This window comes from Chromobacterium sp. W521 (assembly GCF_052805975.1).
Map to the genome: position 1 here is coordinate 1 of NZ_JBRBAF010000011.1, position 55,797 is coordinate 55,797.

Sequence of the window (55,797 nt, forward strand, 5' to 3'; positions counted from 1 at the left end):
CGTCTGGGACGGTCCGCCTTGCGGCTCAGTGTTGGTTGGGAGGGAAGCGGATGGTGAAGCTGGCGCCTTGTCCCGGTGCGCTGTCTAGCCGAATCTCGCCTTTCAGTGTGGTGTGCACGATGTTGTGCACCATGGCGAGTCCCAGCCCCACGCCGCTCTGTCCCATTTGCGTGGTGAAGAAGGGGTCGAAAACCTTGTGTTGCAGCTCTGGCGCAATACCTTTGCCGTCGTCTGAATAGCGCAGCAGCAGCGTTTCTTGCTGCGCTTGCAACTGGATGTCTATGCGGCCGTGGTCGTGCCCGTCGAAGCCGTGGGCAAGACTGTTGGCGATGAGATGGGACAGCAGCTGTTCCAAAGCGCCCGGATAATTCTCGATCTGTAGATCATGAGGCGCGTCCAGTGTTAGCTGGATATCGGGATAGTGCTCCGGCGGAAGCAGGGCGCGGGTCAATTGGGCAATGGTTTGAGCGGGCTTGAACGCGCGCTTGGGTTGCTTGAGTTGATCGGAGGCAATCAGCTTGAAGCGGCTGATCAGATCCCCGGCCAGCTCGCTGTTTCTTTGCAACAATTCGCTGGTTTCGACCGCCTTGCGCAGAAAGGCTTGCAGATTGCCGCGCGAGAGTTGCTTGGCTTCGTCTGCGTGGATGATGGACGTGAGGTCCGCGTGCAATACGGAAGCGCTAAGCAGAATATTTCCTATCGGCGTGTTCAATTCATGCGCCATGCCGGCGACCATGCGGGCGAGCGCCGTCTGTTTTTCCGCAATGCTGATTTGCTGCATGGCCTGTTTGAGCTCGGCGCTTCGCTTGGCGACGCGGTCTTCCAAGTGACTATTGAGCTGTTGCAGCTCGGATTCCGCGTGCTTGCGCTGGCTGATGTCGGAGTAGGTGCCTATCATGCGCGATGGCCGTCCCTGCTCGTCGCGGCCCACCACCATGCCGCGGCTCAACAGCCAGATCCAGCCGTGTTGTGTGCGGAAGCGGTGCTCCGAGGTGAATGAGCCTTCTGCTTGGCGCCGATAGGCTGTGATGTCGGCCTTTACCGTCGGTAGGTCGTCGGGGTGGATGCCGGTGTGCCAGAGCTTGAACGCGCCGGTGTCTTTATCGTCCAGTCCCAGCAGTTGCCGGCAGCGGGGGGAGAGAAAGACGGCGTCGCCGGCGATGTCCCAATCCCATACGCCGTCGCCGGCGCCTTCCAGTGCGAAGTGCCAGCGTTCCTCGCTTTCGCGCAAAGCCTGTAACGCTTTCCGCTCTCCGGCTCGCAGCGATTCGAATTCCCGCCTAACGCGTTCGGCCTCGTCCGCGCGCAAAATGGCGTCCTCTTGTTGCCTGGCCATGTCGTGGTAAACCTGATGCAGGTCGCGCTCCACCATGGAGCGGAACTGACTGAGCAATTGCTTGTGGGTTGGGCTGTAGGGATTTTCCACGCGGTCCAGCACGCAGATGGTGCCGAAGATATCCTGATTGGGCCAGATAAGCGGCATGCCCAGATAAGAGATCATGCCCAGCTTGATGTCGGGGTTGTGATCCCAGTCGGGGTCTTTCAAGGCGTTGGGCACCAGCAGTTCCTTGCGGCTGCTCATCACGGTTTCGCAATACAGGCCGGTGTCGAGGTCGGCCAGTTCGTCTTCTTCGTACGGGTTGCCTTGGCTATGGCTGGAGAGGAAGACTTTGATGCTAGGCGCCTGCTTCTGCATGATCAGCGCGGCGGGGATGTCTACGATCTTGGCCAGCAGATCCAGCACCTGCTGCCACTTTTCCGACAGCTCGTGGCTGATGCTCAGGTTTTGGGTGTTGATCTTGATGGCCGACATCTCGGGCTCCATGTTTTGCTAAGCGCTTTCATCTTTTTAGCATATGGGCCGATGCGGGCGGAAATGGCGGAGACGTTTAGAGCCTATTCGGGGCGCGACGGTTTCGAAACGCTGATGCGCTTTTGCGCCTCCCGTTTTCTCCGCCGTCGCGCGGGGGGCTTAAGAACGTGTTTACGATCTCGCGAGCCAAGGTGAGGCAAGGCGAAAACAGCTGAGAAAGCGGAGTGTACACACGGTACATGAGCATTTCGAAGCGGTTTTCAACGCGGTATCGCCGACGCGCAGCAGATCGTAAACAGGTTCTAAGAGCGTTTACAGCATCAGGTTGAGCATGCGGTCGATGCGCACGCGGCTCAGGCGGGTCAATAGTTTTTTGATTTGTTCGGGATAGGTTCGAACGTCTTCCAGTTCTCGGTAATGCAGCAACTGCCGGCTGTGACGCAAGATGTTTTCCTGCTCTTGCTGGTTCTGGTGTTTGAGTTCGGCGTTGGGGTCGCTGATCAGCAACGCATTCTCCATGTCCAGGCGGAAGGCGCGCGGATTGAGATTGTTGCCTGTCAGCAGCATGTAGCGCTGGTCGCTGAACATGCCTTTGAGGTGATAGGTGTTGTCGCCGTCTTTCCACTGATGCACCCGCAGCTGGCCGATGCCGATGTAGTGGCGTTGGCGCTTGGCGAAGCGGCGCAAGTTCATTTCGTAGAGATAGGGCAGCGCGCCGATGACGCGGAAGGGCTCGCTGGGCGGAATGTAGAAGTCATTGGCGGTTTTGTCGCCGACGACGATGTCGATTTGCACGCCGCGGCGCAGCGCCTTGCTGATGGCGAGCACCACCGGCCGCGGAAAATTGAAATAGGGTGTGCAGATGAACAGCGAACTGCGGGTGTTTGCAACCAGTTCCAGAATCACCCGGTTGAGCATATTCCCTTTGCCGATGCCGACAATCGGGCTGATGGCCAGTCCGTCTTCCGCGCCTGTCGGGTTTTCAATCCGGTATTGGCTATGGCTGATCTTGTCGCGGAAGGCGCGGATTTCCTTGCGTATGCTGCGGGTGGCCGGCGCCGGTTTGTCCAGCCGGAATACCGCGGGATCGTTGAAGAACTGCTCGTGCATATAGCTGGACATCACATCCGCCAGCGCCTGATTGCGAATCAGGTGGTAGCGGTCGAAGCGGTACTTATCCAATTTGTGCAAATAGACATTGTTGATGCTGGCGCCGCTGTACAGCACCTGGTCGTCAATGATCAGCCCTTTAAGATGCAGCACGCCAAACAGCTCGCGGGTTTGCACCGGGATGCCGTAAATGGGCACGTCAACGTTGTGCCGCAGCGCCTGAGCCCGATACCAGGCGGCGTTGCAGCTGTCCTGGCTTTCTCCGATGCGCCCGCGCTGGGCGCGGTGCCAGTCCACCATGACGCGGATATCCAGCTGCGGTTGCCGCTGTTTGGCGGAGAACAGCGCGTCCAGCACTTCCTGGCCGGCTTCGTCATGCTCCAGATAGAGCGCGGCGATATAGATGCGGTGCCGGGCCTGCGCGATCGCTTCCAGCAGGCAAAGGCGGAAGTCGGCGGTCTGGTGCAGGGTGGTGATGGCGTCGGCTTGCATGCGCAGCTTGGGGAGCTGAGCCAGCAACGATCTTTTTAGCAGAAATGCCATGTAAGCGTTGGGTTTGACGTTTAATCGTGGAATCGTAGCATCGTTTTCGCCTCTTGGGGGAGTCCGCGCCTGAGCAATCCTTGCGCCAGCGCAGTTCCGGACGAAGTCGAACCTTTGCGAGGCTGGCGATAGAGTCCATGGCAAGGCGGGGCGAAATGTGCAAAAATTCGTTCAACTAGATGAATTGCAGGTTTTCCAATGCTGGACCGGGACGGATACCGCCCCAATGTCGGAATCATCCTCATCAACGGTAAAAATGAGGTGTTCTGGGGCAAGCGAGTGCGGGAGCATTCCTGGCAGTTTCCGCAAGGCGGGATCAAGCCAGGCGAGAGTCCGGAAGCCGCGATGTATCGCGAGCTGCTGGAAGAGGTGGGTTTGCTGCCGCAACATGTGAAAATACTGGGACGCACCCGCGACTGGATGCGTTACGAGGTGCCGACCAACTGGGTGCGCCGGGAGTGGCGCGGCAGTTACAAGGGGCAGAAGCAGATTTGGTTTCTGCTGAAGCTGGTGGGGCGCGAGTGCGACGTTTGCCTGCGCGCCAGCAGCCACCCCGAGTTTGACGGCTGGCGCTGGAACGAATACTGGGCGCCGGTGGACGCGGTGATCGAGTTCAAGCGCGAGGTGTACGAGCGCGCGTTGGCCGAGCTGTCGCGCTTCCTGCGCGGAGTGGAAAGCCGGGAGGCCTATCTGGCTCGCCTTGGCCGCGCTCAGGAGCCGCATTGACGCAGCGCCGTCCGCGCGCCTCGAAGCGACACGGCGGGCATGGCCCGCTGTCTTTTTTTGCGCCGTGGCCGTTGGCCGCGGCGTTTGGCGTAATTTGCTGAGCAACAAGATTCAAACATGACGCAACAATACGATGAGTCGTCGGTACGGGTGCTGAAAGGCTTGGAGCCGGTCAAGGAACGGCCGGGGATGTACACCCGCACCACCGATCCCACCCATATTTGCCAGGAAGTGATAGACAACGCCGCTGACGAGGCCTTGGGGGGCTTCGCGCGCAAGATCGCGGTGACGGTGCATCAGGACGGCTCCTTGTCGGTGGAGGACGACGGCCGCGGCATTCCGGTGGGCCTGCATCCGCAAGAAGGCGTGCCGGTGGTGGAACTGGTGTTCACCCGGTTGCACGCCGGCGGCAAGTTCAACAAGAAAGACGGCGGCGCCTACGCTTTTTCCGGGGGCCTGCACGGGGTTGGCGTGTCGGTAACCAATGCGCTGTCCACCCGGCTGGAGGTGGAGGTTAAGCGCGAAGGCGGCGTGCACCGCCTGGTGTTTTCCGGCGGCGACGTCATTGAGCCGTTGACTCGGGTGGGGGATTGCGGCCCGCGCACCAGCGGCACTCGGGTCAGGGTCTGGCCCGACGGCAAGTATTTTGAAAGCCCGCGTTACTCCTTGCCGGAGCTGGAGCGCCTGCTGCGCGCCAAGGCGGTGCTGCTGCCTGGCGTGGCGGTCACCCTGGTGGTGGAGCGCCCCAGCGGCGACGAGGTCAAGGTCTGGCAATATCCGGAGGGCTTGAAGAGCTATCTGGCCGAGCTGTGCAACGGCGACGAGCCGGTGGCGCCCTTGTTTGCCGGAGAGGCGTATATCGGCGACGATCACGAGCAGTTCGCCAAGGGCGAGGGCGTACAGTGGGCGATGGCCTGGTTCGAGGACGGCGCCAGCGGCGAGAGCTACGTCAACTTGATTCCGACGCCGGTGGGCGGCACTCATGAGGCTGGTTTGCGTGCCGGCGTGTTCGACGCGGTAAAGAGTTTCATCGATCACCACAACCTATTGCCGCGCGGCGTCAAGCTGATGGCGGAGGATGTGTGGAGCCGAGTGCGCTTCGTATTGTCCGCCCGGGTGCTGGACCCGCAGTTTCAGGGGCAGACCAAGGACAAGCTGACCAGCCGCGACGCGCTGAAGCTGATTTCCGGCCTGGCGCGCGATCCGGTGGAGCTGTGGCTGAACCAGAACGTGGAGTCCGGCAAGAAGATTGCCGAACTGGCCATCCGCCAGGCGCAGTCGCGTCTGAAGTCGGTGAAGAAGGTTGAAAAGAAAAAAGGCTCCGGCGTGGCGGTGCTGCCCGGCAAACTGACCGATTGCGAGAGCGAGGATATCGATCGCAACGAGCTGTTCCTGGTGGAGGGCGATTCCGCCGGCGGCTCCGCCAAGCTGGCGCGCGACAAAGAATACCAGGCCATCTTGCCCCTGCGCGGAAAGGTGCTCAATAGCTGGGAAACCGATAAGGACCAGCTGTTCTCCAATGCCGAGATTCACGACATTTCGGTGGCCATCGGGGTGGATCCGCACGGGCCCAGCGACCACCCGGACTTGTCCGGCCAGCGCTACGGCAAGATCGCCATCCTGTCCGACGCGGACGTGGACGGTTCTCATATCCAGGTGCTCTTGCTGACGTTGTTCTTCCGCCATTTCCCGCGTTTGATCGAGAACGGCAACATTTATGTGGCTCAGCCGCCGCTGTTCCGCGTGGACGTGCCCGGCCAGGGCAAGCATCGTCCGCCGCGCAAGCTGTACGCCTTGGACGAAGGAGAGATGACCGCCATCCTTGACCGGCTGCGCAGCGAAGGCGTGCGAGAGAACGCCTGGAGCATTTCCCGCTTCAAGGGCCTGGGCGAGATGAACCCGGAGCAGTTGAAGGACACCACGATGAATCCAGATACCCGCCGTTTATCCCAAGTGCGGGTGCGCACCGGCGAGCTGGAGCAGACGTTGTCCACTTTCGTCATGCTGATGGGCAAAGGGGAAGCGTCCAGCCGCCGCAGCTGGATGGAAGCCAACGGCAACGCGGTAGAGGCCGATATCTGAGCGACCGCGCCGGTTGTTCTCAAAGGACGGAAAGCCCCTGCAAGCCTTGCTTGCGGGGGCTTTTCCATTGCGGGCTATAGTGAGGCTAGGCGTGATGTCTCAATCAAGGGGAATGGCATGGCCAAACAATGGCGGGGACTGTTGGCGGGGTGGCTGGCGCTGCCTGTGCTGGCGGCCGGCTACCACTCCTCTAGTCAGGATATTGGGCCCTGGGGCGACGGCGCTAGTCAGGACGGCCTGGCGCCGCGTTTCATCCGGTTTGTGGCGAAGCAGGCGGGGCTGACGCTGACTCAGGATGTCCGGCCGTTGCCGCGCGCGATAGAGGAGCTGAGAAATGGGCGAAACGCGCTGGCGCTGGTGACCGCTTCGCCGGAGCGAGCAGGCTTCGCCGTGGAGCTGTGCAGGCCGGTGTCGATCCGCATTTCCGTGCTCTACCATCGTCGCGGCCAAGTATCGCCCATAGGTCCGCAGTGGTTCCGCCTGCGCAGCCTGGGCGTTCTGCGCGGCACCCATACCCTGGACGGCTTTGTCGCCGAAAGCGGGGCGACGCCGGTGGAGGTATCGGACATGCCGCAGGGGTTTCGCATGCTGCAAGCCGGCAGGCTGGACGCAATGATGTGCGTGCGTCCAGGCTGCGGCCACGCGCTGAGGCAGATGGGCGAGAGCCTGCCCAATCTGGCCGAATACGTGCACGGCGACGAGCCAATGGCGCTCTACGTATCCAAACGCAGCGAGCTGGCGCGCGACGCCGTCATGCTGGGCAAATTGAAGACGGCTTGTCTGTCCGCCGCGGGCAAACGCGAGATGGCCGGCTTGATGACGATTTACGATTGAGGCGGGGGCTTACCAGACGCGCAGCGTTTGACCGGTCTGCACGCCTTCCACGCTGCGGACATAGGCTAGGGCCGCGCGTGCCGCTGGCACCGCTTCGAAGCCGGGGAAAAAGTCCCGGTACTGCTCCCAGGATTCCTGCAACACGTTGGGGCTGACCACATTGATGCGGCGCCCGTCGTCCAGCTCCGCCGCCGCGCCGCGCACAAAGCCCTCTAATGCGGAGTTCACGGCGCTGGCGTTGCTGCCGAAGCGGATGGGCTGTTCGCTGACGATGCCGCTGGTCAGGGTGATGGAGCCGCCGGCGTTCAGATAGTGTTGGCCGATCAGCGCCAACTCCACCTGGCCCATCAGCTTGTCGTTGAGGCCGATGCGAAATTGTTCGGCGTTCATCTCCGCCAAGGGGCCGAAGTGCAGCTTGCCGGCGGCGCTGATGATGGCGTCCACCCCGCCGATGCGTTCGAATAACGCGCGGATGCTGTCGCCATTGGTCAGGTCCACCAGCACATCACCGCGGCGGCTGCCCGCTTTGATGACTTGATGGTGGGACAGCGCCTGGCTGACGGCCTGGCCCAGAGTGCCGTGGGCGCCGACGATGAGAATCTTTTTCATGGGAAATCTCCCGGACAAGTGTTAAGACCCGCTCATTCTGCTCCCGCGCGGAGCATTGATTAATCCGCTAAGATGAACAAGATTGAAAACCATAGGTTATGAATGGCATGGATCGCCTTTTGAGCATGGAGCTGTTCGTGGCGGTGGTGGAGCGAGGCAGTTTCACCGCGGCGGCCGAGGCGCATGGCTTGTCCCAACCCATGGTGGGCAAGCATATCGCCAGCCTGGAACAGCGGCTGGGCGGCCGCTTGCTGGCGCGCACCACCCGCCGCCAGCAATTGACCGAGCTGGGCCTGCATTACTTTCAACGCTGCCAGTCCATTCTGGCGGAAATTCGCGCGGCGGAAAGCGGCGCCGAGCTGATGAGCGGCACGCCGCGCGGCGTGCTGCGCGTCAATGCCTCTGTGACCTTTGGTTCGCTACGGCTGGCGGGCTTGTTGGCAGAGTTCATGCAAGCGTATCCGGATATCACGGTGGACCTGACTTTGTCGGACGAGCTGGTCGACTTGGTGGCCGACGGTTACGACGCCGCCTTCCGTATCGGCCGGCTGCCCGATTCGGGCTTGGTGGCCCGGCCTCTGCAGCCCTACCGGATGATGGTGGCGGCGGCGCCGGCCTATTTGGCGCGCAAAGGCGTGCCGCGCGCGCCGGAAGATCTGGCCGAGCATGATTGCCTGGGTTTTTCCCTGTGGCGCAAGGACGATGGCTGGGAGTTGTTGGGGGCCGGCGAGTGGGGGCGGGCCAGCCGCTTCCAGTCCAATCATGGTCAGGCCTTGCGCATGGTGGCGCTGGCCGGCGGCGGCGTCGTGCTGCAAGCCGAGGCGCTGTTGGGCGACGATGTGGCTTCCGGCCGGCTGGTGGAGGTGTTGCCGGGTTGTTTGCCGCCGCCCAAGCCCATGCATTTGATTTATCTGCCGGATCGCCAGCCTTTGCCCAAGCTTCGTGTGTTCATAGACTTCATTCTGGAGCGCTTGGGCGTGCTGTGAGTTTTATTGACAGGGCCTGTCAGCGATTTTCGTTTGAGCTGCGGCGCGCATCGGCGTAGCGTGAACGCATGGATGATTTGGAGAGAGGAAAGGGCATGGAACCGGATTTGCGGGCGCCCAGCCGGCGCGATTTGTTCGCCGGCTTTTTCTCTATCGGGCTGACCGGTTTCGGCGGCGTGTTGCCGCAGGCGCACCGGATGATGGTGTTGCGCCGCCGCTGGCTGAGCGAGGCCGACTTCGCTGTGGTGCTGGGCCTGGGCCAAGTGTTGCCGGGGCCCAATATCGTCAATGTCGCGGTGGCGGTGGGCAGCCGCTTCCACGGCGTGAGCGGAGCCTTGGCCTCCATCGCCGGTTTGTTGCTGGCGCCCATGGTCATCGTACTGTTGTTGGCGTCCTTCTACGGCCATTACCGGCAGCTGCCGCTGGTGCAGAATGTGTTGCATGGTTTGGCTTCCGCCGCCGCCGGCCTGATCGCGGCGATGGGGCTGCGCTTGCTGGCGCGCATTGAGCGCAAGCTGTGGTGCGTGCTGGTGGCGGCGTTGACCTTCTGTGCGCTAGGCGTCCTGCAATTGCCCCTGCTGTGGTCGCTGGCGCTGTTGGCCCCCATTGCCATCGGGCTGGCCTGGCGAGACAGGCCGAAGGAGGACTCATGATTCTGCTGGTGCTGTTATGGCAGTTCTCCCTGCTGTCGCTGGTGGCGGTGGGCGGCGCCAATGTGCTGATTCCCGAGTTGCAGCGGCTGGTCATGGAACAGGGCTGGATGAGCGGGCGGGAGTTCGCCGCGTTGTTCGCCATCGCGCAGGCCGCGCCCGGCCCCAATGTGCTGGTAGTCTGTCTGATCGGCTGGCAAGTGGCCGGGGTGCCGGGCGCACTGGTCAGCATGGTGGGCATCTGCGGCCCGTCGTCGGTACTGAGTTTTTACGTGGCGCGTTGGTGGCAGCGCTATCAACAGGCGCCGTTGACCCGTGCGATCCAGCGCGGGCTGGCGCCGCTGACCATAGGCCTGGTGGCCGCCAGCGCCTGTTTGTTAAGTCAGGCGGCCAATGCCAGCGTAGGCGCCTGGTTGTTGTGCGGCGCGGTGGCGCTAGCGGCGTGGCGCACTACGCTCAATCCCCTGTGGCTATTGTCGGCCGGCGCTTTGCTTGGCGGTTTGGGACTGCTGTAGGATGGCGCTCAAAGTCTCGCTTTAGTTCGCGAGATTGTGAACAGGCTCTACGCGGCGGCCATAATGAACAGGGTGTTCTCGGGAGGGCGCGCATGATGCGAATCTTGATGCTGCTGCTGTGCGTTCTGGCGCTGCCGGCGCTGGGGCAAACTTTGTCGATCCGCTACGCGCTGGTGTCCGGAGAGCAAGACCCGCATCTGCCTTATATGCAGGCCTTGCTGCAACTGGCGTGCAGTGAGGTCAAAATCAGTTGCGAGCTGAGCAGCGCACTGGACATGAATCAGGGGAGGGCGCTGGAGCAGATGGCGCACGGCAATGCCAGCGTGGATCTTTTCTGGGGCATGAGCAGCCGCGAGCGCGAACAGAAGGCCCTGCCGGTGCGCATCCCTTTGTACAAGGGCTTGATTGGCTGGCGCGTGCCGCTGGTATCGCAAAAGCGGGGCCGGTTGTTTGAGAAGGTCTTCACATTAGCGGATTTGAAGGCGTTGACCGCAGGTCAAGGGCAGGATTGGCCGGATACGCAGATTCTGCGCGACGCGGGCTTGCCGGTGGTGGCGAGCCCCCTGTATCTGCCGCTGTTCGCCATGTTGCGCCAGGGGCGCTTCGACTATTTTCCGCGCAGCGTGATCGAGGTGGGGCAGGAGCTGGAGTCAGACGTCGCCAAGGGCCTGACACTGGATCCTTTCATTGTGTTGCACTATCCGGCGGTCTTTTATTTCTTTGTGTCGCCGCGCCGGCCGGAGCTGGCCCGGGCTCTGACTCAGGGCCTGGAAGCCGCCGTTAAGGATGGTAGCTTCGACAAGTTGTTCATGCGCTTCAACGGGCCTCGCCTGCGGGCCTTGAACCTGGCGCAGCGGCGCATTATAGAACTGCCCAATCCCTTGTTGCCCAAGGAGACGCCGCTGAAGCGGAAGGAGCTGTGGTTCTATCCGCGTTGAGTGTCCAGCGGCAGCAGATCGGTAAAGACAAAGCCGTCCCGCTCCACCGTTTCGCCCACTGCATGCGGCACCGGTCGCAGGAACATCGGGCCGTCCCAGGCGAAGGAGTGGAACTCGCCGTATTCGCCGCAAGGGTCGGCATCCGGCGGCAGCGCGTCCAGCAAAGCCTGGCCAAACTCGCTGCCGGCCAGGCCGCGCGGCAGCTTGCGCGGGTCCAGGCAGGTCAGCCTGGCTTTGAGCCCGCCGCGCAGCATGGTTTGCGCCAGTTCCGCGGTGGGCAGGCCCCATAACGGGAATAGCGGCGCAATGCCGCTGCCGGCCAGGTTCTGCTCTCGGTAGGCGCGCACATCTTCCAGAAATAGATCGCCAAAGGCCATATGGCTGACGCCGTCGGCGCGGCAGGCGCTGACAAAGTCCGCCATCCGGCTGGCGTAGTCCTCGTTGCTGCAAGGGTAGGGGATGCTTACCTGGCGCAGCGGCAAGCCCAGCGCCGCCGCCTGCGCCTGTAGCAGCTCCACCCGCACCGCGTGCATGGCCACGCGCTGGAAAGCCTGGTTGACGGTGGTGAACAGTCCGACGACTTCAACGTCGGGATCCCGGCGCAGCACATGCAGCGCCCAAGCGCTGTCCTTGCCGCTGCTCCAGGACAAGAGAACGGTTTTCTTCATGGCGCACAGCTTAGCCGCGCGGAGGCCAGCCGCCAAGCGGGGGGACTGGGCCGGGGGACTCGGGTATAATGACGGTCTATTTTTTCGCCTCTCAGGACTGATTGCCGCATGACCCAGCTCAAGAACGATACCTTCCTGCGCGCGCTGCTTGGCCAGCCCGTCGAATACACCCCGATCTGGATGATGCGCCAGGCCGGCCGCTATTTGCCGGAGTACCGCGCCACTCGCAGCCGAGCCGGCAGTTTCATGGGTTTATGCACCAGTCCCGACTATGCCACCGAGGTGACGTTGCAGCCGCTGGAGCGTTTCCCGCTGGACGCCGCCATCCTGTTTTCCGACATCCTGACCGTGCCGGACGCCATGGGCCTGGGCCTGTACTTCGCGGAGGGCGAGGGGCCTAAGTTCGAGCGTCCGCTGCGCGACGAGGCCGCCATCCGCGCGCTGACGGTGCCGGCGCTGGACAAGCTGGGCTACGTCTTCGACGCGGTGTCCAGCATCCGCAAGGCGCTGGATGGCCGCGTGCCGCTGATCGGCTTCTCCGGCAGCCCGTTCACCTTGGCCTGCTACATGATAGAGGGCGGAGGCTCCGACGATTTCCGTCACGTTAAAGCCATGCTTTACAGCCGCCCTGAGTTGCTGCATCACATCCTGGATGTGAACGCCCGCACCGTGATCGATTACCTGAACGCACAGATCGACGCCGGCGCGCAGGCGGTGCAGATCTTCGACACCTGGGGCGGCGCGCTGACCCAGGCGGCCTATCGCGAGTTCTCGCTGGCCTATATGCGTCAAATTGTCGCCGGCCTGAAGCGCGAGGCCGACGGCCGCCGCGTGCCGGTGATCGTGTTCACCAAGGGCGGCGGCCAGTGGCTGGAGGAAATCGCGGCCATCGGCGCCGACTGCGTGGGGTTGGACTGGACCACGGACCTGAGCGCCGCGCGCGCGCGGGTGGGCGGCAAGGTGGCCTTACAGGGCAACTTCGACCCCAACGCCTTGTTCGCGGAGCCGGCCGCCATTGAGCGCGAAGTGGCCCGCATCCTGGCCAGCTACGGAGCCGGCAGCGGCCATGTATTCAACCTGGGTCACGGCATCTCGCAACACGTCAAGCCGGAGCACGCCGGAGCCTTGGTGGAGGCGGTGCATCGTTTGTCCCGTCCCTACCACTCCGCGGGCTGATCAACCGGTTTTAAGTTCAATGGCATGTTTCTGTCGGTCCGACGGAATCCCCTTTGACGAATGCACCAAGTTGGCGCTGGCCGGCGGGCATTAAAGCCGGCTTTATCAGTGTCTAAATCCGGTATCAAGTTGTTGTTAGCGGGGCCTGCGGAAAAGGATTTGTTTTTTCAACAGAAAACTTAACTTTTCCCTTGGGGCCTTTCGCGCGTCGTCAGGGTATCCTAACTTGTCCGGCCAAGGACTCTCCTCTGGCCGGATTGTATTTTTACACTGAGATGAATAAGGATATTGACAAGGCGAACCATAGTTGTTCTCTGAGTTATGCACATTTGCTAGTCAGAGTTCGTGGCCTTGTCAAGCCGATTGCTCATGTTTTTTTGATCAATTTAAGTCTTTGAAAATAAAGAGAAAAATAATTGATTAATTTTTGCGCAATCTAACGGAAACGCTGATCTGAGGCCGTTTCAACCTCGGAGCGGCAGCTTGTTCACAAAGTTATCCACAGCATCTGTGCACAGAGGCCGCAAAGCCTTGTCACAACAGCATTTGTCTTCGGGGGCGCGCCGGATGGGGCAGCAAAGCATCGTACAAGTGGCCGTGGATGTGCCGCTGCCAGGTACGTTCAGTTACCTGACCCAGTTGTCTGTCATGGCCGGGCAAAGAGTGGCGGTTTCCTTTGGCCCCCGCCGGCTGTGTGGCGTGGTTGTCACGGACATACCTCAACAGGGTATCGATCCCGCCAAGCTCAAGCCGGTGGAGTCGGTTCTGTCCGGGCTGCCCCCGCTGCCGGAAGACTTTATGTCCCTGGTGCGCTTCGCCGCGGATTATTACCATCATCCCTTGGGACAGGCGTTGTTCACCGCTCTGCCCACCGGGCTGCGGGAGCCCCGCGACATCGTTTTGCCGGATGAGCGCCCATACGCGCTGACGCCGCAAGGCGAGGCGGAGGCGCCGCCGGCTCGCCAGCGCGTGCGGCTGGCGCTGTGGCAGGCCTTGCAGGACGGGGCATTGACGCTGGCCGCGGCCAAGGCGGTGACGCCGCAGGCCGGCAAGGTGTTGGCGGATTGGCTGGCGGACAACAAGGTCCGGCGCGTGGAGCCGGAGCCCGTTCCTTTGCGTGTGGCGGGCAGCCCTGAGCTGAACGAAGAGCAGCAAGCCGCGCTGGACGCTTTGCGCGGCCAAGCCGGATACCAGCCCTGGCTGCTGCACGGCATTACCGGCAGCGGCAAGACCGAAGTTTATCTGCGGCTGATCGCCGATCATCTGGCCGCCGGCCGCCAAGTGTTGGTGCTGGTGCCGGAAATCAACCTGACCCCGCAGTTGATCACGCGCTTCACCCAACGCTTTCCGGACAGCCGCATCGCGGTGCAGCACAGCCATCTGGCCGACGGCGAGCGTCTGAGGGGCTGGCTGGACGGCTGGCAGGGGCGAGCCGACGTGATGATAGGCACCCGTTTGTCGGTATTCACCCCGCTGCCGCGCTTGGGGCTGATCGTGGTGGACGAAGAGCACGACGGCTCATTCAAGCAACAGGACGGTTTGCGCTACCATGCGCGCGATCTGGCGATCTGGCGCGCGCGCCAGGCTGGCGTGCCCATTCTGCTGGGGTCGGCCACCCCCAGCCTGGAGACCGTGGCCAATGTCGAGGCTGGCCGCTATCGTCGCCTGTCGCTGAGCCGGCGGGCGCACGGCGCGGCGCGGTTGCCGGATGTGAGACTGGTCGACGTGAGGCGGCAAAAACTGGCGGAAGGCTTGTCCGAGCCAGTGATTCAGGCGCTACGCCAGCGCCTGGCGCGCGGCGAGATGAGCTTGGTGTTCATCAACCGCCGTGGCTTCGCGCCGGTGGTGGCCTGCACCGACTGCGGCTGGACCAGCGGCTGCCCGCGCTGTTCCGCCAAGCTGGTGGTGCACTTGTTGGAGCGCAAGCTGCGTTGTCACCATTGCGGTTGGGAAGAGGCGGTGCCGCGCGCCTGCCCGGATTGCGGCAATCCCGACATCAAACCGCTGGGGGAGGGCACACAGCGGCTGGAGTCCGCGCTGACGCGTTTGTTTCCCGAGGCGCGCATCCTGCGCATAGACCGCGACACCACCAGCCGCAAGGAGGCGTGGGACGAGATCTATCGCAAGGTCCATGCCGGCGAGGTGGACATGCTGGTGGGCACCCAGATGCTGGCCAAGGGCCACGACTTTGGCACTTTGTCGCTGGTGGTGGCGCTGGGCACGGACGGCGGCCTGTATTCCGCGGATTTCCGTGCTTCCGAACGGCTGTTCGCGCAACTGATGCAAGTGGCGGGCCGGGCTGGCCGCGCCGAGGCCGCCGGTGAGGTGCTGATCCAGACCCAGTGGCCGGATCATGAGCTATACCAGGCGCTGACGCGTCACGATTTCGACGGCTACGCCAAGGCCCTGTTGGACGAGCGGCGCATCGCCGGCTTTCCGCCCTGCGCCTACCAGGCGCTGCTGCGCGCCGACAGCCCCAGCCTGGAATTGGCCACCGCCTTTCTGGCCGAGGTGCGGCGGCTGGCCGAGCCGCTGGCCGAGCAGGTGTTGATCGCCGGCCCGGCGCCGGCGCTGATGGCGCGATTGGCCAATCGCGAACGTGCACAGCTGGTGCTGGAGTCGCCGCAACGGCAGGCGCTGCACGGATTTTTGAATCAATTGCTGCCGCAGGTGGAAGCGGCGGCCAAACGCCATGGACGCGGCCTGCGCTGGTCGCTGGACGTGGATCCACAAGACATGTGATCGCCCAATGAAAGCAATGAAGAAACAAATCCTGATGGCGGCTTGTCTGCTCTTGCCGGCGTTGCCGGCCCGCGCGTTAGACCTGCATGGCCTCAAGCCGGAGGAAGTGGCCGTCTGGGCCGCGCCGGTGGAAAGCGGCAAGGAGCTGGCCGGCCATCGCGCGGACAGCGCGGTCAATCCGGCCTCCACCATGAAGCTGATCACTAGTTGGAGCGCGTTGAACCTGCTCAAGCCCGGCTACCGCTGGCACACCGGACTGTGGTCCGCCGCGCCGGTGCGCGACGGCGCGCTGCAAGGCGATCTTTACTGGCTGGGCGCCGGCGATCCGCGTTTCAACAACGATAGCCTGCTTAATCTGCTATACGGTCTGCGGCTGCGCGGCGTGCAACGGATAGACGGCAAGCTGGTGTTGGACAAGAGCGCGTTCAAGGGCGTGTCCAGCGCTCACGACTTCGACGAAGACGCCGGCCGCGCCTTCACCGTGGAGCCGGACAGCCACCTGACCAACCTGAAAGTGGCTTGGCTCAACTTTTACGTCGACGCCGGCGGCGCGCGCGTGGCGCTGGACCCGCCGTTGGCAGGCGTCAGCGTCAACGCCAAGCTTCAGGCCGGCGGTCAGGGCGGCCCGAATGACTGTTCCGATGTGCGCCGCTACGTTAGCATCGCCAACGACATGCGTTCCGTCACGGTCAGCGGCACTTTGCCGCCCAGCTGCGACGGCGTCAAAACCTTCGTCAACGTGCTGGACCACGACGCTTTCGCCAGCCAGGACTTCGTTGCCCTATGGCAGGCGCTGGGCGGAGCCGGACCCAAGGGTGCGGGGTTGGGGCGGGTGCCGGCCGGCGCGCGCGAACTGGCCGGCCACGACTCGCAGCCGCTGACCGTGGCGATCAGCGACATCAACAAATACAGCAACAACACCATGGCGCGCACCCTGTTCCTGACCTTGGGCAAGGAGGGCGGCGGCGGTGAGGATACCCGCGCCAACGCCGAGCACGCAGTGCGGCGCCTACTGGCGGCCAACGGCATTTCCGATGAAACGCTGGTGTTGGAAAACGGTTCCGGCCTGTCGCGCCGCGAGCGGGTGAGCGCGCGGCTGATGGGGCGGGTGCTGCTCAACGCCGCGCGCGGGCCCTACGCCAGCGAATTCCTGGCCAGCCTGCCCATCGCCGGCGAGGACGGCACCTTGCGCAAGCGCTTCGCCGAGCAAGGCCCGCGGCTGCGGATGAAGACCGGCACCTTGAAGGACGTGAAGGCTCTGGCCGGCTACTGGCTGGGCGCGGACGGCCGCCGGCTGGCGCTGGCGGTGATCGTCAACAGCCCGCGCGCGCCGGAGATGGGCAAGGCGATGGACCAGATCGTCGCCGATCTGATCGACCGCTTCGAGGCCTCCAAGTAAGAACATGGCGGATTGACGGTTTCGGCGCGCGCGGCGGCGGTATAATATCGGGCTTTGCGCGCTCCTTGCCGGAGCGCCCGATTTCGCGAAAGCCATCGATGAAACCCGTAACCATGTATACCACCGCGGTGTGCCCCTACTGCATCCGCGCCAAGCAAATCCTCGCCGCCAAAGGCGTGGCCGACATCAAGGAAATCCGCATTGATCTGGACCCGGTCGAGCGCGACAAGATGATGGATCTGACCGGCCGCCGCACCGTGCCGCAGATCTTCATCGGCGACACCCATGTCGGCGGCTGCGACGACCTGGTGGCGCTGAACCAGGCCGGCAAGCTGGAGCTGCTGCTGGGCGATTGAGCCGTTTTGCCTGCGATCAAAGCCCTCGTTTGCGGGCGGTTGGCCCTGAACCGCTTTCGTGCGATGATGCAGGCCTGTTTTAACCATTCCCAAACCGGCCGCTTGCGAGCGGCCTCCGTGTGAGACAAAGAGATGAGCGAACAACAAGAGCTGCAGCCGGCGTTTTCCATCGAGAAAATCTATGTGAAGGACATGTCCCTGGAAGTGCCTAACGCGCCGCAGGTATTCCTGGAGCAAGAACAGCCGGAAATTGACATGCAGCTGGCTAGTGAAGGCAAGCAGCTGGACGACGGTTTCTACGAAGTGACCCTGACCGTGACCGTAACCGCCAAGCTGCCGGAAAAAACCATGTTCTTGTGCGAAGTGGGTCAGTCCGGCATCTTCCAGATCCGCAACGTGCCGGCCGAAGACATCGACCCCATCCTGGGCGTGGCTTGCCCCAACATCCTGTTCCCGTACGCGCGCGAAGCCGTGTCCAGCGTGGTGAACCGCGCGGGCTTCCCGCCGGTGCTGTTGTCCCCGATCAACTTCGAAGCCCTGTACATGCAGCAACGCGCGCAACAGGCCGAAGCCGGCAACGCCTGAGGCGACGCAATCAATGAAACGCCTCGTATATCCGCTGGCGCTGAGCCTGGGCCTGTTGGCTCACAGCGCCGCCGCACTTGAGTTTCGCTCAGTGAAGGAAACCGGCGTGGCGCTGTACGAGGCGCCGGCGCTCACCTCGAAGAAACTGTTCGTGGTGAGCCGCTACTACCCGGTGGAAGTGCTGAGCAGTCAGAAAGAATGGTCGCGCGTGCGCGACGCCACCGGCGGCATCGCCTGGATTCCGGCCGCCGCGTTGTCCAAACAGCGCTGGCTGTTGATCACCGCCGACAAGGCGGAAGTACGCGCCGCGCCGGCCAACGATGCCCCGCTGGCCTACACCGTGCCCAAGGACGGCGTGGTGGAGCTGCAAGAGCCGCCCAAGGGCGGTTGGGTCAAAGTCCGCCACCGCGACGGCAGCATCGGCTATGCTCGTATTACCGACCTCTGGGGCTTGTAAAGGCTACGCATGAAACTGGCCATCCTGGGCGCTGGCGCGTGGGGCACCGCCCTGGCCATCGCCTTCGCCCGTCACCATCAAGTCACGCTCTGGGCGCGCGACGCCAATCAGGTGGCCGAATTGGCCGCCAAGCGCGTCAACCAGCGCTATCTTCCCGATTGCCCGTTTCCGGATGCGCTCAAGCTGTCCGCGGAACTGCCGCGCGCTATCCAGGACGCCGAACTCATTCTCATCGTCACGCCGATGGCCGGTTTGCGGCCCACGCTGCGGGCGTTGACCGCGCTGTCTTCGCACCTGCCGCCGCTGCTGTGGGCCTGCAAGGGCTTTGAGGCCGGCTCTAGCTTGCTGCCGCACCAAGTGGTGGCGGAAGAACTGCCGGCCAACCACCGCTGCGGCGTGTTGTCAGGCCCCAGCTTCGCCCGTGAAGTGGCGCAGGGCTTGCCGGCGGCGGCGGCAGTCGCCTCCGACGACGAAGCCTTCGCCCGGCAAGTGGCGCGAGATCTGCACAGCCCGCTGCTGCGGCTCTACGCCAACGCTGACCTGGTGGGCGTGGAAGTGGGCGGCGCGGTCAAGAACGTGATGGCCATCGCCACCGGCGTGGCGGACGGCCTGGAATACGGCATGAACGCCCGCGCCGCGCTGATCACTCGCGGCCTGGCCGAGATCACCCGTCTGGCCACCGCGTTGGGCGCCAGCCAGCAGACCATGATGGGCCTGGCCGGCATGGGCGATCTGATTCTCACCTGCACCGGAGCGCTGTCCCGCAACCGTCAGGTAGGGCTGAAGCTGGCCGAGGGCAAGCCTTTGCAGCAAGCGTTGCAAGAGTTGGGCCACGTGGCCGAAGGCGTAGCCACCGCTCGCGAAGTGCTGACCATGGCTGAACGGCTGGAAGTGGACATGCCGATCACCGCCGCGGTTTGCGGTTTGCTCTACCAGGGGCACGACCCGCAGCGGGTAGTGCAGGAGTTGCTGAGCCGCTCCCCCAAGTCGGAGGCCGGCGATCTGCTGCATTGAAGCCTCTGCCATCTGCCGGCGTTGCCGGCTGAATGAAAAAACGGACCGTTGCTCGGAAGAGAGCAGTCCGTTTTTTATGGCTAGCTGCGACAAGGCTATTGACAGCTAAACCCGGGCCCAATAGAATGCCCCACTCTGAGTCGGAGAGGTGGCAGAGTGGTCGAATGTACCTGACTCGAAATCAGGCGTACGTGCGAGCGTACCGAGGGTTCGAATCCCTCCCTCTCCGCCAGAACCAGACATTGAAGCCCTGAGCAATCAGGGCTTTTTTGTTTTGTTCTTCCGCCCCTCCACCTGTTTGCGCTGACCATTGTAGTCTTCTTCTCCCGGCCCTGACACAGCGGTAATAGCTATCGAACGGCCTTTGGCTCAACAAGATAAAACCGTGACGAAACGATTGGCCTTACTATTTCGCAAGGCGGTGACCCGTGCCACCAAACCTAGCGAGGCCACGCGCTCCAACACCCACCGCAGCACCAAGGCGCCGACTCTTTTACCCTGATGCTCGGGCAGCACATAGAGATGATCTAAACGTATCTCCCCCTCTTGCTCCTGAAAAACGATAAAACCCAGCCGCTGCTCGGTATCGACAATAAAGGAGGGCGGGGTCTGGACTGGCTACCCAGCCATGCGCCACTCTCACAGATCCCTCTCGGCAACCACAAACCAGACCCTAATCCAGATCCATCCAAGCCACCAACGGCATCTTGCTTGACCCGCTACCCCAATCAGTAACGATCGCCGCGTCTTGCCTCATTCTGCGGCATTTGCGTGTGGCAGCTCATAACGCCATAGCCTCTGAATACGCAACTCTCCGAATTGTGTCCGTTCAGCAGCGTGGCGGTGGCCTCCTCTTTGAAACGACTGGAAGGTCGGCTGTACGCCTGCGAGCAAATCCTGCGCAGTGCCATCCCCGATCTACGCAAGGGCCACGGCAGACGCCGCATGACAAGTCGGCTTTACCCGAACAACAGGGCTGAGTCATTTCTCGCCGCCATAAAAAACGCCGCCCGGAGGGCGGCGCGTTCAACGGAGCAGGCGGTGCTCAATGTTTTTTCAACTCGCCTTCCCACTTGGCCACCACCGCGGTAGCGATGGAGTTGCCCACCACGTTGGTGGCGGAGCGGCCCATGTCCAGGAAGTGGTCGATGCCCAGCAACAGCAGCAGGCCGGCTTCCGGAATATTGAATTGAGCCAGGGTGGCGGCGATCACCACCAGCGAGGCGCGCGGCACGCCGGCCATGCCCTTGGAGGTGAGCATCAGAATCAGCAGCATGGAGATTTCCTGCGCCAGCGTCAGATCGATGCCGTAAGCCTGGGCAATGAAGATGACGGCGAAGGTGCAGTACATCATCGAGCCGTCCAGGTTGAAGGAGTAGCCCATCGGCAGCACGAAGCTGGCGATCTTGTTGGAGCAGCCGAAGCGCTCCAGTTGTTCCAGGGTCTTGGGGTAGGCGGCTTCGGAACTGGCGGTGGTGAAGGAGAGCAGCAGCGGCTCGCGCATCATGCCCATCAGCTTCAGCACGCGCGGGCCGATGAACATCGCGCCAGCCAGGATCAGCAGGCCCCACAGGATGCCGATGGACAGGTAGAACTCCGCCATGAACTTGCCGTAGGTGGCGAGGATGCTCAGGCCTTCCTTGGCCACGGTGGCGGCGATGGCACCGAACACGGCCAACGGCGCGAATAGCATCACGTAGCTGGTCACTTTCAGCATCACGTGAGCCACCACGTCAATGGTGTCGATCAGCAGCTTGGCGCGGTCGCCCAAAGCGGCCATCGCGCAGCCGAAGAACACCGAGAACACCACGATCTGCAGAATTTCGTTGGTGGCCATCGCTTCAAACACGCTCTTGGGGATGGCGTGGGTGACGAAGTCCTTCACCGACAGCGCGCCGGCCTGGATGCCGCTGGTGGCGTGGGTATCCGGCAGAGGCAGGTTGAGCGCCACGCCCGGCTTGAGCAGGTTGACCATGATCAGGCCCAGGGTCAGGGACATCAGCGAAGCGCTGATGAACCAGAGCATGGTCTTGCCGCCGATGCGGCCCACGGTCTTGGCGTCGCCCATTTTGGCGATGCCCACGATCAGGGTGGACACCACCAAGGGCGCGATGATCATCTTGATCAGGCGCAGGAAGATGTCGGTCAGGATGGAGATATTGCTTGCGAAGGCTTTGATGTCGGCTTCGCTAGCGGCATTCTCGCGATAGAGATAGCCGGTAATGATGCCCAGCACCAGGCCGATCAGGATCAGCCCTGTGAGTTTTTTCGACTGCATTGAGAAGTTCCTACCTGTATTTGAGAGCGTTTTGATAACAACACGGCAAGTTCGCAATGAAACAATGCCGGCGCCGGTCCGGTGGAGGGAGCAGCCGCTTCGTGTGTGTCAAGGTTGCCGATGTAGTGGCCTGCCTACGTTATTGTTGTTTGATTTTATTGGCATTGCTGCCAGTTGTAGGACAGTTGTTGACCTATTTAGGGGTGGGATTATAGTGAATTAGCGAACGCTTGTCTTTGTTGTATTTCGAGTCTTGAATTTCGTGGCTGAGTATGTGTTGCGGAAACGAATGATGATGAACTTGCCATTGGGATGGGGCCGCCCCCGGCGCCTTGCGGCGGCGGCCTGATGCGTCAGTGGTGGATGTCCAGCGTGACATCGCCGCGCTCTTCGGCCACGGTTTCCAGAATTTCCAGGATGGTGGTGTAAAGGTCCACGCCCAGCGCCTTGCGCGCTTCCTCCGTTTCGCGCCATACGATCTCGAACGGTCCCGCCACGTCTTTGGCCAGGCTGTCGTAAAGCGCGTCCAGATTGCGGCCGAAATGCGCCGGCAAAAGCAGTTGCCGGCTTAGTTCGTCAAACAACTGGTCCAGATTTTTGATGTGGTGCAGTTCGCAAACTTTTACTGGCATGGTGGCACCTCGATGAAGCGGTTGTAGTGGTCCACGGTGACGAAACGCTGGCCGGAACCGGAGAACACGATGCGGTAAGCACCGCGCTTGCCCCCTTTATAGTTCAAGTCGGCTTCCTGCCATTGCCCTTTGGGCAGGCGTTTTTCGTAATTGCCGAAGCGGTCGCCGCCTATCGATTTCCCATTGAGGCCGGGCACGCTCCACAGGCTGCGGCCGGGTTGCCAGCCGGCGTTTTTCGCTTGGCGTTTATTGATGAATTGCGGAGGCAGCTGGCCGTTCTTGCCCAGTTGACTTAGCACCGCGCTCAGTTCGTTCTGGTTGAGCCGGTTGCCGGCTTGCTGATTGACTTGGGCCGCTACTAGCGAGCATTGGGGCAAGGCCCAGGCAGCGGGGGCGGCGATCAGACAGGCCAGCGCCAGCAGGCGCGATAGACGTGGAATCATTGGGCTTGCTCCATGGGCAGGGATTCAACTGGATAGTCGGCGCCGATCAGCAGCGGCAGGATGCGACGCATGCCGGCGTTGTCGGCGTCGGTGGTGATGAAGCGGTAGGCCGGAGCGGCGGCGGGCGCGGTGTCCGGCAGCAGCGAGGCCACGCGCCGGGCAATGGCTTCGGCCGGATCGTACAAAGCGATGCCGTCGCCGGTGAGTTCGCGGATCAGCGGCTCCAAAAACGGGTAATGGGTGCAGCCCAGCGCGATGTGGTCGATGTTTTCGCCAAGTAGCGGCCGCACTACGTCCGCCACCAGTTCGCGCGTGCGCGGGCTGTCCAGTTCGCCGGCCTCCACCTGTTCCACCCAGCCCGCGCCCACGCGGCGCAGCACTTCAACGTGGCCTGCGTGGGTGTCCAGCAGTTTGCGCACCCGCTCGCTTTGCAGCGTGGCCTGAGTGGCCAGTACTGCGATGCGGCCGGTGCGGCTCATGGCCGCCGCCGGCTTGATCGCCGGTTCTATGCCCACCAGCGGGATGGAGAGTTCGCGGCGCATGGCGGCGATGCCGGCGGTGGTGGCGGTGTTGCAGGCCACCACCAGCAGGGTGGCGCCTTGTTCTTGCAGGTAGCGGCCCATCCTGACACTGCGCTCGGCGATGTCGCTGTGGCTGCGTTGGCCGTAGGGGCAGTAGGCCTGGTCGGCCAGATAGGTGATGCCCCAGCCGGGCAGCGCGGCGCGCACGGCCTTCCATACCGAAAGGCCGCCGAGGCCGGAGTCGAACATCGCGATCATGATGCGTGTGTCAGTTGTTCTGGATGACGATCTTGGGGAATTTGCTGGAGAAGTCCTGGGCTTTCTCGCCCACCTTCACCGCCACTTTGCGGGCGATGGCCTTGTACAGCTCCGCTACTTTGCCGTCCGGATCGGCCGCCACCGTGGGGGTGCCGCCGTCCGCCGCCAGGCGGATGCCCATGTCCAGCGGCAAGGAGCCCAGCACGTCCACGCCAAAGTCCGCAGCCATCCGCGCCGCGCCGCCTTCGCCGAAGATGTGTTCAGCGTGACCGCAGTGGGAGCAGACGTGGATGGCCATGTTCTCCACCATGCCCAGGATGGGAATGCCCACTTTCTGGAACATGGTGACGCCCTTGCGCGCGTCCAGCAGCGCGATATCTTGCGGGGTGGTGACAATGACGGCGCCGGTGACCGGCACCTTCTGCGACAGCGTCAGCTGGATGTCGCCTGTGCCCGGCGGCATGTCGATGACCAGATAGTCCAGATTGTCCCAGCGAGTGTCGTTGAGCAACTGTTGCAGTGCCTGGCTGACCATGGGGCCGCGCCACACCATGGCCTGATCCGCATCCACCAAGTAGCCGATGGACATGGTTTGCACGCCGTGGCTTTCCAGCGGCTTCAGGCTCTTGCCGTCCGGGGTTTCCGGACGCTGGCCCTGCAAGCCCATCATCAGCGGCTGGGACGGGCCGTAGATGTCGGCGTCCAGGATGCCGACGCGCGCGCCTTCCGCGGACAGCGCCAGCGCCAGGTTGGCCGCGGTGGTGGATTTGCCCACGCCGCCCTTGCCGGAGGCGACGGCGATCACGTTCTTGACGCCGGAGAGCAGCGGCACGCCGCGCTGGGCGGAGTGACTGGTGATCTGGCTGCCCACGCGCACGCTTAGTTTGCGTTGCTCGGCCAGCGGTGCCAGCGCGGCTTCAAAGCGCTGGCGCACGGATTCGTGCTGGCTGTTGGCCGGGTAGGCCAGCACCACGTCCAGCGACAGCTCGGCGTCGCTGATCTTGATGTTTTTCACCGCCTTGGCGGCGACGAAGGGTTTGCCGGTATTGTCGTCGATCAGGCTGGACACGGCTTCCAGCACTTGAGCATCGCTGAGTGACATGCTGTTTTCGGTTCCCGGTGAGGACTGGAAAAGGCGGGTGAGCTTGGAAAGCATGGGGAGGACATCCGTTGAATCTGTGGCTGTCCGGCAGTGTACCCCAACTTGCCCGCGCTGGCATCGGCGCGGGCAAGTTGGGCTTGCTGCCAGCCTGGTTTATTTGACCACGTTGCCGGCGACGTTGAGCACGTCCCAGGTGCGGGCGAACGGCGGCGCGTAGCAGAAGTCCATCATGCCCAGTTCGCGCGCGCTGACGCCTTTGGCGATGGCCACGGCCAGCGTGTCCAGCCGGTGCACCACATCGCCGTTGCGGCCTATCATCTGCGCGCCCAGCAGCCGCTGGCTGCCGGTTTCATAGCAGAGTTTGACGTGGACTTCCGCCTGGCCGGGCACGTAATTGGTGTGGTTCTTGTCCTTGACCAGCACGCTCTTGCAGTCGAAGCCGGCCGCGCGCGCCTGAGTCTCGGACAGGCCGGTGCGCGCGGCGTCCAGCGACAGCACCCGCACCGCGGCGGAGCCCAGGGTGCCGGGATAGGCCTGGCGGCCGCCGGCCATGTTCTCGCCCACCAGGCGGCCCAGCTTGTTGGCCCCGGTGGCCAGCGCCACGTAGACCGGTTGGCCGGTCAGCTGGTGCGGCGCGGCGGCGCAGTCGCCGGCGGCGTAGATGTCCGGCAGGCTGGTCTCGCCGTAGGCGTCGACCACGATGGCGCCGTTGCCCAGCCGCGCGAGGCCGGCGTCGGCGGAGAAGGCGGTGTTGGGACGTATGCCTATGCTCAACACCACCAGGTCGGCCGGGTATTCGCCGTGATCGGTAAGCACGCTTTGCACCGCGCCGTCGCCGTGCAGCGCGGTGACGGCCTCGGACAGATGTAGCGCCACGCCGTGTTCGCGCAGCTCTTGTTCCATCTGGCTGGTGATTTCAGCGTCGAAGGCGTCTGGCATCACTCGCTCCGCCAGTTGGATCAGCCGCACCCGCTTGCCCAGGCGCACCATGGCTTCGGCCAGTTCCAGGCCGATGAAGCCGGCGCCGATGATGGCGACCTCGCGCACCTCGTCGCGGGCCGCGGCGGCGCGCAACGCCAGGCCATCCTCCATCACCCGCAGCGTGTGCACACCAGGCAAGTCCAGGCCCGGCAGCGGCGGGCGGATTTCGCTGGCGCCGGTGGCGATCATCAGTTTGTCGTATGCGGCGTCGAAGACCTCGCCATCCGCCAGCCGGCGCACCCGCACTCGTTTGGCGGCGGGATCTATGCTCAGCGCCTGGTGGCCGGTGTGCACGCGGATATCGCGCTTGGCGAAGTCTTCTACGCTGAATTCGGCCATATAGCCGGGATCGTCGAACTCGCCGCCGACGAAGTAGGGCAGGCCGCAAGCGCCGAAGGAGATGATCTCGGACATCTCGTAGACGTCGATTTCAGCTTGCGGCGCGCTGCGGCGCGCCTTGGCCGCCGCGCTCATGCCGGCGGCTTCGCCGCCGATGATGACGATTTTCATATAATGCTCCCGTCTGTGGTTTTGCTGTGCCGCGTTGCGCCGGCTCGCACTAGGGCGGGCTCGGTTTGCATTATGGGGCTGTTGGCCGCTTTCATGGAAAAACCGCCGGGCATGCTGGGTTTACAGGCTGTAAGGCTGTAAATAGGCATTCTCCGGCGGTTTTCAAGGCGGCGGGGCGCGCAGCGCCTTAAGCCATTTCTTCGTCCAGATTGATCTCGCGGTCGCTATTGAACACCTGCATGTCGGTCTGGCCCAGCAGACGGCTGGTCACGGTGCCGGCGGTGATGGAGCCGCTGACGTTGAGCGCGGTGCGACCCATGTCGATCAGCGGTTCGATCGAGATCAGTAGGCCGGCCAGCGCCACCGGGAAGTCCAGCGCGGACAGCACGATCAGCGCGGCGAAGGTGGCACCGCCGCCAACGCCGGCCACGCCGAAGGAGCTGATGGTGATGATGGCGATCAAGGGCACGATAAAGTGCAGGTCCATCGGGTTGACGCCCACGGTGGGGGCGATCATCACCGCCAGCATGGCCGGGTAGATGCCGGCGCAGCCGTTCTGGCCGATGGTGGCGCCAAAGGAGGCCGCGAAGTTGGCGATGCCGTCCGGAATGCCCAGCAGCTTGTTCTGCGTGGCCACGTTCATTGGAATAGAACCGGCGCTGGTGCGCGAGGTGAAGGCGAAGGTCAGCACCGGAATCACCTTTTTAGTCCAGCGCAGCGGGTTGACGCCGGCCAGGCCCACCAGCAGCAGGTGCACGGCGAACATCAGCAGCATCGCGCCGTAAGAGGCCAGCACGAAATTGATCAGGTTGACGATGTCGGTCCAGCTGGAGCCGGACACCACCTTGGTCATCAACGCGAACACGCCATAGGGCGTCAAGCGCAGCACCAGGGTCACCATGCGCATCACGATGGCCTGGGCCACGGCGATGAAGTGGCTGAAGCTGGCGAACAGCTCGGGCTTTTTGCGGGCGATGCCGGTGGCGGACAGGCCGATCAGCACGGAGAAGATCACCACCGCGATGGTGGAGGTCTTGCGCGCGCCGGTCATGTCCAGGAAGGGGTTGGCCGGGAGGAAGTCCAGCACCAGCTTGCTGAAGGACAGGTCTTCGACCGTACTCAGGTTCTTCACCAGCGATTCGCCGCGCGCCACTTCGGCGGCGCCTGCGGTCAGGCCTTCGGCGCTGAGGCCGAAGAGATTGGCCATCAGAATGCCGGCGCCGGCGGCGAGCATCGTGGTGAACAAGAGCACGCCCAGGGTGGCGGCGCTGATCTTGCCCAGAGAAGAGCCGCCTTCCAGCTTGAGCAGCGCGGCGATGATGGACACCATGATCAGCGGGATCACGATCATCTGCAGCAGCTTCACATAGCCGGAGCCGATGATTTCACATAGTTCCAGGCAGGCGGCCAGCGCCGGCGAGCCGGGTTGGGCGAGCCATTGCAGAGCGGCGCCGAAGGCGACGCCCAAGGCCAGGCCGGTGAAGACCCGCTTGGTGAAAGAAACGTGGGTGCGTTGCTGCTGCCACAGCAGCGCCAGCAAGGCCAGCGTGACGGCTAGCGTGGCGATGACGGTCAAGGTCATGGGAAACCCCTTAATCTATTGGTTTTGTCGTCAGGTTTCACTGGCCGCCCGGGCCGGCTGGGTGTAGGAGGTTTGGGGTGGGGCGGCGAGCTGGGCTCAGGGTAGCGACGGCTTGGCGTCGGCATTTTGAGCGAGGTCAGACGAGCGTGGAATCCTGATAAAAAAAGCTTCATCCCGGCGGGGTGAGGCGCGAGGGAACGCGCGCGGCCATGCCGGGAGATACGGTGATAAAGGCGCGATTTTACCGAGTTTCCATTCGTTTTACTTATATTAATAAGAATAAGCTTATTGATTGTTTTTCTATCAGCCGCGAGGGGGCTTGGGCAGGAGCGATAAAGCGGAGGGCCGCAATGGCGCGGCAAGCGTCGGCGCCAGCCGGGGCGCCTGGCAGCCCCTCTTGTTGAGGGAAATGGATTTTCTTGGTTGCAAATAGCTGTTTTTATTGTGTTTGTGGCAAAAATTGCTTTGCGCGGAGGGGGTTCTGCAGGTACAATTGCGCCCTTTTTTCGCTTTATTGGCCCTTGTCCGTCCGGCCGCATGGGCAAGCGCGCCGCCGCTTGCCGGTCTCAGAAAGGCTGCATCTCCGTAATGTCCGCTCTACACGCAAAGCTTAGCCGTTCCAATCTATTGTTCCCGCTGGCTCTGGTTCTGTTCGAATTCGCCGTCTACATCTGCAACGACATGGTGCAGCCGGCGATGTTGGCCGTGACCCGGGAATTCCTGGTCGATGCCTCTTGGGTGCCGGCGTCGATGACTGCCTTTTTGCTGGGCGGCGCGCTGCTGTCCTGGCTGACCGGCCCCTTGTCCGATCGCATCGGCCGCCGGCCGGTGCTGCTGTTCGGCGTCGCCTACTTCACGGTGACCTGCCTGGCCACCTATCTGGTCAGCTCCATCGAAGCCTTCATCGCGCTGCGCCTGCTGCAGGGCATCGGCCTGTGCTTCATCAACGCCGTCGGCTACGCCGCGGTGCAGGAAGCCTTTGAAGAAAAGGCCGCGGTCAAGGTCACCGCGCTGATGGCCAATGTGGCGCTGATCGCTCCCTTGGCCGGCCCGCTGGCCGGCGCCGCCTTGATGGAGCTGGCGCCGTGGCGCACCAGCTTCCTGCTGATCGCCGCGCTGTCTTTCCTGGCTTTGTTGGGCCTGCTGTGGAAAATGCCGGAAACCACCCAGCCCAGCCATGAAAAGCTGCCGCTGGCGCAGATGGGGCGGGATTACCTGAAAGTGTTCAGCAACGGCCGTTTCGTATTGTCCGCGCTGTGCATTCCCTTGCTGGCGCTGCCGCTGATGGGCTGGATTGCCATGTCGCCTGTGCTGTTGATCCATGATCTGCACATGAGCGCGCTGGAATACGGCCTGATGCAGTTGCCGGTGTTCGGCGGCCTGATCGCCGGCAATCTGGCGCTGGTGGTGGTGGCCGGCCGCTGGCCGCTGGGCCGTTCCGCGTTGATCGGCATGTGGCCCATTGTGATCGGCCTCAGCCTGATGCTGTCCGGCGTGCTCTGGTCCGCGCACCCGCAGTACTTCATGGTGGCCGGCATGATGTTGATGGCCTTCGGCGAAGGCTTGGCCTTTGGCGTGCTGTATCGTTTCGCCTTGATGTCTTGCGACGCCGCCGGCAAGGGCACGGTGTCCGCCAGCATGAGCATGCTGTCCATGGCCGGCTACGCGCTGGGCGTGGAGCTATTCCGCATCGCTTATCAGCAGGCTGGCATGTTGGGTTTCGCCTGCCTGTCGCTGGCCTTCTCGCTGGCCTATGTGCGGGTGGCGCGCCGTACTGTGCGCTGGGCGATGCTGGAGCGAGCGCAGCAAGCCGAAGCCAAACAGCTGGAACTGGCCAGCCAGGTTTCTTGAGCCGGCGTCTGATTACGCAAACTAAAGCCCGGCCCGCATGCGCGGCCGGGCTTTGTTTTATCAGCGGCAGCATCCCGGATATCCATCGTGACCGCCGGGGGCGACTGCCTCTATAATCGATCGTTTGAGATCGCACCTTTGGAACAATCCTAATGACCAAACGCAAGATTCTGGTGACCAGCGCATTGCCTTACGCCAACGCGGGGCTGCATCTGGGTCACATGCTGGAACAGATTCAGACCGACATCTGGGTGCGCTTCCAGAAGATGCGCGGCCACGAATGCTATTACGTCTGCGCCGACGATACCCACGGCGCGCCCATCATGCTGGCCGCGGAAAAGCAGGGCATTACCCCTGAGCAGCTGGTGGACAGCGTGCGCGAACTGCACCTGGCGGATTCCCAGGGCTTCCTGATCGGCCACGACAACTACTACAGCACCAACAGCCCGGAAAACAAGGCGCTGGCGGAGCAGGTTTATCTGGCTTTGAAGGCCGACGACAAAATTGCCTGCCGCACCATCGAACAACTGTTCGATCCGGAAAAGCAAATGTTTCTGCCGGACCGCTTCGTCAAGGGAGAATGCCCTAAGTGCAGCGCCAAGGATCAGTACGGCGACAACTGTGAAGTCTGTGGCGCCACCTACAACCCCACCGAGCTGAAGAACCCGTATTCGGCCGTGTCCGGCGCCAAGCCGGTGCTGAAAACTTCCGAGCACTACTTCTTCCGCCTGGGCGAATGCGCCGACTTCCTCAAGCAGTGGACCGGCGGCAGCAGCGTGCGCGCAGACGGCGCGACTCAGCCGCATCTGCAGCCGGAGTCGTTGAACAAGATGAACGAGTGGATTTCCGGCGGCTTGCAGGACTGGGACATCAGCCGCGACGCGCCGTATTTCGGCTTCGAAATCCCCGGCGCGCCGGGCAAGTACTTCTATGTATGGCTGGACGCGCCTATCGGTTACATGGCCAGCTTCAAGAACCTGTGCGATCGCAGCGGCCTGAACTTCGACGAATGGTTCGGCAAGGATAGCCGGACCGAGATGTACCATTTCATCGGCAAGGACATCCTGTACTTCCACGCCTTGTTCTGGCCGGCGATGCTGAACTACTCCGGCCTGCGCGCGCCCACCGGCGTGTTCGCCCACGGCTTCCTGACCGTGGACGGGCAGAAGATGTCCAAGTCTCGCGGCACCTTCATCCAGGCCAAGAGCTATCTGGATTGCGGCCTGAACCCGGAGTGGATGCGCTATTACATCGCCGCCAAGCTCAACGGCCGCATCGAAGACATCGACCTCAACCTGAACGACTTCGTCGCGCGGGTGAATTCCGACCTGGTGGGCAAGTTCGTCAACATCGCCAGCCGCTCCGCCGGCTTCATCGCCAAACGCTTTGACGGCATGCTGGCCAGCCAGGTTAGCGACGGCGATATCCTCGCCAAGCTGCAGGCCACCGCCGACGAACTGGCCGCCGCCTTCGAAGCGCGCGAATACGCCAAGGCGCTGCGCGACGTGATGGCGCTGGCCGACGTGGTCAACGCCTACGTGGACGCCAACAAGCCGTGGGAACTGGCTAAGCAGGAAGGGCAGGACGCGCGCTTGCAGGAAGTCTGCACCGTGTTGATCAACGCCTTCCGTCTGCTCACCATTTACCTGAAGCCGGTGCTGCCCAAGCTGGCCGAAGGCGTGGAAGCCTTCCTCGACGTGGCGCCGCTTGCCTGGAGCGACGCCGCAAACCTGCTGCTGGGCAAGAAGATCAACGCCTACCAGCACCTGATGCAGCGCATAGACCCTGCACTGATCGACAAACTGATAGAAGCGAACAAACAGAATATGCAAGCCACCGCAGACACCCCGGCCGCCGCTCAATACGAGCCGCTGGCCGAAACCATCAAGATCGACGACTTCGCCAAGCTGGATCTGCGCATCGGCAAGGTGCTGGAATGCAACTTCGTCGAAGGCTCGGACAAACTGCTGCAGTTCACCGTGGATCTGGGCTTCGAGAAGCGCAATATCTTCTCCGGCATCCGCAAGGCTTACCAGGAGCCTGAGAAACTGGTGGGCCGCAATGTGGTGGTGGTGGCCAACTTGGCTGAACGCAAGATGCGCTTCGGCGTATCGCAAGGCATGATCGTCTGCGCTTCCGGCCAGGACGATAGCGAAGGCCTGTTCCTGCTGGACGCCGATCAAGGCGCCAAACCGGGCATGCGCATCGGCTAAGCCGGTAGTTCCTAATCCTGACTGTTCTTTTTGCTAGTTGGGTCCCGCGGCCCCTGCTGTCATATTGGCATGCAGGGGCCGCGTCATTTCGCGGCCCTGAAATCTTCACTAGGCTGTCATCTGAGGCTGTTACATTCACTGCAAGCCAAATGCGAAACATTCTCGTCCGGCTGGCGGAACTTTTGAAAATATGGTATGTCTCTAGATGAAATGAATTTTGAACAACCCAAAAAAAAGAAAAAGGAATGAACCATCATGAAAATTTCTCAACTGAAACCCGGCTACAAAATCCTTGAGCACAAGGACAGCGGCTCTACCATGCATTACGAAGTGGTCAGCATTCGACAGGTTGGCAAGATGTTTGAAGTGACTTTCAAGTCCGCCTTGGGCTTGGCCAGCGCCTTGTATCCCGCCAATGCCTTCATTCAGGCGGCCGCCTGATGCCACTCCCCTGCGTTTGTCCATTCCATTGCGCAGATTACAGATGAAGCCCCGCGAAACGCGGGGCTTTGTTTTTGGCCGGTCTGTTTCTTCCCGTGTGAAAAACTCAAGTCAGGCAGTTGACGTTTCGATGCAAATTGTTCATGCTTTTTGCATTTGATGGCGGAGGTTCCGTGCCGCAACGCGCAAAACTGATATTGGAAATCATCGTTAATTTCCTACTGCCCTGGTTGTGTTACCGCTATGGCGAGCCACGCTGGGGCGAAGCCGGCGCGCTGATGTTTTCCGCTTTGCCGCCGGTATTGTGGAGCGTGGTCGAATTGCTGCGCTTCCGGCGAGTGGACGCCTTGAGCCTGTTGGTGTTGCTGGGGATCGGTCTGTCCTTGCTGGCCATGCTGCTGGGCGGCGACGCGCGGCTGCTGTTGCTGCGCGAGTCCTTGATCACCGGCTTGATTGGCTGCGGTTTCTTGCTGTCTTTGGCGCTGCGTCGGCCGCTGGTGTTTTATCTGGCGCGTGCGACCTTGGCGCGAGAGTCCGAGCAGGGACGGGAGCGATTTGAGCAGCTGTGGCGCTTTGACGGTTTTAGACGCGCTATTCAGCGGATGACCCTGTGGTGGGGTTTGGGCCTGAGCCTGGAGGCCGGCGGGCGCGCTTATCTGGCCTGGACCTGGCCGGTAGAGCGTTTTCTGCTGGTTGCGCCGTTCATCAGCTATGGCGTGATGGGCGGGTTGTGTCTGATGACCTTGCTGTATCGTCGGCGGATGCGGCGCGAAGCCGCCATGGCGATGGCTGCGTCCTGACGTGTTGGGTAGGGAGAATAAAAAAAGGGCCGCATAAGCGGCCCTGAAGTTCCGTGATGAACACTTAGGAGGAAAGACACGGCTGCTTGGTTTGCGGCTTCGCTGGCAGTCGAAACCGCAGCGGCAATGTCTTCCAAAATACACAAAGATCGCGCCCGCATCGGCAGTGCCTGTTGGCAGACAGGCGGCTGACTTCTCGGGCCGCAATCGCTCGGGGAGAACGACTGCGCTGACCTTGAGTTCACTTTAGACGGTCTTTGTTGATCAGGTGTGTGGCAGCAAAGATCAACTGTTAACAAGTATGAATCATCTGGGTGCGAACTTTCTGCGTGCCTGTAATCTTTTTGTCAAAAGGCTTGACCAAGGAAACGCGGCGGGGTATAGTTCACTCCTCTGCACGAAACACAGCAGACAGATCAGACGCGGGGTGGAGCAGTCTGGTAGCTCGTCGGGCTCATAACCCGAAGGTCGTAGGTTCAAATCCTGCCCCCGCAACCAGTTTCATAGTAGTGCTAGTAGTCAGCAAGATAGCCACCGAAAAGGTGGCTTTTTGCATTTCTGCCCGCCGTTACCTTTCTCTCAACGTCACCTGTAATGTTGAGTAGCACGTAACTTTACAGTCCAATCCACCGCACGTGGGGATTGGGATCTCAAGAAACGATTCACCGAAGCGCCGATCATCGGTTCCTGCGCGAAGCAGAAGCCGGCATGCCCATTGCCGAGCGATGCAGCAAGCAGGCCTTCTCTGAAGCCAGCCATAAGCTCTGGCGCGGCCGGTTTGGCAGTGTGGATGTGCCGACGTCGGCCCCTTCTTAAATTTCTCAGTGGTTAAGTCAGTTCGTTCAACTGCCGGAAAATATTTTCCAGCTTCAATTGTAAAGGTTCCAGCAGTGCCTGCACGCCGGGGCCGGATAAGGCTTGGTCTTCGTGATGGCTGAGCAGGCGAGCCAATGTGGCCAGCGCGATATTGACTCCATCTAATTCCACCAGACTTTGTTCCAGCGTTTTTTCCATTTGCTTCAAAGCTTGCTCCCGTTGCCGCCATTCATGTGGCGGCTCATCCCGCTGCCGCTTGCCAAGATTCATGCGGAGTAGCGTGAGCATTGGGGCCGTGGTAGGCATGGTTGGGGGTAAGGCCGGATTATCCATTGGCGTGTCTTTCAAATGCCGCTGACGGCGCCCAGCCGTTCACAGGGCGGGTAGGCCAGCATGAATGTCTGGAAAAAATTGAGGAAGGCGGTTTCCGCGGCGCTGAGGCTGCGCTCGCGGTGCCACATCAGGTAGATGTCGATATTGGCGATGCCTTGTTCCGGCGGCAGCCGCCATAAGCGCTGCTGCATGATATCGGTGGCCACGATGTGTTCGGGCAGCGCGCCGATGCCATAGCCGGCGAAAATCATGCGACGAATCTCGTCCAGGCTGGGCGAACTGGCAACGATGCGGCCGGTGAAGCCGGCCTGTTCGCGGAAAATGGTTAGCGCGGACAGGCAGTCGCCTAGCTGATCGCTGGAAAAACTGACGAAGTTTTCCGCTAGCAGATCGGTCAGCCGCAATCCCGTTTCGCCAAACAGCCGGTGATGCCGGCCGCAGTACAAGGCGTAACGCTGGGGAAAAATACAGCTTTGCTCTAGCTTATCCACGGCGAAGCGGGACAGGCTCAAGCCCAGCCCGGCGGTTTTCTGCAACAGGGCGTTGATGATGTCGGCGCTGCGCATCACCTCAATGCGCAAGTCCACGCGTGGGTATCGGCGGTGGAATTCCGCCAAGCATTTGTCGTAGACGGCGGATTCGATGCGACTGACGGTTTGAAGCACCACCAGGCCGGTGACATCGTCGTGGTTAGGGGCTTGCTGCAAGCCAAGTTGCAGCCGGGACACCGCGCCATGTACTTCGCCGGCGATGCGATAAACCTCTTCGCCGGCCTTGGTCAAGGCGAAGTGCTGGGGCGAGCGTTGGCTGATCAAGCGCATGCCCAGATGTTCTTCCAGCCGTTGCAGCGAGCGGCTGATCGCTGGTTGGGTCAGGTGCAGGCGGACCGCGGCGCGGCTGATGCCGCGTTCTTCGACGATGACCAGATAGGTGCGCAGCAGGTTCCAGTCCAGTGTGTCCTTGAGCCGGCCGAGGATGGCTTCTACGGTGTGGACGCGTTTTCCCATGCGGGGTCTTCCTCGTTCAGACGAGCGGGTTCAGCAGGCCGCTGAAAAATTGCCCTGCGTTGCGGCTCAGGCTGTCGAGGTGGTAACCGCCTTCCTGCACGATGACGGTGGGCAGATGCAATTGAGCTACCCGTTGTCCTAGTCTGGCGAAGCCCTGGCTGCTAACCGCAACCTTGGACTGCGGGTCTTCCTGGTAGATGTCGAAGCCCAGCGACAGGACCAGCGCATCGGGCTGGAACTGGCGGACGGCGGCAAGCGCCAGTTCCAATTGGCGGAAGAACTCCGCTTCATCGCTGCCGTGGCGCATAGGCAGATTCAGGTTGTGGCCCAGGCCGGCTCCGGCACCGCGTTCTTCCGCGAAGCCGGCCACCACCGGGTAGAAATTGGTGGGGTCGCCGTGGATGGAGACGTATAAGGTGTCGCTGCGGGCATAGAAGGTTTCCTGAGTGCCCTGGCCGTGGTGCATGTCGGTGTCGAGGATGGCCACGCGCGGGTAAGTGGCGCGCAGGCTTTCCGCGGCGATGGCGGCGTTGTTCAAGTAACAGAAGCCGCCGGCGCCGCTGGGACGGGCATGATGGCCCGGTGGCCGGCACAGCGCATAAGCGAGCCGCTCGCCGCTTTGTACGTCCGCGGCCGCCGCGACGGCGGCCTGGGCCGACCAATAGGCGGCCCGCCAGGTGTGGGGGCCAATCGGGCAGCTGCCATCCAACTGATGTCTGGCGGCCTGGGCCAGAATGCCGTGGCCGGCATTGGGCGACTGGACGAAGATGTTGGACATCATCTCCTCGCCCCATTCGCCCTGTCCGGCGGCAAGCCAGGCCTCGTGCCCATGCTGCAGAAACTCCAGGTAGTCGCGTTCATGCACTGCTTTGAGTGGCTCCATGCCGTGATCGGCGGGCTCGTGCAGCGGGAATTGCCATTGACGCACCGCGGACAAGAGGGCGTCAATGCGCTCCGGCACTTCTTGAGGCTGGCGCATCTGGCCGCGCGACAGATAGCTTTGCGGGTGATGCTGGCGTTGCAGGGGGTGGAAGAAGGTTTTCATTCTGGGGTTTCCTGGGCGTTGGCGCGGGCCAGCACGGCGTGGAGCAGCACATTGGCGCCCATGGCCGCATGCTCGGGCTCGATGGATTCGGCTTCGTTGTGGCTGACGCCGTCACGACAGGGGATGAACACCATGGCGCTGGGACAGTGACGGGCCAGCACGATGGCGTCGTGGCCGGCGCCGCTGATGATGTCTTGATGGGGATAGCCTAGCCGAGAGGCGGCATCGGCCAGCAAGCGCCGGCAGCCGGTGTCGAATGGGGTGGGTGGGGCATGCCATATCGTTTCGATGCGGGCGCGGATGCCGCGCGCTTGCGCGATGCCGTGAATGTGCTCGCGGAGGTCGTCGGCCATGAGCCGCAGGCTGGCGGCATCGGGGTGACGCAAATCCAGGCTGAACCGGACCTTGCCCGGCACCGTGTTGCGTGAGGGCTTGTCGATTTGCAACTGCCCGCAAGTCCACAGGGCTTGCGGATAACGGCTGGACGCGTCGTGCTCCCATTGCGTCAGTAAGGCGGCGGCGGCTTGCAGCGCGTCCTTGCGGTAGGAGAACGGTGTCGTGCCGGCATGGGCGCTGGCGCCTTCAAGCTCGATCTCCAGCCACAGAATACCTTGTCCGCCGCTGACCACGCCGATCGGCACTCGCCGGGATTCAAGAATGGGGCCTTGCTCGATATGCGCTTCGAAATAGGCGTCCGGCATGGGGCCGGGCACGGGGTGTTGGCCCTGGCAGCCGGCGGCTTGCAAGGCGGCGGCCAGCGAGAGGCCCTGGCTGTCGGCGGCGCGCAGCGCCTGTTCCAGCGGCAATTCACCTGTGAAGACCGAGGAGCCGAGCATGGCGGGAGCGAAGCGCGCGCCTTCTTCATTGGTCCAGCAGGCGATTTCCAGCGGGCGCCGCGTGTCGATGTCATGATCGTTCAGCGTGCGTACCACCTCCAGAGCGGCCAGCACACCGTAAACGCCGTCGAAATTGCCGCCTTCCGGCTGGGTGTCCAAATGGCTCCCCATCATCACCGGTGTCTGTTCGAGGCAGCGGCCCGGGCGGCGGGCAAAGAGGTTGCCGATAGCGTCGCTCACCAAGCTCATGCCGGCTTGCCGGCACCAAGTGGAGAACAGTCGCCGGCCGGCGGCATCTTCGGCGCTGAGCGCCAGGCGGCAGACGCCGCCGCGGCCGGTAGCGCCGATTTGGGACATGGCAAGCAGGCTTTGCCATAGGCGAGCGGAGTCTATGTTCAGCATGGCGATGGTCTCAGGGCTGGTCGGCATGGCGGTGACGCAGGCGGTCCAGAGCCACGATGGATAGCAGGGAGACGGCGGACATCAGAGAATAGAATACCGCCAGCGGCCACCATTCGCCGTGATAGCGCTGGGCCAGCAGGGTGCCGATCAAGGGCGTCAGACCGCCGGCGATGGCGCCGCAAACTTGGTAGGACAGGGAGATGGCGGTGTAGCGCACTCGGGTTTCGAAGATGCCGCTGACGAAGCCCGCGATCACCGAGTAAAAGCTGGCCATGCATATCACGCAGATAGCGATGCCTGTCACCATCAACCAAGTGTTGCCGCTGGACGCGCCTTGCTTGACCAGCATGAACATCGGGTAAGGGGAGAGAATGGCAAGTCCCGCGGCGATTTTCAGGAAGCGGGCGGCGCCGAATCTTTGGCCCAGCCAGGCCGCCAGAGGCTGAACGGCGAATTGGATGAAGGCGACATAGAATAGACAGGCCAGAATTGCGGACTTGGCCAGGCCGAGGTATTCGGTTGTGAACACGATCATGAAGGTGTTGGTGAAATAGACGCCGGCAATGCCGATGGTGTTGGCGCCGATGCACAGCAGCAGCAAGGGCCAGGCCTTGCCGACCACTTCCAGCAGGGGCGCGGCGCTGACTGCCGGCTGTTGGCGGCTGGCTTCGAACTCGGGGGATTCATTCACTCCAAGTCGGATCAGCAGGCCGATCAGCAGCAAGCCGGCGCTGGCCAGAAACGGCAGCCGCCAGCCGTAGTCCAGAAAGGCTTGCGGCTCCATGGTGGCGACCCATTTGAACGCCAGCAAAGACAGGATCAGCCCTGCCGGGCTGCCCAGTTGGGCGAAGGAGGCGAATAAAGTGCGGCGCTGCCGGCCGGCGTGTTCGCCGGCGATTAACACGGCGCCGCCCCATTCGCCGCCCACGGCAATGCCTTGAAGCACCCGCAGCGCCACCAGCGCGATGGGCGCCCAGAGGCCGATTTGTTGGTAAGTGGGTAGCAGGCCGATGCAGACGGTGGCCGCACCCATCATCATCAGCGTGATGACCAGTGATTTCTTGCGCCCCAGTTTGTCTCCCAGGTGGCCAAAGACGATGCCGCCCAAGGGGCGGGCGAAGAAGCCGACGGCAAAGGTGCCCAGGGCGGCCATGCGGCTGAGGAAGGGGTCGCCGGGAGGGAAGAACAGTTGGCCGAATACCAGAGCGGCGGCGGTGCCGTAGATGTAAAAGTCATACCACTCGATCATGGTGCCGACAAAGGCGGCCAGCCCGGCGCGAGCCGGCTGTCGGGCGCTTGGAGACAGCGCCCTGGATTTACTATTACTTGAAATAATATTTTCCATGTAGATAGTCCGCCCTTGCGGTGAGAGTTTAAGGTGTTGATGGCAGGGTCATTTATTACGTAGGTCTGCGCCGCAGTCAAATCATCAATATGCATCTTGTCTATTACCTGTAATTATATTTTTACGCGGCTTGCCGTGGCCGGCGCATAGGACCTGGACGGCGGCGGTAAGAGCGCGTGGCTTTTCGGTCGGTGTCGCGCTGCCTTATAGTGAGTGCATTCATCCGCTTCCGGAGCCGCAGCATGCGCATTGCCGTTTTTGACGCCAAGAATTACGACCGCCACGCGCTGGAGGCCGCCAATCAAAATCACCACCATCAACTACATTTTTTCGAGCCGCGCTTGAATCAGGACACCGTGGGGCTGGTTCAGGGGGTGGATGCGGTATGTCCTTTCGTCAACGACAGGCTGGACGCCGCGGTGGTGGCGAAGCTGGCGGCGGCGGGTGTGAAGCTGGTGACTTTGCGCTGCGCCGGCTACAACGGCGTGGATCTGGCGGCTTGCCGCCAGCAAGGCATCGCGGTGACCCGGGTGCCGGCCTATTCGCCGCACGCGGTCGCCGAGCACGCCTTTGCTCTGTTGCTGGCAGTGGTGCGTCGCATTCACAAGTCCTATACCCGGGTGCGGGAGATGGATTTTTCGCTGGATGGGTTGGTGGGTTTCGATCTTCACGGCAAGACCATGGGCGTCTTTGGCGCCGGCCGAATCGGTCAGGCCACGATGTCCATCGCCCGCGGCTTTGGCATGCGGGTGCTGGCCTATGATCTGTATCCCAATGCCGAACTGGCGGCCAGTCTGGGTTGCGAGTTCGTATCTTTGGAGGAAATCTGGCGGCGGGCGGATGTGATCAGCCTGCATTTGCCGTTGACGGCGGAAAGCCGGCACTTGATCAATCGCGAGACGCTGGGACGGATGAAGCCGGGCGCGGTGTTGATCAATACCAGTCGTGGCGGCCTGGTCGACACCGCCGCCTTGCTGGAGGCGCTGAAGGCAGGGCGCTTGTCCGGCGTGGGCCTGGATGTGTACGAGATGGAAGAAGGCGTGTTTTTCGAGAACCTGTCGGAAAGCGGGCTGCAGGACGATCAACTGGCGCGTTTGCTGACTTTCCCCAATGTGCTGGTAACTTCCCACCAGGGCTTTCTGACGCGGGAGGCGCTGATGAATATCGCCGACACCACCTTAGGCAACGCCGGCGCTTTCGAGCGGGGGGAGGCGCTGGTCAACGCCATCTCCGTTTAGTCAGGGAAGATCGCGGCGGAATACCCAGGTGAGTTCGCTGGAGGCTGTCGCATCGTAGGCGTAACCGGCGCTGTCAAAGTGCTTGAGTTGTTCCGGCTGGCTGACCTGATGCAGTGCGGCCCAGCGCACCATCATGCCGCGCGCGCGCTTGGCGTAGAAGCTGATGATTTTGTACTGGCCGTTCTTGCGGTCCTGGAACACCGGGGTGATCAGGCTGCCGTTGAGCTTGGCGGGTTTCACTGCCTTGAAGTATTCCTCCGAGGCCAGATTCACCAATACCGGGTCTTTTCTTTGCTCCAGCACCGCGTTCAAGGCGTGGGTGACGGTGTTGCCCCAGAACTCGTACAGGTTTTTGCCGCGCGGGTTGCTCAGGCGGGTGCCCATCTCCAGCCGGTAGGGCTGCATCAGGTCGAGCGGCCGCAGCGCGCCGTAGAGCCCGGACAGAATGCGCAAATGGTTTTGCAGATAGCTCATCTGGCTTGGCTCCAGGTTGGCGGCGTTCAGGCCTTCGTAGACGTCGCCTTTGAACGCCAGCACTGCTTGTTTGGCGTTGGCCGGGCTGAACGGCGCTTGCCAGTCGTGGTAGCGGCCCACGTTCAATTGCGCCAGCGCGTCGCTGATGCCCATCAACTTGCCGATTTCCAGCGGGCTCTTGGCGCGCAGCTCCTGGATCAGCTCGGCGCTGTGGTGCAGGAAGTCCGGCTGGGTGTATTGATCGGTGGCGGCGGGGGTGTCGAAGTCCAGCGTTTTGGCTGGGGAGATGACCATCAGCATGAGACGAATCCTTATTGAGCAACCGCCATTGTACTGGACTGCGCCGGGCTTGGCCCGCCGTCGTGACCGGCGGCTTGCTTGGCTCTAAAATGCAGGCCAGGATTTGAATCTATGATGGTCAGGCAAGGAGAAGACATGCGGGTATTGGTGCAGCGGGTGAGGCAGGCGTCGGTGACGGTGGAGGGGCGCGTAACCGGGGAAATTGGTTCAGGACTGCTGCTGCTGGTGGGCATAGAAGAAGAGGACGGGGCGGAGGATATTACCTGGCTGACGCGCAAGCTCAGCCAACTGCGGATTTTTAACGACGAGGCCGGGGTGATGAATCGTTCGGTGCTGGATTGCGGCGGCGAGGTATTGGCGGTCAGCCAGTTCACCTTGTTTGCCAGCACCAAGAAGGGGAACCGGCCATCGTATTCGCGCGCGGCGCGGCCGGAGCGGTCTAGGCCCTTGTTTGATCAGTTTGTCGCCGCGATGGCGGAGACCCTGGGCAAGCCGGTGCCCACCGGCGTATTTGGCGCGGACATGCAGGTGGCGTTGGTCAATGATGGTCCGGTGACGATCTGGCTGGACAGCAAGACGATGGAGTGAGCGATGGAGGGTAGCCGCTGGCGGTCATGGCGCATTCTGTTGACGCCGTATTATCTGAACCTGTATGCCCGGCAGGCGCATGTGCTGCGAGTAGCCGCGGCGTTTCTGGTTGGACTCGGCTTGAACCTGTTGTTCGAGATACCCCACGGCAGCTGGATGTTGGTGACCATCCTGATCGTGCTGGGCAGCGTGCCGCATTGGGGCGGGGTGAGGCGCAAGGCCTTGCAGCGCATGGGCGGTTCCTTGCTGGGCGCGGCGGCGGGCCTGGTGGCGATGGCTCTGTACCGTCACTCTCCGCTGTCTTGCTATGCGTGGATGACGGCGCTGGTGATGCTCAGCGCCTGGTTCGCGCTGGGCAAGGGCGAGTATTTGGCGCTGCTGGTGGGGCTGACCATGGTGATTGTGGCCGGTTTAGGCAACGAGCCAGTTGAGGCCGCGCTGTGGCGCAGCTTCAATGTGCTGGCCGGATCTGTGCTGGGCTTGGTGGCCGCCGGGCTGTTTCCATTGCGGGCGATAGACAGCTGGCGCTTCTTGCTGGCGGACAATTTGCGCGAAGCGGCCACCCTGTACAGCAAAATCGCACGGCGGCGCGAGGTGGACGCCGGGCTGGCGCTGGAGCGTTTTAATAGCCGTTTGATCCGCATGCGCGCGCTGGTCGCGGCAGCGGTGCAGGAGTCCGGCCTGCCCGGCGGCCGTTTTGACGCCATCCAGCGGCGGCAACGCGCCCTGTGCAGCCTGCTGGACCGGATGAGCGAGGTCGCCCAGGACACGCCGGCCTTGACCGACGGCGCGGAGTCGCGCCGCGCCATTGTTCGCACGCTGATGCGCGCGGCTCACGGGATGCGCTTCAACCAGCCGGGAATGCTGGCGGAGACGCTGGAGGAGGCCGTGAGCCCGCTGGCGCTGGACAAGCCTTCGTATTGCCACTGGCTGACCGCGGAGTTCAATCTGGTTGCCGAGCATTTGCGCGAAGACTTGGCGCTGCTGCTGCCCAGCTTGATGCAGGTGCCGCCGCCCAGCCGCGGGGTGCTGCTGATGGTGTGGCGCTGGCTGAGCAGCGCCAGTCAAGGACGCGGCCGATAGTGGCGGACATGAAAAAAGCCAGGGCTTGCTCTGGCTTTTTTTTGGGGGGAGTAAGCTCTTAGAACCTGTTCAAAGTCTGCTGCGCGTCGGCGATACGGCGTTAAAACAAGCTCAAAATGCTGATGTACCACTCGTAAATTCCGTTTTTCGCTCGTTTTCGCATTGTCTCGCTCTTGCTCGCGAGACTTTGAACAAGCTCTTACAGGCCCTGGATACGCACTTTCTGGCCTGGTTGCAGCCGGGTCAACTGGCGGGAATCGTTCCAGCGCTGGATATCGTTGTGGTTGACGCCAAAGCGGCGGGCGATGCTGAACAGGGTGTCGCCGCGCTGCACCACGTATTCGGCCGGCACGCTGCCGGTGGCGCGCTGGTTGATCTGCAGGCTGCTGACTTTGAGCAAGGCGTCTTGCTGCGCCTGGCTGGCTCGGTTGTCCGCCAGCAGCGTTACGCTTTTGTCCATGGTCTTGTTGACGTTCAACACCTGGCCCACCAGAACGGTGTTGGAGTCCAGCTGGTTGGCCGCTTTCAAATCGTCCAGGCCGAGGTTGAAGCGGCGGGCGATGCTGTACAGGGTGTCGCCTGCGGCCACGGTGTAATTGCCGTCGGCGTCCGCCACGGCAGCAGCCGTTGCCGCGGGAGCCGTCGCTACGAGGACGGCTTTGGCCTGCGTCGGCGTCGTTTCCGGCGCGGCGGCCAGGGCGGGAGCAGGCTGGGCGCTCGCTTGCGGCGCCTGGGCCTGCGCAACCGGTGTGCTTGGCTGGACGACTTGGGTCGAGGCGACCATCACCGCCGGCGCCGCGCGCGGCGGCGTTTCCGCCTGCGCCAACAGGGTGGCGCTGTCGCCGCTTTCCGGCAAGGCGGTATCTGTGGCGTCCAGCGGACGGATATCGCGCTGATCCTTGCTCATCGCCACCAGCACCGGTTGACCGGCCTTGAGCGAGGTGCTGCTCAGATTGTTGGCACTCATCAGCTGGCCGGCGCTCATGCCGTGCTCGCTGGCGATCAGGCTGACGTTGGCGTCCGCGGGCGGAGTGTAGACTTCCCAGGTGAGCAGCGGCTTGTCCCACTTGGCCAGGTTGGCCTGGAACTTGTCGGCCTTGGCAGCCGGGATCAGCATCTGACGGCCGTTTTTGTGCGCGTATACCGGCAGGTTGAAGGCCGGATTCAGTTCTTTGAATTCGCTGATGGACATGCCGGCCAGCTTGGCGGCGATGTCGATGTTCATGTGCTTGCCGGTGGAAACCGCAACGAAGTAAGGCTTGTTGGGGAATTTGTCCAGGCGCACGCCGAACTTGGCCGGATCGTTGAGAATGTTGCGCACCGCCAGCAACTTGGGCGCGTAGTTGCGCGTTTCGTTGGGCATGCGGATATTTTCGTAAGTCACTTCCTGGCCGCTGGCCTGCAGCCGGGCGATGGCGCGGGAGACGTTGCCCTCGCCCCAGTTGTAGGCGGCCAGCGCGATGTTCCAGTCGCCAAACTGCCCATACAGGTTTTCTAGATAGTCCAGCGCTGCGCGGGTGGCTTCCATCACGTCGCGGCGGCCGTCGTACCACCAAGTCTGTTCCAGTCCGTAGTGGCGACCGGTGGCCGGCATGAACTGCCACAGGCCGGAGGCGCCGACATGGGATTTCGCGGTGGGAACGAAGGCGCTTTCCACCAGCGGCAACAGCGCCAGCTCGGTGGGCATGCCGCGGCGCTCCACTTCGTTCATGATGTGAAACAGATATTTTCTACTGCGGTCCAGCGTGCGGCGGAAGTATTCCGGCTTGCTGGCATAAAAGCGTTCCTGGCGGCGCACGATCTCCGCGTTCACTTCCGGCAGTTGGAAGCCTTCGCGCGCGCGTTCCCAAACGTTGTCGCCGTTGCGAAGCAGGCTGGAGTTCAGCAGCATCATGTCCAGGCCGGCGGCCAGGCCCTCGTCCACGCCGACGGATTGGCGAAACGCCCCGTCCGCGTGCGCGGCGGAGGCAAATAAAAAAACAAATGACAGCGAAAGTGCCAACGGGGTGAAGCGATTCATTTGGCGGGCCCGGAATTCTGATTTCGGCTGATGCTAAACAGCCAACATAGGGGTGTCAACCAAAAAACCAAATAACTTCATGTGCTTTGCTGACATATAGGCCATACAGACTGTCCTGTGCCAGTTATTTTTAACAGTGGCGATCAGGATATAGTTTCTTGTCATGGTTTCAGCGTTTGCTCACGGACCTCCGCGCGTCGGCGATACGGCCTTGAAAACGCCTTTGAAGGGCTGAGGAACGGAGATGGGTCTTCCGTTTTTCCCGTCTTTTTCGCCTTGTTTCGCTGTAACTTGCGAGCTCATGAACAAATTCCTCAGAAGCGATTTTTCCACTCGCGCAACGCGGCAAAGACTTCGACAACCTCATCAAGAGCTTGGCCGCTCCAGTGCGCGGCGGACTGGCGCACCGCAGGCTCATGCGCGCGCAGGAAAGGGTTGCTGGCGCGCTCCAGACTGATGGTGGAGGGCAGGGTGGGCAGATTCTGTTCGCGCAGCTTCAGGTCCCGGCTCATGCGGATGGCTAGCACAGGATTGCCAGGCTCCACCGTCAGCGCGAAGCGTAGATTGGCCAAGGTGTACTCATGAGCCGGGTAGACCTTGGTGGCGTTCGGCAGCGCGGCCAGCTTGGCCAGCGAATCATGCATTTGCCGCGGCGTGCCTTCGAACAGTCGGCCACAGCCGGCGCCGAACAGGGTATCGCCGCAAAACAGCGCGTCGTCGATCACATAGGCCAGGTGGTTCAGCGTGTGGCCCGGAACTTCCAGCACCAAGGCCGCGCCGAAGGAGAGCTCGACGCGGGCTCCGTCCATCACCGGGCGAGAGACCAAGGCGATGTCGGCGGGGCCGTAGACGGGGGCGTCCGGCCAGCGCGCGGACAGCTCGGCCACGCCGCCGATATGGTCGGCGTGGTGGTGGGTGAGCAGAACGGCTTCCAGCTGAAGCCCTTCCCGCTCTAGGAAGGCAAAGACCGGCGCGGCCTCGCCCGGGTCCACCACGACAGCGCGGCCGCTGTGATGCAAAACCCAGATATAATTGTCAGTGAAGGCCCCTACCGGGCTGACGGTGAATTTGGCTGGCATAAGGCTTCTCTCAATGAAGAATTCGTTTAGCGACTGGCTGAGCTCCAGCGAATTGGGATGTTATCTGCTGGAGCGGGAGCAGGCTTATTTCGATCGCGCCGTCGCCGACGTGTTCGGCTTCCATGCGGTGCAGTTGGGATTGCCGGAAGTCGACTTCCTGCGCGCCAACCGCATTCCCTGGCAGTGCCGCGTCGCCGATTCCGGACCGGCTCAGATCCTGTGCGATCCGGAGCAACTGCCGTTCGAGAGCCGCAGCCTGGACCTGTTGGTGATGCCGCATGTGCTGGATTTTACCACCGTGCCGCATCAGGTACTGCGGGAAGCCGAGCGCGTGCTGATGCCGGAGGGCCGGCTGATCCTCACCGGCTTCAATCCGGTGTCGCTATGGGGCGTGCGCCGGCTGGTCCAGGGGCGCGAAAACGCGCCGTGGAGCGGCAACTTTCTGTCTTTGGTGCGCATCAAGGACTGGCTGACCCTGCTGGAACTGGAGCCCGCGAGCGGGGGCTTCATGGGCTACGCGCCGCCGTTTTCCCGCTGCGACTGGGTGCAACGCTTCCGCTTCATGGAGCGGGCCGGGGACCGCTGGTGGCCATTGGCCGCCGGCGTGTACGGCATTGAGGCGATCAAACGTCAGCGCGGCATGCGCTTGATCCTGCCCAATTGGAAGCAGGCCAAGGCCAAAACCGGTCTGGCGGTGGCCGCCGGCAACGAGCGTCATCACAGTCACAGGGAACCATGAGACAACACAGCAAGCGGGACGCAAGCCCCGGCAATGACGAGACAGCATGACGACTGAAGACAAGGTAGAGATGTATACCGACGGCGCCTGCAAGGGCAATCCGGGGCCGGGCGGATGGGGCGCTTTGCTGCGCTTCAAAGGCAAGGAAAAGGAATTGTGCGGCGGCGAGGCCAACACCACCAACAACCGCATGGAGTTGCTGGCCGTGATCAAGGGCCTGGCCACGTTGAACCGGCCCTGCCGGGTGGTGGTGTACACCGACTCCCAATATGTGCAAAAAGGCATTTCCGAGTGGATTCACGGCTGGAAGGCGCGGGGCTGGAAGACCGCGGCCAAGGAGCCGGTGAAGAATGCCGATCTGTGGCAGCAATTGGACGCCGAGCGCAACCGCCACCTGCATGTGGAGTGGCGCTGGGTCAAAGGCCACGCCGGCCATGAGTTCAACGAACGGGCCGATCAGTTGGCCAACCGAGGCGTGGAGCTGGCCTGATCCGGCCGCGCCTGCCTTTCTTCAGAGTTCAGAGCGGCGCCGCTGGCTGCGGCCGCCGCCAGGATAGCGCATGAGACAAATCATTCTCGATACCGAAACCACCGGTCTCGAACACGCCCAAGGCCATCGCATCATCGAGTTCGCCGGCCTGGAAATGATCAACCGCAAGCTCACCGGCAAGCATCTGCATCTTTATATCCATCCGGAGCGCGATATCGATCCGGATGCCCAGCGCGTGCACGGCATCTCGCTGGAATTTCTGGAAGGCAAACCCAAGTTCCGCGAGGTGGCCGAGGAAGTGGCCGACTTCCTGCGCGACGCGGAGCTGATCATCCACAATGCGCCGTTTGACGTCGGCTTCCTCAACGCCGAATTCGAAAGAGTGGGCCTGCCGTCCATCAAGAACCTGTGCGCCAACGTGGTGGATACGCTGCGCGAAGCGCGCGATCTGTTCCCCGGCAAGCGCAACAGCCTGGACGCCTTGTGCGACCGCTTCGAGATCGACCGCTCCAACCGCACCTTGCACGGCGCGCTGGTGGACTGCGAATTGTTGTCCGAAGTCTATCTATGGATGACCCGCGGCCAGGAAAGCCTGGTGATGGACATCGACGTCGACTTGCCCAATGGCCAGCACGGCGCGCTGGATTTCGAGCGCAAGCCGTTGATCGTCAAGCGCGCCAATGAGCAGGAGCTGGCCGATCATCAAGCTTATTTGAACGATCTGGACAAATCGGTGAAGGGCACCTGCCTGTGGCGCAGCCTGGAGACGCCGGCCGGAGAGGGCGCGTGAGCCGCTACCTGGCGCTGGTGCCGGCCGCTGGCCATGGCAGCCGCTTCGGCGCGCCCAGTCCCAAACAATACCTGCAACTGAACGGCAAGCCGCTGATGTGGCATACCCTGCAGGCGTTGGCCTCTGTGGCCGCCGTTGAGGCGGTGGCGGTGGTGATTTCTCCCTGCGACGAGTGGTTTGACGATTTCGACTGGGACATTCCCAAGCTGCAAGTGTTGCGCGTGGGCGGCGTCAGCCGCGCCGAGAGCGTGCGCAACGGCCTGGCGGCGCTGGACTGCGGTGCCGACGACTGGATATTGGTGCACGACGCCGCGCGTTGCTGTCTGACCGCGGACGCGGTGGAGCGGCTGCTGGCGGAAGTCGGGGACGACCCGGTGGGCGGCCTGCTGGCCTTGCCGGTGCCTGACACCGTGAAGCGCGCGGACGCGGAGCAGCGCGTGGCGGTCACTGTTTCGCGCGCCGGCCTGTGGCTGGCGCAAACCCCGCAGATGTTCCGCCACGGAAAATTGCGAGAGGCCCTGCAAGGCGGCGATCTGGCTGACGTGACCGACGAAGCCTCCGCGATAGAGCGCTGCGGCGGCAAGCCGCGCCTGGTGGAAGGCGATGCTCAGAATTTCAAAGTGACTTATCCGCGCGATCTGGCCTTGGCGCGCGCGGTGCTGGCGGCAAGAAAGGATTGATATGTTTCGAGTGGGACAGGGCTACGATGTGCACCAACTGGTGGCCGGCCGGCCGTTGATCCTGGGCGGCGTGAACATTCCGCACGAGAAGGGGTTGTTGGGCCACTCCGACGCCGACGCCTTGTTGCACGCGATTACCGACGCGCTGCTGGGCGCGGCGGCGTTGGGCGATATCGGCCGTCACTTTCCGGACACCGATCCCGAATTCAAGGGCGCGGACAGCCGCGCGCTGCTGCGTGAAGCGGCCAAGCGCGTGCGCGCCGCCGGCTGGAAACCGGTGAATGTGGACAGCACGCTGATTGCGCAGCAGCCCAAGCTGGCGCCGCACATCGACGCGATGCGCGCCGCCATCGCCGAAGACCTCGGCCTGGACCTCGACGCGGTCAACGTCAAGGGTAAAACCAACGAGAAGCTGGGCTATCTGGGGCGTTGCGAGGCGATAGAGGCGCAAGCCGTCTGCCTGCTGACGTCCGTGTAACACCGCGCCGCGATTCGCGGTTTGCGGCTCGCAATTGATGACAGGTGTCTGGCGGATCGCCCCGTGCCATAATCCGCCCGGCGCAACACCATCCAAACACAGGAGGCATTACCATGTTGACTCAGGACCAACTGAAGCTTGCCGTGGCCAAGAAGGCCATTGAATTCGTGCCGGACGACAGCATCGTCGGCGTGGGTACCGGCAGCACCGTCAATCTGTTCATCGAAGAGCTGGCCGCGATCAAGGGCCGCATCCGCGGCGCGGTGTCCAGCTCCGACGCCTCCACCGCCCGCCTCAAAGCTCACCACATCCCGGTGTTCGACCTGAACGAAGTGGATGCGTTGCCGGTGTATATCGACGGCGCGGACGAAATCAACCACCATCTGCACATGATCAAAGGCGGCGGCGCCGCGCTGACCCGCGAGAAGATCGTCGCCAGCGTGGCCGAGCAGTTCATCTGCATCGCCGACGAAACCAAATACGTCACCATGTTGGGCGGTTTCCCGCTGCCCATAGAAGTGATCCCGATGGCGCGCAGCTATGTGGCGCGCGAGCTGGTCAAGCTGGGCGGCCACCCGGAGCTGCGTCAGGGCGTGACCACCGACAACGGCAATGTGATCCTGGACGTGCACGGCTTGAAGATTCAGAAGCCGGTGGAACTGGAAGAAATCATCAACCACCTGGCCGGCGTGGTTACCTGCGGCCTGTTCGCCCGCCGCCGCGCCGATGTGCTGGTGTTGGGAAAACAAAGCGGCGTGGAAGAAATCCGTTAAGAACCCGTTTACGATTAGCTGCGCGTTGGCGGGATGGATAGAAAGGGGCGTGAAACCGCAGTCGGAATGCCTGTACACCGTATGTGCATTCCGTTTCTTCGGTCGCTTTCACGGGATCGTAAACACGTTCTGAGCAAGTTTCGCCGGAGCGCGCTAGCCTTCTAGCGGGCTTGCCGCCGCCCGCAAGCGGGCAGATGAATTGTCACATCGTCGTCATCTGCCCGCATTAACATAGCGTTTTTTGACAGGTTTTGGTTTGGGGCAGACATGGCAGAGCATATTTCCAAACAGTTCGATATGGAGCTGGAAACCATCCGCACCCGCGTCCTGCAGATGGGCGGACTGGTGGAGCAGCAGATTTTGTCCGCGGTGGAAGCCCTGCTGGCAGGCGACATTGACAAGCTGGACAAGGTGATTGCCGAAGACGCGCTGGTCAACGCGATGGAAGTCACCATCGACGACGACTGCCTGCACATCATCGCCCGCCGTCAGCCGGCCGCCAGCGACCTTCGCATCGTGTTCACCGTGATCAAGGTGATCACGGATCTGGAGCGCATCGGCGACGAAGCCAAGAAGATCGCGCGCATGGGCAAGACCATTTATCAATCGGAGCGCTACCAGATGCCGCGCTTCCGCGAAATCGAGAAAATGGCGGATTCGGCGCTGGGCATGTTGCGCCGCGCGCTGGACGCCTTCGCCCGCCTAGACACCAGCGCCGCCTTGGAATTGGCCGAGGCCGACCAGGAACTGGACGAGGATTTCGCCTCCGAACTGCGTCAGCTGATCACCTTCATGATGGAAGACCCGCGCACCATCAGCATGTCCATCGACACTTTGTTCATCTCCAAGGCGATAGAGCGCATTGGCGATCACGCCACCAATATTTCCGAATACGTGGTGTACTTGGTCAAAGGCAAGGACATTCGTCACACTACGCTGGAAACCAAGAAGCGAGAAACCCTGGGCTGAGCCTGGCCGCGCCTGTCACGGCGACTTGACATGACGGTTTGCCTAAAATGGCGGTAACATTCGGTGTTGCCGCCATTGTTGCGTCCGGCGTCCGTGCCAGTCCCCCGGCGTTCCAACCTGATGATGAATCCCCCCGTTTCCGCTGGCGCAGCCGCGCGGGCGCGGGCCTTGATAAAGAGAGAAGGGGTGTCTTTGACACTGACCACGCCCCCAAACAACGTGCTCGCCACCATCGATATGGGCTCCAACAGCTTCCGCCTGCAAGTGTCGCGGGTGGTGGACGACCAGCTGTACGCGCTGGACGTGATGAAGGAGACCGTGCGCCTGGGCGCGGGCCTGACCGCCGACAAACAGTTGGACCAGGAAACCCAGGACAAGGCGCTGGCCTGTCTCGCCCGCTTTGGCGAGCGTCTGCGCGGCTTCACCCCGGCCCAAGTGCGTGCGGTGGGCACCAATACCCTGCGCGTGGCCAAGAACGCGGCGGATTTCATCGCCAAGGCCGAGCCGCTGCTGGGGTTTCCCATTGAGGTGATTGCCGGCCGAGAAGAAGCGCGGCTGATCTATCTGGGCGCCGCCCACTCGTTGCCGGACACCAAGGAGCGGCGCATGGTGGTGGACATCGGCGGCGGATCCACCGAGTTCATCATCGGCAGCCATTACAAGGCTTTGGTCACGGAAAGCCTGCCGCTGGGCTGCGTCAGCTTCACGCTGCGTTATTTTGGTGATGGCAAATTGAGCCAAGCCAATTTCCAAGATGCTATCCTGGCCGCGCGCAATGAAATCCAGCGCATTGCCCATCAATACCAGCGCGAAGAATGGCAGCTGGCGGTGGGCACTTCCGGCACCGCGCGCTCGCTGCGCGACGTGCTCGAAATCAACGACTGGAGCAGCGCCGACATCACCTTGGCCGGCATGGAAAAGCTCAAGGCGCTGTTGATCCGCCAGGGCAGCATCGACGCCATCGACGTCAACGGCCTCAAGGCCGACCGTGCGCCGGTGCTGGCCGGCGGCCTCGCCATCATGATTGCGGTGTTTCAGGAACTGGCCATCGACAAAATGACGGTGGCCGAAGGCGCTTTGCGTGACGGCGTGCTATACGACCTGCTGGGCCGCCAACGCGAGAAGGACATGCGCGATACCACGGTCGCCCAGTTCAAGCGCCGTTACCATGTGGACACCGCCCAGTCCGAGCGCGTCACCGCGTTGGCCGAACGCCTGTACCGCATGGTGGCCGGGGAGGACGTCGACCAATCCATGCTCAAACGCCTGCTATGGGCGGCCAAGCTGCATGAGATCGGCCTCACCATCTCCCACACCGCCTATCACAAACACTCTTCCTACATCCTGCAACACGCCGACATGCCGGGCTTCTCCAAGCGCGAACAAGCCACGCTGGCCGCCATCGTGCTGGGGCATCGCGGCGACATGGGCAAGATGCGTCAATACATGGAAGACGCCAGCCTGTGGCAGGCGGTGGTGGCGCTGCGCCTGGCGGTGCTGTTCCATCGCAGCCGCAACAGCATCGTGCTGCCGGACCGGCTGGACCTGCGCCAGCACGCCACCGGCTTCGCGCTGACGCTGAACAAAGCCTGGTTGAAGGGCAGTCCGCTGACCGCCAGCGGCTTCAAACAGGAAGTCGGCCAATGGAAAAACGTCGGCTTCGTGCTCGACATTGAGCAAGTGTGAGCCGCCCATGCGTCACACCACGCTGAAAAAACGCATACCCACGTTGGGTGAAGCGCCTGGCACCCTGCTGTCGGTGGGGGAGGCCAAGCTGCCGGAAGCCTCGATCTCGCTGTTTGAATACGGGCCGGAGCAACTGCAGGAAACCTCGTTCCAAACCGTGGCCGAAGGCATGGCCCACCAGTCCGGCGACGGCGTGCTCTGGCTCAACGTCTATGGTCTGCACCAGCCCGAGGTGATGCGTGCCATCGGCCAGCGCTTTGGCCTGCACGCGCTGGTGCTGGAAGACATCATGAACGCGCGGCAGCGGCCCAAGGTGGAAGACTACGGCGACTACCTGTTTATCGCCGGCCGGGTGTTCGACTACCACCAACACAGCGAGAACGGCACTGGGAGGCTGTTGTCCGATCAGATCTACCTGGTCATCGGCCGTCGCTTCGTGCTCACCTTCCAGGAGCGCCCCACCGGCGTGTTCGAGGAAGTGCGGGAGCGGCTGCGCCGCGGACGCGGCCTGCTGCGTCACAAGGAGGCGGACTATCTGGGTTATTCCTTGCTGGACGCGATGATAGACGACTACTTCGGCGTGCTCACCGAGTTCAACGAAAGGGTGGAGCGCATGGATAGCACCCTGCTGCGAGACCGCGACCAGGGCGTGTTGATGCAGATTCAGCGTCTGAAGCGCGATTGCCTGAAACTGCGCCGCGCGCTGATGCCGATGCGGGAAATGTTGATTTCGCTGAATCGCGGCGAGCACGGCTTCTTCAAGCCGGAAACGCTGGTCTATCTGCAAGACGCCTATGATCACACCATGCATGTGATCGAGTCCCTGGAAATGTCGCGTGAGATGGTGGGCGATATGTTGGACCTTTACCTCTCCACCCAATCTCACCGCCTCAACCTGCAAATGCGGGTGCTCACCGTATTGACCATGATCTTCATGCCGCTGACGCTGATCGCCGGCATCTACGGCATGAATTTCGAATACATGCCGGAGCTGAAATGGCATTATGGCTACCATCTGGTGTTGGTGGCGATGCTGGGCATTGCCGGCGGATTGAGCTGGTTGTTCTGGAAAAGGCGCTGGCTCTAGGGCCTTGCTTGCGTTTCCCTGCGCCTTGCACACCCGTGTTTACGATCTCGCGAGCCAGGGCGGGACAAGGCGAAAACGGCTGAGAGAACGGGCACAAGAGCACTTCAGAGCCGTGCTCACCGTGGGGCGTCTCACGACACGCAGCAGCAAGATTCCCATGCCAACACGTTTCATGGCGATTGATGCGCGAGTGATCCCCGGCGCGGTTCGCGCCGGGGCGTGCTTTACCCTGTTCTATCAATGAGCCGGAGCTGAGCGGGCGATGGAAGCCCGCACGGGTTTACGGCCGGCTCAGTTCCACTGACCACTCCGGACCGGAGCCGATGCCGCGCTTGGCGGCGTAGTTGTCCATGTTCAGCGCTAGCGACACGTCCAGCAGGCTGTTCAGATAGACCAGCGGCTGGCCGTTGGCCACCTCGCCGAAGGTGCGGCGGTAGGGCGCCACCACTTCGTCCACCGGCTTGCCCTGTTTGAAAATGCGCACTTTTACCGTGTCGCCGGGGCGGAAGCCTTGGGCTTCGAACAGCGCTTTGGGGATATTGGTCCACACATTACCGTATTGCGGGTCCAATACCGGGATCATGCCCTTGATCCGTTCGCCGGCGGCTTCAGCGTGTTGATACGGTAGTTTGACCACGGCGGAGGCCGGCAGCGGCGGGCCCACTTCCTCAAAGCGGATTTTGCCGGCGGCCAGCCGCGCGCCGGTGTAGGCGTAAACGTCGCGGCCGTGGAAGGTGTAGGAGTCCGACGAGCCTTTCAGGCGGTTGGTCTTCTCGTCGATGCGGCGCAGTTCGGCCACGCCGTCGCGTTCGGCGATCAAGGTCAGCAGGCCGTTGTTGGGATTGACGAAATAGCGACCGTCCCTGGTTTTCAGTACTACCGACTGGCGTTCGGTGCCGACGCCCGGATCCACCACCGATACGAACACTGTGCCCTTCGGCCAGTAGTTGGCGGTCTGGTACAGCCGGTAGGCGCCGCTCCAAATATCGTAATCCGGAATTTCATGGGTGAGGTCGGACAGCGTCAGCTTGGGGTCCACCGAATAGGCGACGCCGCGCATCGCCGACACTGCGCCGTCCTTGAGGCCAAAGTCCGTCATTAGCACCAGAGGCGCGTCCGCGCGCGCCAAGCCGGCTAACAGCAAGCCGGCGGCCAGCCAGAGGCGGGCGTGTTGGAATAGCTTCATTCTTCTTCTCCTAAGTGTTTTCTTGTGTCCAAGGATGGGCTTTCAACGCCGTATCGCCGAAGCGCAGCAGGCATTGAACAGGTTTTTACACCTCGTCCGAGCGCAGCCTCCGCACGCCGGCGGCCAGCATGTGCGCCCAGGCGCTGCTGAGCGACCCGTTCAGATTGATGCCGCGGCAGGCATCGTCCACCACCGTGGTTTCCAAGCCGGCGGCGCGCGCGTCCAGCGCGCTCCAGGCTACGCAGTAGTCCGTGGCGAGCCCGGCCAGCCACACGCGCTTGACGCCGCGTTCGGCCAGATAGCCGGCCAGGCCGGTGGGGGTTTGGCGGTCCGCTTCGACGAAGGCGGAATAACTGTCCAGCGCCGGATTGCAACCCTTGCGAATGATCAACTGCGCGAGATGGGTGTCCAGCTCCGGGTGGAATTCGGCGCCGCGGCTGCCGGCCACGCAATGGTCCGGCCACAGCGTCTGCTCGCCATAAGGCAGCTGGATGCTGTCGAAAGGCTGTTTGCCGGCGTGTTGGCTGGCGAAGGAAACATGTTTGGCCGGGTGCCAATCCTGGGTCAGGATCACCCGGTTGAAGAACTGCATCATGTGGTTGATCAGCGGCACGATCTGATCGCCGTCGGCCACGGCCAGCTCGCCGCCGGGACAAAAACTGTTTTGCACGTCCACCACGATCAAGGCGCAATCGTCGCCGTAGCGTTTCAGGGGCATAGCGTTTTCCTGCAAGGGTTCTCAGCCTTTCTTGTTACCACGCGGCCGCCGGCGCGGTAAAGCCCGACGCTGTGATAATCGCGAAAAAACGGTTTGCCATTAATACCCTGCGGGGGTATATAATTCAGCCCAGGAGGTCATCATGACAGCAAGCACCGTGGATTTGCCGATTGAGGGCATGAGTTGCGCGGCCTGCGCCGCCAGGATTGAAAAACAGTTGAATCGGCTGGACGGGGTGGAAGCGGCGGTGAATTTCGCCAGCGAGTCCGCCAAGGTTTCGTTCGACCCGGTCAAAACCCCGCCGCAGACACTGGTGGACACCATCGCCAAGACTGGTTTCGCCGTGCCGCGCCGGCAGGCGGAGCTGGACATCCAGGGCATGACTTGCGCCGCCTGCGCCGGCCGTATCGAGAAGGTGCTGAACCGCTTGCCAGGCGTGTCCGCCCAGGTCAACTTCGCCAGCGAGAGCGCCCGTGTCGATTACGTGGCCGGTCTGGCCGACGAGGCGGCGTTGATCGCCGCGGTGAGCCGCGCTGGTTATCAGGCCGCGGCCAAGGCCGGGCCGGGCGACGACACGCTGGCCGCCGAGCATGCGCGCCGCTACCGGCGCGAGCGGTTGTGGTTCGCGTTCTCCGCCTTGCTGACCTTGCCCTTCCTTATTGAAATGGCGGCGATGTTCAGCGGCGGCCACCATGGCTGGCTGCCGCGTTACTGGCAGTTGGCCTTGGCCACGCCGGTGCAATTTATCGTCGGCTGGCGTTTCTACAAGGGCGCCTGGGCGGCGCTGCGCGGCGGCGGCGCCAATATGGACGTGCTGGTG

The 55,797-nt window shown here is 62.5% G+C and carries 53 protein-coding genes, 2 tRNA genes and 1 pseudogene (1 of these 56 only partly in view); 34 read left to right on the plus strand and 22 right to left on the minus strand.

Annotated elements, in window-relative coordinates:
• Positions 1-25: 25 nt before the first annotated feature.
• Complete coding sequence (locus ACUXV1_RS17480) at positions 26-1,813, minus strand: ATP-binding protein (RefSeq protein WP_446016087.1); 1,788 nt, start codon at positions 1,811-1,813, stop codon at positions 26-28.
• A gap of 312 nt (positions 1,814-2,125) precedes the next feature.
• Positions 2,126-3,466, minus strand: coding sequence for a CDP-diacylglycerol--serine O-phosphatidyltransferase (pssA, locus tag ACUXV1_RS17485; protein WP_446016088.1), 1,341 nt, complete (start codon positions 3,464-3,466; stop codon positions 2,126-2,128).
• A gap of 198 nt (positions 3,467-3,664) precedes the next feature.
• On the opposite strand from pssA, the gene ACUXV1_RS17490 reads away from it, so the two are divergent.
• The 3 genes from ACUXV1_RS17490 (at position 3,665) to ACUXV1_RS17500 (ending at position 7,108) form a co-directional block, all read left to right on the plus strand.
• Positions 3,665-4,192: an RNA pyrophosphohydrolase gene (locus ACUXV1_RS17490; protein ID WP_019103838.1), complete on the plus strand. Its 528-nt coding sequence runs from the start codon at positions 3,665-3,667 to the stop codon at positions 4,190-4,192.
• 117 nt (positions 4,193-4,309) lie between these two features.
• Positions 4,310-6,274, plus strand: coding sequence for a DNA topoisomerase IV subunit B (parE, locus tag ACUXV1_RS17495; RefSeq protein ID WP_019103837.1), 1,965 nt, complete (start codon positions 4,310-4,312; stop codon positions 6,272-6,274).
• Positions 6,275-6,391: 117 nt separating this feature from the next.
• Positions 6,392-7,108: a substrate-binding periplasmic protein gene (locus ACUXV1_RS17500; protein WP_446016089.1), complete on the plus strand. Its 717-nt coding sequence runs from the start codon at positions 6,392-6,394 to the stop codon at positions 7,106-7,108.
• 9 nt (positions 7,109-7,117) lie between these two features.
• On the opposite strand, the gene ACUXV1_RS17505 is transcribed toward ACUXV1_RS17500, so the two are convergent.
• Entirely contained in the window at positions 7,118-7,717 is a 600-nt protein-coding gene (locus tag ACUXV1_RS17505; RefSeq protein WP_203389353.1) for a short chain dehydrogenase, read from the minus strand.
• 107 nt (positions 7,718-7,824) lie between these two features.
• Here ACUXV1_RS17505 and ACUXV1_RS17510 point away from each other — a divergent pair, with 107 nt between their 5' ends.
• The 4 genes from ACUXV1_RS17510 to ACUXV1_RS17525 all read left to right on the plus strand — a co-directional run bounded on the left by ACUXV1_RS17510 (position 7,825) and on the right by ACUXV1_RS17525 (position 10,806).
• On the plus strand, positions 7,825-8,703 hold the full coding sequence (locus tag ACUXV1_RS17510; protein ID WP_446016090.1) for a LysR family transcriptional regulator: 879 nt from the start codon (positions 7,825-7,827) through the stop codon (positions 8,701-8,703).
• 95 nt (positions 8,704-8,798) lie between these two features.
• Positions 8,799-9,356, plus strand: a complete 558-nt coding sequence (locus tag ACUXV1_RS17515) for a chromate transporter (protein ID WP_043637525.1) — start codon at positions 8,799-8,801, stop codon at positions 9,354-9,356.
• A complete protein-coding gene (locus ACUXV1_RS17520; RefSeq protein WP_043637529.1) occupies positions 9,353-9,868 on the plus strand; it encodes a chromate transporter in 516 nt (171 codons plus the stop codon). Before ACUXV1_RS17515 ends, ACUXV1_RS17520 begins: the two co-directional genes overlap by 4 nt.
• A 92-nt stretch (positions 9,869-9,960) precedes the next feature.
• Entirely contained in the window at positions 9,961-10,806 is an 846-nt protein-coding gene (locus ACUXV1_RS17525; protein ID WP_043637534.1) for a substrate-binding periplasmic protein, read from the plus strand.
• Here the strand turns inward: ACUXV1_RS17525 and ACUXV1_RS17530 are convergent.
• Positions 10,794-11,474, minus strand: coding sequence for a Dph6-related ATP pyrophosphatase (locus ACUXV1_RS17530; RefSeq protein WP_114152092.1), 681 nt, complete (start codon positions 11,472-11,474; stop codon positions 10,794-10,796). The two genes, ACUXV1_RS17525 and ACUXV1_RS17530, sit on opposite strands and share 13 nt — an antisense overlap.
• A gap of 108 nt (positions 11,475-11,582) precedes the next feature.
• Between ACUXV1_RS17530 and hemE the strand changes: the two genes are divergently transcribed.
• From hemE to ACUXV1_RS17570, 8 genes are all read left to right on the plus strand, one after another.
• On the plus strand, positions 11,583-12,650 hold the full coding sequence (gene hemE / locus ACUXV1_RS17535; protein WP_446016091.1) for a uroporphyrinogen decarboxylase: 1,068 nt from the start codon (positions 11,583-11,585) through the stop codon (positions 12,648-12,650).
• 567 nt (positions 12,651-13,217) lie between these two features.
• Positions 13,218-15,392 (plus strand): primosomal protein N', encoded by a 2,175-nt coding sequence (locus tag ACUXV1_RS17540; protein WP_446016092.1) that lies wholly within the window; start codon positions 13,218-13,220, stop codon positions 15,390-15,392.
• 16 nt (positions 15,393-15,408) lie between these two features.
• Positions 15,409-16,791 carry a D-alanyl-D-alanine carboxypeptidase/D-alanyl-D-alanine endopeptidase gene (gene dacB, locus ACUXV1_RS17545; RefSeq protein ID WP_446016093.1) on the plus strand — a complete coding sequence of 461 codons (1,383 nt, stop codon included), beginning with the start codon at positions 15,409-15,411 and terminating at the stop codon, positions 16,789-16,791.
• A gap of 98 nt (positions 16,792-16,889) precedes the next feature.
• The gene (gene grxC / locus ACUXV1_RS17550) at positions 16,890-17,147 is read left to right on the plus strand and encodes a glutaredoxin 3 (protein ID WP_043637552.1); all 258 of its coding nucleotides are present in this window, start codon (positions 16,890-16,892) and stop codon (positions 17,145-17,147) included.
• 132 nt (positions 17,148-17,279) lie between these two features.
• Positions 17,280-17,732, plus strand: coding sequence for a protein-export chaperone SecB (gene secB, locus ACUXV1_RS17555; protein ID WP_019101498.1), 453 nt, complete (start codon positions 17,280-17,282; stop codon positions 17,730-17,732).
• A gap of 13 nt (positions 17,733-17,745) precedes the next feature.
• The gene (locus ACUXV1_RS17560) at positions 17,746-18,189 is read left to right on the plus strand and encodes an SH3 domain-containing protein (RefSeq protein ID WP_019101499.1); all 444 of its coding nucleotides are present in this window, start codon (positions 17,746-17,748) and stop codon (positions 18,187-18,189) included.
• A gap of 9 nt (positions 18,190-18,198) precedes the next feature.
• Positions 18,199-19,203, plus strand: a complete 1,005-nt coding sequence (locus tag ACUXV1_RS17565) for an NAD(P)H-dependent glycerol-3-phosphate dehydrogenase (protein WP_043637555.1) — start codon at positions 18,199-18,201, stop codon at positions 19,201-19,203.
• A gap of 142 nt (positions 19,204-19,345) precedes the next feature.
• Positions 19,346-19,435 (plus strand) — tRNA-Ser (locus ACUXV1_RS17570).
• Positions 19,436-19,572: 137 nt separating this feature from the next.
• Here the strand turns inward: ACUXV1_RS17570 and ACUXV1_RS17575 are convergent.
• The 8 genes from ACUXV1_RS17575 to ACUXV1_RS17610 all read right to left on the minus strand — a co-directional run bounded on the left by ACUXV1_RS17575 (position 19,573) and on the right by ACUXV1_RS17610 (position 27,510).
• Complete coding sequence (locus tag ACUXV1_RS17575; protein ID WP_446016142.1) at positions 19,573-19,797, minus strand: GNAT family N-acetyltransferase; 225 nt, start codon at positions 19,795-19,797, stop codon at positions 19,573-19,575.
• A gap of 451 nt (positions 19,798-20,248) precedes the next feature.
• A complete protein-coding gene (locus tag ACUXV1_RS17580) occupies positions 20,249-21,481 on the minus strand; it encodes a dicarboxylate/amino acid:cation symporter (RefSeq protein ID WP_019103577.1) in 1,233 nt (410 codons plus the stop codon).
• Positions 21,482-21,834: 353 nt separating this feature from the next.
• On the minus strand, positions 21,835-22,113 hold the full coding sequence (locus ACUXV1_RS17585) for a barstar family protein (RefSeq protein ID WP_043637558.1): 279 nt from the start codon (positions 22,111-22,113) through the stop codon (positions 21,835-21,837).
• Positions 22,104-22,556, minus strand: a complete 453-nt coding sequence (locus ACUXV1_RS17590) for a ribonuclease domain-containing protein (protein WP_114152087.1) — start codon at positions 22,554-22,556, stop codon at positions 22,104-22,106. Before ACUXV1_RS17590 ends, ACUXV1_RS17585 begins: the two co-directional genes overlap by 10 nt.
• Entirely contained in the window at positions 22,553-23,335 is a 783-nt protein-coding gene (gene murI, locus ACUXV1_RS17595) for a glutamate racemase (RefSeq protein WP_194427731.1), read from the minus strand. Before murI ends, ACUXV1_RS17590 begins: the two co-directional genes overlap by 4 nt.
• A 10-nt stretch (positions 23,336-23,345) precedes the next feature.
• Positions 23,346-24,437: an iron-sulfur cluster carrier protein ApbC gene (apbC, locus tag ACUXV1_RS17600; RefSeq protein WP_081555387.1), complete on the minus strand. Its 1,092-nt coding sequence runs from the start codon at positions 24,435-24,437 to the stop codon at positions 23,346-23,348.
• 153 nt (positions 24,438-24,590) lie between these two features.
• Positions 24,591-25,928 carry a CoA-disulfide reductase gene (locus tag ACUXV1_RS17605; protein WP_446016095.1) on the minus strand — a complete coding sequence of 446 codons (1,338 nt, stop codon included), beginning with the start codon at positions 25,926-25,928 and terminating at the stop codon, positions 24,591-24,593.
• A 187-nt stretch (positions 25,929-26,115) separates the two neighbouring features.
• On the minus strand, positions 26,116-27,510 hold the full coding sequence (locus ACUXV1_RS17610) for an L-cystine transporter (RefSeq protein ID WP_043590896.1): 1,395 nt from the start codon (positions 27,508-27,510) through the stop codon (positions 26,116-26,118).
• Positions 27,511-28,098: 588 nt separating this feature from the next.
• On the opposite strand from ACUXV1_RS17610, the gene ACUXV1_RS17615 reads away from it, so the two are divergent.
• The 6 genes and pseudogenes from ACUXV1_RS17615 to ACUXV1_RS17640 form a co-directional block, all read left to right on the plus strand.
• Positions 28,099-29,361 (plus strand): MdfA family multidrug efflux MFS transporter, encoded by a 1,263-nt coding sequence (locus ACUXV1_RS17615; RefSeq protein WP_446016096.1) that lies wholly within the window; start codon positions 28,099-28,101, stop codon positions 29,359-29,361.
• 152 nt (positions 29,362-29,513) lie between these two features.
• On the plus strand, positions 29,514-31,574 hold the full coding sequence (gene metG / locus ACUXV1_RS17620) for a methionine--tRNA ligase (protein ID WP_446016097.1): 2,061 nt from the start codon (positions 29,514-29,516) through the stop codon (positions 31,572-31,574).
• 255 nt (positions 31,575-31,829) lie between these two features.
• Entirely contained in the window at positions 31,830-32,015 is a 186-nt protein-coding gene (locus ACUXV1_RS17625; protein WP_019103612.1) for a hypothetical protein, read from the plus strand.
• A gap of 173 nt (positions 32,016-32,188) precedes the next feature.
• On the plus strand, positions 32,189-32,815 hold the full coding sequence (locus tag ACUXV1_RS17630; RefSeq protein WP_043591039.1) for a VC0807 family protein: 627 nt from the start codon (positions 32,189-32,191) through the stop codon (positions 32,813-32,815).
• Positions 32,816-33,236: 421 nt separating this feature from the next.
• Positions 33,237-33,313: transfer RNA gene (locus ACUXV1_RS17635), tRNA-Met, on the plus strand.
• Positions 33,314-33,491: 178 nt separating this feature from the next.
• Positions 33,492-33,613: pseudogene (locus ACUXV1_RS17640) on the plus strand (IS3 family transposase); the annotation flags it as partial.
• A 30-nt stretch (positions 33,614-33,643) separates the two neighbouring features.
• Here the strand turns inward: ACUXV1_RS17640 and ACUXV1_RS17645 are convergent.
• From ACUXV1_RS17645 to ACUXV1_RS17665, 5 genes are read right to left on the minus strand one after another with little or no spacing between them, the layout of a single operon-like run.
• Positions 33,644-33,964, minus strand: a complete 321-nt coding sequence (locus ACUXV1_RS17645) for a DUF1484 family protein (protein ID WP_114152083.1) — start codon at positions 33,962-33,964, stop codon at positions 33,644-33,646.
• Positions 33,965-33,975: 11 nt separating this feature from the next.
• A complete protein-coding gene (locus ACUXV1_RS17650; RefSeq protein ID WP_114152082.1) occupies positions 33,976-34,971 on the minus strand; it encodes a LysR family transcriptional regulator in 996 nt (331 codons plus the stop codon).
• Between the two features lie 16 nt (positions 34,972-34,987).
• Entirely contained in the window at positions 34,988-36,016 is a 1,029-nt protein-coding gene (locus ACUXV1_RS17655) for a histone deacetylase family protein (protein WP_446016098.1), read from the minus strand.
• Positions 36,013-37,281, minus strand: a complete 1,269-nt coding sequence (locus ACUXV1_RS17660; protein WP_446016099.1) for a Zn-dependent hydrolase — start codon at positions 37,279-37,281, stop codon at positions 36,013-36,015. The genes ACUXV1_RS17655 and ACUXV1_RS17660 overlap by 4 nt, the downstream gene beginning before the upstream one ends.
• The gene (locus tag ACUXV1_RS17665) at positions 37,265-38,599 is read right to left on the minus strand and encodes an MFS transporter (protein ID WP_337881724.1); all 1,335 of its coding nucleotides are present in this window, start codon (positions 38,597-38,599) and stop codon (positions 37,265-37,267) included. The genes ACUXV1_RS17660 and ACUXV1_RS17665 overlap by 17 nt, the downstream gene beginning before the upstream one ends.
• A 242-nt stretch (positions 38,600-38,841) precedes the next feature.
• On the opposite strand from ACUXV1_RS17665, the gene ACUXV1_RS17670 reads away from it, so the two are divergent.
• Positions 38,842-39,837: a 2-hydroxyacid dehydrogenase gene (locus tag ACUXV1_RS17670; RefSeq protein ID WP_446016100.1), complete on the plus strand. Its 996-nt coding sequence runs from the start codon at positions 38,842-38,844 to the stop codon at positions 39,835-39,837.
• Here the strand turns inward: ACUXV1_RS17670 and yaaA are convergent, their stop codons facing one another.
• Positions 39,838-40,611, minus strand: coding sequence for a peroxide stress protein YaaA (gene yaaA, locus ACUXV1_RS17675; protein WP_194427734.1), 774 nt, complete (start codon positions 40,609-40,611; stop codon positions 39,838-39,840).
• A 135-nt stretch (positions 40,612-40,746) separates the two neighbouring features.
• Between yaaA and dtd the strand changes: the two genes are divergently transcribed.
• Together dtd and ACUXV1_RS17685 are read left to right on the plus strand one after the other, a co-directional pair.
• Complete coding sequence (gene dtd, locus ACUXV1_RS17680) at positions 40,747-41,199, plus strand: D-aminoacyl-tRNA deacylase (protein WP_019103608.1); 453 nt, start codon at positions 40,747-40,749, stop codon at positions 41,197-41,199.
• A gap of 3 nt (positions 41,200-41,202) precedes the next feature.
• Complete coding sequence (locus ACUXV1_RS17685) at positions 41,203-42,282, plus strand: FUSC family protein (RefSeq protein WP_194427735.1); 1,080 nt, start codon at positions 41,203-41,205, stop codon at positions 42,280-42,282.
• A 199-nt stretch (positions 42,283-42,481) separates the two neighbouring features.
• Here ACUXV1_RS17685 and ACUXV1_RS17690 read toward each other — a convergent pair whose 3' ends face one another.
• On the minus strand, positions 42,482-44,302 hold the full coding sequence (locus ACUXV1_RS17690) for a LysM peptidoglycan-binding domain-containing protein (protein WP_446016101.1): 1,821 nt from the start codon (positions 44,300-44,302) through the stop codon (positions 42,482-42,484).
• 314 nt (positions 44,303-44,616) lie between these two features.
• Positions 44,617-45,381, minus strand: a complete 765-nt coding sequence (gene gloB / locus ACUXV1_RS17695) for a hydroxyacylglutathione hydrolase (protein WP_043590904.1) — start codon at positions 45,379-45,381, stop codon at positions 44,617-44,619.
• Between the two features lie 13 nt (positions 45,382-45,394).
• On the opposite strand from gloB, the gene ACUXV1_RS17700 reads away from it, so the two are divergent.
• From ACUXV1_RS17700 to corA, 9 genes are all read left to right on the plus strand, one after another.
• Positions 45,395-46,120, plus strand: a complete 726-nt coding sequence (locus ACUXV1_RS17700) for a class I SAM-dependent methyltransferase (protein WP_019103604.1) — start codon at positions 45,395-45,397, stop codon at positions 46,118-46,120.
• Between the two features lie 46 nt (positions 46,121-46,166).
• Positions 46,167-46,610, plus strand: coding sequence for a ribonuclease HI (rnhA, locus tag ACUXV1_RS17705; RefSeq protein ID WP_039756195.1), 444 nt, complete (start codon positions 46,167-46,169; stop codon positions 46,608-46,610).
• A gap of 70 nt (positions 46,611-46,680) precedes the next feature.
• Positions 46,681-47,400 (plus strand): DNA polymerase III subunit epsilon, encoded by a 720-nt coding sequence (gene dnaQ / locus ACUXV1_RS17710; RefSeq protein WP_081555398.1) that lies wholly within the window; start codon positions 46,681-46,683, stop codon positions 47,398-47,400.
• Complete coding sequence (gene ispD / locus ACUXV1_RS17715; RefSeq protein ID WP_194427737.1) at positions 47,397-48,080, plus strand: 2-C-methyl-D-erythritol 4-phosphate cytidylyltransferase; 684 nt, start codon at positions 47,397-47,399, stop codon at positions 48,078-48,080. The genes dnaQ and ispD overlap by 4 nt, the downstream gene beginning before the upstream one ends.
• A 1-nt stretch (position 48,081) precedes the next feature.
• Positions 48,082-48,558 carry a 2-C-methyl-D-erythritol 2,4-cyclodiphosphate synthase gene (gene ispF, locus ACUXV1_RS17720; RefSeq protein ID WP_081555399.1) on the plus strand — a complete coding sequence of 159 codons (477 nt, stop codon included), beginning with the start codon at positions 48,082-48,084 and terminating at the stop codon, positions 48,556-48,558.
• A gap of 113 nt (positions 48,559-48,671) precedes the next feature.
• Positions 48,672-49,331, plus strand: a complete 660-nt coding sequence (gene rpiA, locus ACUXV1_RS17725) for a ribose-5-phosphate isomerase RpiA (protein WP_043637632.1) — start codon at positions 48,672-48,674, stop codon at positions 49,329-49,331.
• Between the two features lie 267 nt (positions 49,332-49,598).
• Complete coding sequence (gene phoU / locus ACUXV1_RS17730; protein ID WP_043637634.1) at positions 49,599-50,300, plus strand: phosphate signaling complex protein PhoU; 702 nt, start codon at positions 49,599-49,601, stop codon at positions 50,298-50,300.
• Between the two features lie 198 nt (positions 50,301-50,498).
• Complete coding sequence (gene ppx, locus ACUXV1_RS17735; protein ID WP_420897108.1) at positions 50,499-51,986, plus strand: exopolyphosphatase; 1,488 nt, start codon at positions 50,499-50,501, stop codon at positions 51,984-51,986.
• 7 nt (positions 51,987-51,993) lie between these two features.
• Positions 51,994-53,073: a magnesium/cobalt transporter CorA gene (gene corA, locus ACUXV1_RS17740; RefSeq protein WP_446016103.1), complete on the plus strand. Its 1,080-nt coding sequence runs from the start codon at positions 51,994-51,996 to the stop codon at positions 53,071-53,073.
• A gap of 280 nt (positions 53,074-53,353) precedes the next feature.
• Here corA and ACUXV1_RS17745 read toward each other — a convergent pair whose 3' ends face one another.
• Together ACUXV1_RS17745 and pncA are read right to left on the minus strand one after the other, a co-directional pair.
• Positions 53,354-54,259 carry an SAM hydrolase/SAM-dependent halogenase family protein gene (locus ACUXV1_RS17745; protein ID WP_043637640.1) on the minus strand — a complete coding sequence of 302 codons (906 nt, stop codon included), beginning with the start codon at positions 54,257-54,259 and terminating at the stop codon, positions 53,354-53,356.
• 85 nt (positions 54,260-54,344) lie between these two features.
• A complete protein-coding gene (gene pncA, locus ACUXV1_RS17750; protein ID WP_114152073.1) occupies positions 54,345-54,977 on the minus strand; it encodes a bifunctional nicotinamidase/pyrazinamidase in 633 nt (210 codons plus the stop codon).
• Positions 54,978-55,119: 142 nt separating this feature from the next.
• Here pncA and ACUXV1_RS17755 point away from each other — a divergent pair, with 142 nt between their 5' ends.
• On the plus strand, positions 55,120-55,797 hold the 5' end (the start) of the coding sequence (locus ACUXV1_RS17755) for a heavy metal translocating P-type ATPase (protein ID WP_043637644.1). 1,680 nt of this gene lie beyond the right edge of the window; only the first 678 of its 2,358 coding nucleotides appear in the window; it begins with the start codon at positions 55,120-55,122; its stop codon lies off the right edge, out of view.

Excerpts from the sequence above, each read along its gene's own strand:
- ACUXV1_RS17480 (WP_446016087.1), bottom strand. The coding sequence starts at position 1,813 with ATGTCGGCCATCAAGATCAACACCCAAAACCTGAGCATCAGCCACGAG.
- pssA (WP_446016088.1), bottom strand. The coding sequence starts at position 3,466 with ATGGCATTTCTGCTAAAAAGATCGTTGCTGGCTCAGCTCCCCAAGCTG.
- ACUXV1_RS17490 (WP_019103838.1), top strand. The coding sequence starts at position 3,665 with ATGCTGGACCGGGACGGATACCGCCCCAATGTCGGAATCATCCTCATC.
- parE (WP_019103837.1), top strand. The coding sequence starts at position 4,310 with ATGACGCAACAATACGATGAGTCGTCGGTACGGGTGCTGAAAGGCTTG.
- ACUXV1_RS17500 (WP_446016089.1), top strand. The coding sequence starts at position 6,392 with ATGGCCAAACAATGGCGGGGACTGTTGGCGGGGTGGCTGGCGCTGCCT.
- ACUXV1_RS17505 (WP_203389353.1), bottom strand. The coding sequence starts at position 7,717 with ATGAAAAAGATTCTCATCGTCGGCGCCCACGGCACTCTGGGCCAGGCC.
- ACUXV1_RS17510 (WP_446016090.1), top strand. The coding sequence starts at position 7,825 with ATGGATCGCCTTTTGAGCATGGAGCTGTTCGTGGCGGTGGTGGAGCGA.
- ACUXV1_RS17515 (WP_043637525.1), top strand. The coding sequence starts at position 8,799 with ATGGAACCGGATTTGCGGGCGCCCAGCCGGCGCGATTTGTTCGCCGGC.
- ACUXV1_RS17520 (WP_043637529.1), top strand. The coding sequence starts at position 9,353 with ATGATTCTGCTGGTGCTGTTATGGCAGTTCTCCCTGCTGTCGCTGGTG.
- ACUXV1_RS17525 (WP_043637534.1), top strand. The coding sequence starts at position 9,961 with ATGATGCGAATCTTGATGCTGCTGCTGTGCGTTCTGGCGCTGCCGGCG.
- ACUXV1_RS17530 (WP_114152092.1), bottom strand. The coding sequence starts at position 11,474 with ATGAAGAAAACCGTTCTCTTGTCCTGGAGCAGCGGCAAGGACAGCGCT.
- hemE (WP_446016091.1), top strand. The coding sequence starts at position 11,583 with ATGACCCAGCTCAAGAACGATACCTTCCTGCGCGCGCTGCTTGGCCAG.
- ACUXV1_RS17540 (WP_446016092.1), top strand. The coding sequence starts at position 13,218 with ATGGGGCAGCAAAGCATCGTACAAGTGGCCGTGGATGTGCCGCTGCCA.
- dacB (WP_446016093.1), top strand. The coding sequence starts at position 15,409 with ATGAAGAAACAAATCCTGATGGCGGCTTGTCTGCTCTTGCCGGCGTTG.
- grxC (WP_043637552.1), top strand. The coding sequence starts at position 16,890 with ATGAAACCCGTAACCATGTATACCACCGCGGTGTGCCCCTACTGCATC.
- secB (WP_019101498.1), top strand. The coding sequence starts at position 17,280 with ATGAGCGAACAACAAGAGCTGCAGCCGGCGTTTTCCATCGAGAAAATC.
- ACUXV1_RS17560 (WP_019101499.1), top strand. The coding sequence starts at position 17,746 with ATGAAACGCCTCGTATATCCGCTGGCGCTGAGCCTGGGCCTGTTGGCT.
- ACUXV1_RS17565 (WP_043637555.1), top strand. The coding sequence starts at position 18,199 with ATGAAACTGGCCATCCTGGGCGCTGGCGCGTGGGGCACCGCCCTGGCC.
- ACUXV1_RS17580 (WP_019103577.1), bottom strand. The coding sequence starts at position 21,481 with ATGCAGTCGAAAAAACTCACAGGGCTGATCCTGATCGGCCTGGTGCTG.
- ACUXV1_RS17585 (WP_043637558.1), bottom strand. The coding sequence starts at position 22,113 with ATGCCAGTAAAAGTTTGCGAACTGCACCACATCAAAAATCTGGACCAG.
- ACUXV1_RS17590 (WP_114152087.1), bottom strand. The coding sequence starts at position 22,556 with ATGATTCCACGTCTATCGCGCCTGCTGGCGCTGGCCTGTCTGATCGCC.
- murI (WP_194427731.1), bottom strand. The coding sequence starts at position 23,335 with ATGATCGCGATGTTCGACTCCGGCCTCGGCGGCCTTTCGGTATGGAAG.
- apbC (WP_081555387.1), bottom strand. The coding sequence starts at position 24,437 with ATGTCACTCAGCGATGCTCAAGTGCTGGAAGCCGTGTCCAGCCTGATC.
- ACUXV1_RS17605 (WP_446016095.1), bottom strand. The coding sequence starts at position 25,928 with ATGAAAATCGTCATCATCGGCGGCGAAGCCGCCGGCATGAGCGCGGCG.
- ACUXV1_RS17610 (WP_043590896.1), bottom strand. The coding sequence starts at position 27,510 with ATGACCTTGACCGTCATCGCCACGCTAGCCGTCACGCTGGCCTTGCTG.
- ACUXV1_RS17615 (WP_446016096.1), top strand. The coding sequence starts at position 28,099 with ATGTCCGCTCTACACGCAAAGCTTAGCCGTTCCAATCTATTGTTCCCG.
- metG (WP_446016097.1), top strand. The coding sequence starts at position 29,514 with ATGACCAAACGCAAGATTCTGGTGACCAGCGCATTGCCTTACGCCAAC.
- ACUXV1_RS17625 (WP_019103612.1), top strand. The coding sequence starts at position 31,830 with ATGAAAATTTCTCAACTGAAACCCGGCTACAAAATCCTTGAGCACAAG.
- ACUXV1_RS17645 (WP_114152083.1), bottom strand. The coding sequence starts at position 33,964 with ATGGATAATCCGGCCTTACCCCCAACCATGCCTACCACGGCCCCAATG.
- ACUXV1_RS17650 (WP_114152082.1), bottom strand. The coding sequence starts at position 34,971 with ATGGGAAAACGCGTCCACACCGTAGAAGCCATCCTCGGCCGGCTCAAG.
- ACUXV1_RS17655 (WP_446016098.1), bottom strand. The coding sequence starts at position 36,016 with ATGAAAACCTTCTTCCACCCCCTGCAACGCCAGCATCACCCGCAAAGC.
- ACUXV1_RS17660 (WP_446016099.1), bottom strand. The coding sequence starts at position 37,281 with ATGCCGACCAGCCCTGAGACCATCGCCATGCTGAACATAGACTCCGCT.
- ACUXV1_RS17665 (WP_337881724.1), bottom strand. The coding sequence starts at position 38,599 with ATGGAAAATATTATTTCAAGTAATAGTAAATCCAGGGCGCTGTCTCCA.
- ACUXV1_RS17670 (WP_446016100.1), top strand. The coding sequence starts at position 38,842 with ATGCGCATTGCCGTTTTTGACGCCAAGAATTACGACCGCCACGCGCTG.
- yaaA (WP_194427734.1), bottom strand. The coding sequence starts at position 40,611 with ATGCTGATGGTCATCTCCCCAGCCAAAACGCTGGACTTCGACACCCCC.
- dtd (WP_019103608.1), top strand. The coding sequence starts at position 40,747 with ATGCGGGTATTGGTGCAGCGGGTGAGGCAGGCGTCGGTGACGGTGGAG.
- ACUXV1_RS17685 (WP_194427735.1), top strand. The coding sequence starts at position 41,203 with ATGGAGGGTAGCCGCTGGCGGTCATGGCGCATTCTGTTGACGCCGTAT.
- ACUXV1_RS17690 (WP_446016101.1), bottom strand. The coding sequence starts at position 44,302 with ATGAATCGCTTCACCCCGTTGGCACTTTCGCTGTCATTTGTTTTTTTA.
- gloB (WP_043590904.1), bottom strand. The coding sequence starts at position 45,381 with ATGCCAGCCAAATTCACCGTCAGCCCGGTAGGGGCCTTCACTGACAAT.
- ACUXV1_RS17700 (WP_019103604.1), top strand. The coding sequence starts at position 45,395 with ATGAAGAATTCGTTTAGCGACTGGCTGAGCTCCAGCGAATTGGGATGT.
- rnhA (WP_039756195.1), top strand. The coding sequence starts at position 46,167 with ATGACGACTGAAGACAAGGTAGAGATGTATACCGACGGCGCCTGCAAG.
- dnaQ (WP_081555398.1), top strand. The coding sequence starts at position 46,681 with ATGAGACAAATCATTCTCGATACCGAAACCACCGGTCTCGAACACGCC.
- ispF (WP_081555399.1), top strand. The coding sequence starts at position 48,082 with ATGTTTCGAGTGGGACAGGGCTACGATGTGCACCAACTGGTGGCCGGC.
- rpiA (WP_043637632.1), top strand. The coding sequence starts at position 48,672 with ATGTTGACTCAGGACCAACTGAAGCTTGCCGTGGCCAAGAAGGCCATT.
- phoU (WP_043637634.1), top strand. The coding sequence starts at position 49,599 with ATGGCAGAGCATATTTCCAAACAGTTCGATATGGAGCTGGAAACCATC.
- corA (WP_446016103.1), top strand. The coding sequence starts at position 51,994 with ATGCGTCACACCACGCTGAAAAAACGCATACCCACGTTGGGTGAAGCG.
- ACUXV1_RS17745 (WP_043637640.1), bottom strand. The coding sequence starts at position 54,259 with ATGAAGCTATTCCAACACGCCCGCCTCTGGCTGGCCGCCGGCTTGCTG.
- pncA (WP_114152073.1), bottom strand. The coding sequence starts at position 54,977 with ATGCCCCTGAAACGCTACGGCGACGATTGCGCCTTGATCGTGGTGGAC.